Annotated in this window: 45 protein-coding genes (2 of these 45 cut by a window edge); 16 read left to right on the plus strand and 29 right to left on the minus strand. The window is 61.4% G+C overall.

What is annotated here, in order from left to right; translation table 11 throughout:
• The 10 genes from ccoP to JMJ54_RS00865 all read right to left on the minus strand — a co-directional run.
• Positions 1-101, minus strand: partial view of a cytochrome-c oxidase, cbb3-type subunit III gene (gene ccoP, locus JMJ54_RS00820; RefSeq protein ID WP_203536053.1) — the beginning only. The gene continues 820 nt to the left of window position 1, outside the view; 101 of the gene's 921 nt are visible here — the first part of the coding sequence; the start codon lies at positions 99-101; the stop codon falls past the left edge of the window.
• Positions 102-127: 26 nt separating this feature from the next.
• Complete coding sequence (locus JMJ54_RS00825) at positions 128-292, minus strand: cbb3-type cytochrome oxidase subunit 3 (RefSeq protein ID WP_203536054.1); 165 nt, start codon at positions 290-292, stop codon at positions 128-130.
• Positions 293-300: 8 nt separating this feature from the next.
• Positions 301-915 carry a cytochrome-c oxidase, cbb3-type subunit II gene (gene ccoO, locus JMJ54_RS00830; RefSeq protein ID WP_203536055.1) on the minus strand — a complete coding sequence of 205 codons (615 nt, stop codon included), beginning with the start codon at positions 913-915 and terminating at the stop codon, positions 301-303.
• Positions 916-939: 24 nt separating this feature from the next.
• On the minus strand, positions 940-2,361 hold the full coding sequence (ccoN, locus tag JMJ54_RS00835; protein ID WP_203536056.1) for a cytochrome-c oxidase, cbb3-type subunit I: 1,422 nt from the start codon (positions 2,359-2,361) through the stop codon (positions 940-942).
• Positions 2,362-2,574: 213 nt separating this feature from the next.
• The gene (gene ccoS / locus JMJ54_RS00840; RefSeq protein WP_203536057.1) at positions 2,575-2,766 is read right to left on the minus strand and encodes a cbb3-type cytochrome oxidase assembly protein CcoS; all 192 of its coding nucleotides are present in this window, start codon (positions 2,764-2,766) and stop codon (positions 2,575-2,577) included.
• Positions 2,766-5,210: a heavy metal translocating P-type ATPase gene (locus tag JMJ54_RS00845; protein WP_203536058.1), complete on the minus strand. Its 2,445-nt coding sequence runs from the start codon at positions 5,208-5,210 to the stop codon at positions 2,766-2,768. The genes ccoS and JMJ54_RS00845 overlap by 1 nt, the downstream gene beginning before the upstream one ends.
• A 99-nt stretch (positions 5,211-5,309) precedes the next feature.
• Positions 5,310-6,236 (minus strand): 4-hydroxy-3-methylbut-2-enyl diphosphate reductase, encoded by a 927-nt coding sequence (gene ispH / locus JMJ54_RS00850; protein WP_238999820.1) that lies wholly within the window; start codon positions 6,234-6,236, stop codon positions 5,310-5,312.
• Positions 6,233-6,709 carry a signal peptidase II gene (gene lspA / locus JMJ54_RS00855; RefSeq protein WP_238999821.1) on the minus strand — a complete coding sequence of 159 codons (477 nt, stop codon included), beginning with the start codon at positions 6,707-6,709 and terminating at the stop codon, positions 6,233-6,235. The genes ispH and lspA overlap by 4 nt, the downstream gene beginning before the upstream one ends.
• Positions 6,702-9,569, minus strand: coding sequence for an isoleucine--tRNA ligase (gene ileS, locus JMJ54_RS00860; protein WP_203536060.1), 2,868 nt, complete (start codon positions 9,567-9,569; stop codon positions 6,702-6,704). Before ileS ends, lspA begins: the two co-directional genes overlap by 8 nt.
• Before the next feature lie 8 nt (positions 9,570-9,577).
• Positions 9,578-10,504 carry a bifunctional riboflavin kinase/FAD synthetase gene (locus JMJ54_RS00865; RefSeq protein WP_203536061.1) on the minus strand — a complete coding sequence of 309 codons (927 nt, stop codon included), beginning with the start codon at positions 10,502-10,504 and terminating at the stop codon, positions 9,578-9,580.
• Positions 10,505-10,642: 138 nt separating this feature from the next.
• On the opposite strand from JMJ54_RS00865, the gene JMJ54_RS00870 reads away from it, so the two are divergent.
• Positions 10,643-13,069 (plus strand): GGDEF domain-containing protein, encoded by a 2,427-nt coding sequence (locus JMJ54_RS00870; RefSeq protein WP_203536062.1) that lies wholly within the window; start codon positions 10,643-10,645, stop codon positions 13,067-13,069.
• A 1-nt stretch (position 13,070) separates the two neighbouring features.
• Here the strand turns inward: JMJ54_RS00870 and flgA are convergent, their stop codons facing one another.
• Positions 13,071-13,751: a flagellar basal body P-ring formation chaperone FlgA gene (gene flgA / locus JMJ54_RS00875; RefSeq protein WP_203536063.1), complete on the minus strand. Its 681-nt coding sequence runs from the start codon at positions 13,749-13,751 to the stop codon at positions 13,071-13,073.
• A gap of 113 nt (positions 13,752-13,864) precedes the next feature.
• On the opposite strand from flgA, the gene JMJ54_RS00880 reads away from it, so the two are divergent.
• From JMJ54_RS00880 to JMJ54_RS00890, 3 genes are all read left to right on the plus strand, one after another.
• Positions 13,865-15,838, plus strand: coding sequence for an esterase-like activity of phytase family protein (locus tag JMJ54_RS00880; RefSeq protein ID WP_203536064.1), 1,974 nt, complete (start codon positions 13,865-13,867; stop codon positions 15,836-15,838).
• 104 nt (positions 15,839-15,942) lie between these two features.
• On the plus strand, positions 15,943-17,421 hold the full coding sequence (locus JMJ54_RS00885; RefSeq protein ID WP_203536065.1) for a DNA recombination protein RmuC: 1,479 nt from the start codon (positions 15,943-15,945) through the stop codon (positions 17,419-17,421).
• 277 nt (positions 17,422-17,698) lie between these two features.
• Positions 17,699-18,124 (plus strand): DUF4124 domain-containing protein, encoded by a 426-nt coding sequence (locus tag JMJ54_RS00890; protein ID WP_203536066.1) that lies wholly within the window; start codon positions 17,699-17,701, stop codon positions 18,122-18,124.
• A 19-nt stretch (positions 18,125-18,143) separates the two neighbouring features.
• Here JMJ54_RS00890 and JMJ54_RS00895 read toward each other — a convergent pair whose 3' ends face one another.
• Positions 18,144-18,455: an RnfH family protein gene (locus JMJ54_RS00895; protein WP_203536067.1), complete on the minus strand. Its 312-nt coding sequence runs from the start codon at positions 18,453-18,455 to the stop codon at positions 18,144-18,146.
• 4 nt (positions 18,456-18,459) lie between these two features.
• Positions 18,460-18,888, minus strand: a complete 429-nt coding sequence (locus tag JMJ54_RS00900) for a type II toxin-antitoxin system RatA family toxin (protein ID WP_203536068.1) — start codon at positions 18,886-18,888, stop codon at positions 18,460-18,462.
• A gap of 75 nt (positions 18,889-18,963) precedes the next feature.
• Between JMJ54_RS00900 and dnaB the strand changes: the two genes are divergently transcribed.
• Positions 18,964-20,397: a replicative DNA helicase gene (gene dnaB / locus JMJ54_RS00905; RefSeq protein ID WP_238999822.1), complete on the plus strand. Its 1,434-nt coding sequence runs from the start codon at positions 18,964-18,966 to the stop codon at positions 20,395-20,397.
• A gap of 88 nt (positions 20,398-20,485) precedes the next feature.
• Here dnaB and serB read toward each other — a convergent pair whose 3' ends face one another.
• The 4 genes from serB to mfd are packed head-to-tail and all read right to left on the minus strand — an operon-like array spanning position 20,486 to position 26,006.
• Positions 20,486-21,325: a phosphoserine phosphatase SerB gene (gene serB, locus JMJ54_RS00910; RefSeq protein ID WP_203536069.1), complete on the minus strand. Its 840-nt coding sequence runs from the start codon at positions 21,323-21,325 to the stop codon at positions 20,486-20,488.
• 58 nt (positions 21,326-21,383) lie between these two features.
• On the minus strand, positions 21,384-21,887 hold the full coding sequence (locus JMJ54_RS00915) for an HAD family hydrolase (protein ID WP_203536070.1): 504 nt from the start codon (positions 21,885-21,887) through the stop codon (positions 21,384-21,386).
• A complete protein-coding gene (locus JMJ54_RS00920; RefSeq protein ID WP_203536071.1) occupies positions 21,880-22,587 on the minus strand; it encodes a YecA/YgfB family protein in 708 nt (235 codons plus the stop codon). Before JMJ54_RS00920 ends, JMJ54_RS00915 begins: the two co-directional genes overlap by 8 nt.
• Positions 22,588-22,598: 11 nt before the next feature.
• A complete protein-coding gene (mfd, locus tag JMJ54_RS00925; RefSeq protein ID WP_203536072.1) occupies positions 22,599-26,006 on the minus strand; it encodes a transcription-repair coupling factor in 3,408 nt (1,135 codons plus the stop codon).
• Positions 26,007-26,120: 114 nt separating this feature from the next.
• On the opposite strand from mfd, the gene JMJ54_RS00930 reads away from it, so the two are divergent.
• Positions 26,121-28,661 carry a bifunctional diguanylate cyclase/phosphodiesterase gene (locus JMJ54_RS00930; RefSeq protein ID WP_238999823.1) on the plus strand — a complete coding sequence of 847 codons (2,541 nt, stop codon included), beginning with the start codon at positions 26,121-26,123 and terminating at the stop codon, positions 28,659-28,661.
• Positions 28,662-28,741: 80 nt separating this feature from the next.
• Positions 28,742-29,485: a 23S rRNA (guanosine(2251)-2'-O)-methyltransferase RlmB gene (rlmB, locus tag JMJ54_RS00935; RefSeq protein WP_203536073.1), complete on the plus strand. Its 744-nt coding sequence runs from the start codon at positions 28,742-28,744 to the stop codon at positions 29,483-29,485.
• 57 nt (positions 29,486-29,542) lie between these two features.
• On the opposite strand, the gene lysS is transcribed toward rlmB, so the two are convergent.
• The 3 genes from lysS to JMJ54_RS00950 form a co-directional block, all read right to left on the minus strand.
• Positions 29,543-31,051 (minus strand): lysine--tRNA ligase, encoded by a 1,509-nt coding sequence (gene lysS / locus JMJ54_RS00940; protein WP_203536074.1) that lies wholly within the window; start codon positions 31,049-31,051, stop codon positions 29,543-29,545.
• Between the two features lie 60 nt (positions 31,052-31,111).
• Positions 31,112-32,215 carry a peptide chain release factor 2 gene (gene prfB, locus JMJ54_RS00945; protein ID WP_203536861.1) on the minus strand — a complete coding sequence of 368 codons (1,104 nt, stop codon included), beginning with the start codon at positions 32,213-32,215 and terminating at the stop codon, positions 31,112-31,114.
• A 168-nt stretch (positions 32,216-32,383) separates the two neighbouring features.
• Positions 32,384-37,126: an NAD-glutamate dehydrogenase gene (locus JMJ54_RS00950; RefSeq protein WP_203536075.1), complete on the minus strand. Its 4,743-nt coding sequence runs from the start codon at positions 37,124-37,126 to the stop codon at positions 32,384-32,386.
• Positions 37,127-37,353: 227 nt separating this feature from the next.
• Here JMJ54_RS00950 and JMJ54_RS00955 point away from each other — a divergent pair, with 227 nt between their 5' ends.
• Both JMJ54_RS00955 and JMJ54_RS00960 read left to right on the plus strand, forming a co-directional pair.
• The gene (locus JMJ54_RS00955; protein WP_203536076.1) at positions 37,354-39,555 is read left to right on the plus strand and encodes a DUF1631 family protein; all 2,202 of its coding nucleotides are present in this window, start codon (positions 37,354-37,356) and stop codon (positions 39,553-39,555) included.
• A gap of 46 nt (positions 39,556-39,601) precedes the next feature.
• On the plus strand, positions 39,602-41,503 hold the full coding sequence (locus JMJ54_RS00960; RefSeq protein ID WP_203536077.1) for an ATP-binding cassette domain-containing protein: 1,902 nt from the start codon (positions 39,602-39,604) through the stop codon (positions 41,501-41,503).
• Between the two features lie 13 nt (positions 41,504-41,516).
• Here the strand turns inward: JMJ54_RS00960 and JMJ54_RS00965 are convergent, their stop codons facing one another.
• The 3 genes from JMJ54_RS00965 to adhE all read right to left on the minus strand — a co-directional run bounded on the left by JMJ54_RS00965 (position 41,517) and on the right by adhE (position 46,266).
• Positions 41,517-42,713: a DUF3734 domain-containing protein gene (locus tag JMJ54_RS00965; RefSeq protein ID WP_203536078.1), complete on the minus strand. Its 1,197-nt coding sequence runs from the start codon at positions 42,711-42,713 to the stop codon at positions 41,517-41,519.
• A gap of 9 nt (positions 42,714-42,722) precedes the next feature.
• Positions 42,723-43,463 carry an acetoacetate decarboxylase gene (locus tag JMJ54_RS00970; RefSeq protein WP_203536079.1) on the minus strand — a complete coding sequence of 247 codons (741 nt, stop codon included), beginning with the start codon at positions 43,461-43,463 and terminating at the stop codon, positions 42,723-42,725.
• Between the two features lie 181 nt (positions 43,464-43,644).
• Entirely contained in the window at positions 43,645-46,266 is a 2,622-nt protein-coding gene (gene adhE / locus JMJ54_RS00975) for a bifunctional acetaldehyde-CoA/alcohol dehydrogenase (protein WP_203536080.1), read from the minus strand.
• Positions 46,267-46,610: 344 nt separating this feature from the next.
• Here adhE and JMJ54_RS00980 point away from each other — a divergent pair, with 344 nt between their 5' ends.
• Positions 46,611-47,006: a hypothetical protein gene (locus tag JMJ54_RS00980; protein ID WP_203536081.1), complete on the plus strand. Its 396-nt coding sequence runs from the start codon at positions 46,611-46,613 to the stop codon at positions 47,004-47,006.
• 212 nt (positions 47,007-47,218) lie between these two features.
• Here the strand turns inward: JMJ54_RS00980 and JMJ54_RS00985 are convergent, their stop codons facing one another.
• Positions 47,219-47,869, minus strand: coding sequence for a 3-oxoacid CoA-transferase subunit B (locus JMJ54_RS00985; RefSeq protein WP_203536082.1), 651 nt, complete (start codon positions 47,867-47,869; stop codon positions 47,219-47,221).
• A 5-nt stretch (positions 47,870-47,874) separates the two neighbouring features.
• Positions 47,875-48,522, minus strand: coding sequence for a CoA transferase subunit A (locus JMJ54_RS00990; protein WP_203536083.1), 648 nt, complete (start codon positions 48,520-48,522; stop codon positions 47,875-47,877).
• 248 nt (positions 48,523-48,770) lie between these two features.
• Here JMJ54_RS00990 and JMJ54_RS00995 point away from each other — a divergent pair, with 248 nt between their 5' ends.
• From JMJ54_RS00995 to JMJ54_RS01015, 5 genes are all read left to right on the plus strand, one after another.
• Positions 48,771-49,763, plus strand: coding sequence for a hypothetical protein (locus JMJ54_RS00995; RefSeq protein ID WP_203536084.1), 993 nt, complete (start codon positions 48,771-48,773; stop codon positions 49,761-49,763).
• 4 nt (positions 49,764-49,767) lie between these two features.
• Positions 49,768-50,889 (plus strand): BamA/TamA family outer membrane protein, encoded by a 1,122-nt coding sequence (locus tag JMJ54_RS01000; protein ID WP_203536085.1) that lies wholly within the window; start codon positions 49,768-49,770, stop codon positions 50,887-50,889.
• A gap of 535 nt (positions 50,890-51,424) precedes the next feature.
• Positions 51,425-52,402 (plus strand): DUF1852 domain-containing protein, encoded by a 978-nt coding sequence (locus JMJ54_RS01005; protein ID WP_203536086.1) that lies wholly within the window; start codon positions 51,425-51,427, stop codon positions 52,400-52,402.
• A 26-nt stretch (positions 52,403-52,428) separates the two neighbouring features.
• Positions 52,429-53,457, plus strand: coding sequence for a methionine synthase (locus tag JMJ54_RS01010; RefSeq protein ID WP_203536087.1), 1,029 nt, complete (start codon positions 52,429-52,431; stop codon positions 53,455-53,457).
• Between the two features lie 115 nt (positions 53,458-53,572).
• Positions 53,573-54,082, plus strand: a complete 510-nt coding sequence (locus tag JMJ54_RS01015; RefSeq protein WP_203536088.1) for a flavin reductase family protein — start codon at positions 53,573-53,575, stop codon at positions 54,080-54,082.
• Between the two features lie 231 nt (positions 54,083-54,313).
• On the opposite strand, the gene JMJ54_RS01020 is transcribed toward JMJ54_RS01015, so the two are convergent.
• Positions 54,314-55,336, minus strand: a complete 1,023-nt coding sequence (locus JMJ54_RS01020; protein WP_203536089.1) for a hypothetical protein — start codon at positions 55,334-55,336, stop codon at positions 54,314-54,316.
• A 325-nt stretch (positions 55,337-55,661) separates the two neighbouring features.
• Here JMJ54_RS01020 and JMJ54_RS01025 point away from each other — a divergent pair, with 325 nt between their 5' ends.
• Positions 55,662-56,540, plus strand: coding sequence for a helix-turn-helix transcriptional regulator (locus JMJ54_RS01025; protein WP_203536090.1), 879 nt, complete (start codon positions 55,662-55,664; stop codon positions 56,538-56,540).
• 162 nt (positions 56,541-56,702) lie between these two features.
• Here JMJ54_RS01025 and JMJ54_RS01030 read toward each other — a convergent pair whose 3' ends face one another.
• The 3 genes in view from JMJ54_RS01030 to JMJ54_RS01040 are tightly spaced (at most 31 nt apart) and all read right to left on the minus strand, a layout consistent with a single transcriptional unit that may run on beyond the window.
• Complete coding sequence (locus JMJ54_RS01030; RefSeq protein WP_203536091.1) at positions 56,703-57,131, minus strand: universal stress protein; 429 nt, start codon at positions 57,129-57,131, stop codon at positions 56,703-56,705.
• Positions 57,132-57,150: 19 nt separating this feature from the next.
• A complete protein-coding gene (locus tag JMJ54_RS01035) occupies positions 57,151-57,570 on the minus strand; it encodes a universal stress protein (RefSeq protein ID WP_203536092.1) in 420 nt (139 codons plus the stop codon).
• 31 nt (positions 57,571-57,601) lie between these two features.
• A protein-coding gene (locus tag JMJ54_RS01040) for a cation-transporting P-type ATPase (protein WP_203536093.1) crosses the window boundary here: on the minus strand, positions 57,602-57,671 show its end. 2,657 nt of this gene lie beyond the right edge of the window; the window shows 70 of its 2,727 coding nt (coding positions 2,658-2,727); its start codon lies beyond the right edge, outside the window — the gene reads right to left on this strand; the stop codon is at positions 57,602-57,604.

Here is a 57,671-nt window from a genome sequence, read left to right on the forward strand (position 1 = left end):
ATCACCGCCTGGCTCTTGAGCAACACGCCAAGCCAGATCAGCGACACGATCACGATGACCGTGATGAAGACGCCCCAGAAACCGCTATAAAAATCTGTCATCTCATTCTTCTCCGTACGGCAGATTTTCAGGCGCGCGGGCCATGCGGGGTGTCATCGTCGAGCAGCGGGGCTTGCGCAGCCTCTTCGAAGCCGCTGCGGCTCTTGCGGCTGTAGGCCCAGGCGCAAATACCCAGAAAACAGAAAAAGCTGACGACCGTGACGGCGATGCGCGCGATGTCCTGAAAATCCATGATCCGTATTACCTTTTGTTCTTGAGGGCCAGGCCGAGACCTTGCAGGTAGGCAATCAGCGCGTCCATTTCGGTCTTGCCTTCGACCGCCTTGGTGGCGCCGGCGATATCTGCATCGGTATAGGGGACGCCAACCTTGCGCAGTGCCGCCATTTTGGCCGGCATGGCTTCGGCGTCGACCTTCTGCGCGGCAAGCCACGGGAACGACGGCATCACCGATTCAGGCACGACATCCTGCGGATGAATCAGGTGGGCACGATGCCATTCGTCCGAGTAGCGGCCGCCGACGCGCGCCAGATCCGGGCCGGTACGCTTCGAGCCCCACAGGAACGGGTGGTCGTAGACCGACTCGCCCGCCACCGAGTAATGGCCGTAACGCTCGGTTTCGGCGCGGAACGGACGGATCATCTGCGAGTGGCAGTTGTAACAGCCTTCGCGGATATAGATGTCGCGACCGGCCAGCTGGACGGCCGTGTACGGCTTGACGCCCTCGATCGGTTTTGTGACCGACTTGGAGAACATCAGCGGCAGGATTTCCACCAGCATGGCCACACTGATGGTGGTGATCGTCAGGACGATCAGCCAGCCAACGTGGGTCTCAATGAGTTTCTGAGCCTTGTTCATTTTTTATATCACTCCCCTTTTGGCTCAGGCGTGGGCGGGCACGGCCGGGATCGGCGCATTGACCGGCTTGCCGTCGAACACGGTGCGCAGCACGTTGTAGAACATCAGGAACATGCCGGAGACAAAGCAGCAGCCGCCCAGGAAACGGATGAAGTAGTACGGATGGGTCGCCTTGACCGAGTCGATGAACGAGTAGGTCAGCGTACCGTCGGCGTTGACTGCGCGCCACATCAGGCCTTGCGTCACACCGGCGATCCACATCGACGAGATGTAGAGCACGATGCCGAGCGTAGCGATCCAGAAGTGGGCCTCGATCAGCTTGATCGAATACATCTGCTCACGGTCGAACAGACGCGGGATCAGGTAGTAGATCGAGCCGATGGTGATCATGGCCACCCAGCCGAGTGCGCCCGAGTGCACGTGGCCCACGGTCCAGTCTGTGTAGTGCGACAGCGCGTTGACGGTCTTGATCGCCATCATCGGGCCTTCGAACGTCGACATACCGTAGAACGACAGCGCGGTCACCAGGAACTTGAGGATCGGATCGGTACGCAGTTTGTGCCAGGCACCCGACAGCGTCATGATCCCGTTGATCATGCCGCCCCAGCTCGGTGCCAGCAGAATCAGCGAGAACACCATGCCGATCGACTGGGTCCAGTCGGGCAGGGCGGTGTAGTGCAGGTGGTGCGGGCCGGCCCACATGTAGGTGAAGATCAGCGCCCAGAAGTGCACGACCGACAGGCGATACGAGTAGACCGGGCGGCCTGCCTGCTTCGGCACGAAGTAGTACATCATGCCGAGGAAGCCGGCGGTCAGGAAGAAGCCGACGGCGTTGTGGCCATACCACCATTGCACCATCGCATCGACTGCGCCCGAGTAAGCCGAGTACGACTTCCACAGCGAAACCGGCACGAAGGCGCTGTTGACGATGTGCAGCAGCGCGACGGCGAGGATGAAGGCGCCGTAGAACCAGTTGGCGACGTAGATGTGCTTGACCTTGCGCTTGGCGATGGTGCCGAAGAACACCACGGCGTAGGCAACCCAGACGATGGCCAGCAGGATCTTGATCGGCCATTCCATTTCGGCATATTCCTTGTTGAAGGTAATGCCGAGCGGATAGGTGATGACGCACAGAACGATCACCAGCTGGTAGCCCCAGAAGGTGAATGCGGCGAGGCCGTCGGAGAACAGCCGGACGTTACAGGTACGCTGAACGACGTAATAGCTGGTGGCGATCAGGCCACAGCCGCCGAACGCGAAGATCACCGCGCTGGTGTGCAGTGCGCGCAAACGCCCGAAATGAAAATACTGACCCAGATTGAGTTCCGGCCAGACGAGTTGCGAGGCGATAAACACCCCGAGCAGCATGCCGACAATGCCCCAGACGACAGTCATGATGGCGAATTGCCGCACCACTTTATAGTTATATGTGGCTTGGTTTTCCATGGGAGCGCTCCGAATGATCTCCAAGAACGGCGGTTTTATAAAACTGCTGAATGCGCGCGCAAACCTTCGTGACAAACGAAAGTGCTTCGACCGGAGTCGAGATGCGCGCAATGAGCCGGCGCGACTATAGCGAGGAAGGTGTTAGTTCAACCTTGATCCAAATCAAACCGGTCAACGACCAGCGTGCATTTTACCGCGCCACACGTCATGCAGTCAGTTGTTTTTTTCCTCGTCGCCCTCATTGTGGGGCGCCCGGCCGTCCGGACGGTCATCGTCTTGCAGCACGCGGTGCGCCGGCCCTTCCAGATCGTCGAATTGACCGCCGCGAATGGCGTTCCAGAAGAGGGCGCCAATAATCACGACCAGCAGCACCGATAGCGGAATCAGCAGGTACAAGCTTTCCATTACAGACCTCGCGGCGCGCGCGCCAGGCGCAGCGCATTCAGAATCACCAGCAGTGAGCTTGCGGCCATGCCGGCGCTGGCCAGCCAGGGCGTCACCCAGCCGGCCATGGCAACCGGTAGCGCAACGACGTTATAGAGCAGCGCCCAAAGCAGGTTCTCCCGAATGATCCGCCGTGTCCGGCTTGCAAAGGCGATCGCTTCCGGAATGCGGCTCAGCCGGTTTTCAAGCAGCACCGCATCGCCGGAGGCATGCGCAATATCCGCCCCGGCCCCCATGGCCATGGAGACGTTGGCTGCTGCGAGAACGGGGGCATCGTTGACGCCGTCGCCGACCATGAGGACGCGTGCGCCTTGCTGCTGAAGCAACTTCAGCTGCGCGAGCTTGTCTTCGGGCGATACACCTGCCTGCCAGTGATCGATGCCGAGTTCACGCGCAACCGATTCGACGGCGCCTGCTGCATCGCCGCTCAGAATGTGGGTGCGCACGCCGCGCGACTTCAGCATGGCCACAGTGGCGGCGGCATCCGGGCGGAGGGTGTCGGTGAGCAGGACCCATCCCAGCCATTTGCCGTCGCTCGCCAGTGCGAGCAACGTGCCTTCCTTCGACTCCGGAGGAGGTGGCGGTTGCACATGCGCGTGAAGACGCACGAAATCGGGCTTGCCCACTGCGTACTGAACACCTTCGATCCGGCCGGTCAGGCCGCCACCGGGGTGATTGACGACATCCCGAGCCTCTGCCGGACAGGGCGTATGAGCAAAAGCACGGGCCAATGGATGCTCGGAGTGGCGCTCGAGTGCGGCAATGCCGCCGAGCAGCGCTGCCTCGTCGATGTCGCCCAGCGGGTATGCCTTGCGAATGCGGGGTTCGCCGAGCGTCAACGTGCCCGTTTTGTCGAATACGACATCGGTTGCCCGTCCCAGCGTTTCCAGCGCATGCCCACGGCTGATCAGTACACCGCGGCGCGCCAGTGCGCCGGTCGCGGCGGTCAGCGCAACGGGCGTTGCCAGCGACAATGCGCAGGGGCAGGAAATCACCAGCACGGCGACAGCGATTGGCAAGGCGTGAACAGGGTCATGCAGATGCCAGTACAACCACGTGATCGCCGCAGCAACCAGAAGGACCGCCACGAAATAGCCGGAAACGCGATCAGCCAGTTGCGCGATCCGCGGTTTTTCCGCAAGCGCCCGATCGAGGAGCCGGACAATGCTGGCGAGCCGGCTCTCCTGGCCGATTTTTTCAACGCTGACAATCAGCGGCGAAGCCGTGTTGACCGTGCCGCCGGTGACGCGGTCGCCCGGGCGTTTGTCGACCGGCAGCCCCTCGCCGGTCAGCAGGGCTTCGTTGACCTGCGACTCGCCCTCAAGGATGCGGGCGTCCGCCGGAACGGTTTCACCGGGTTTGATCAGCAGTACATCGCCGACGACCAGTCTTGTGACGGCGGCCTCGTGAGTTGTCCGGCTCTTGGGGTAGTCCATGAGTTGATGTGCAAATGCCGGAATCAGCGCCGCCAACTGCTCGAGCGCTGCGCCGGCTTTGGCGCGTGCCTGCGACTCAAGATAGCGCCCGGTCAGCAGTAAAAAGACGAACATGCTGACGGAGTCGTAGTAGACCTCGCCATGATGGGTGATGGTTGCGTAAACGCTGGCGACAAACGCAAGCAATACGCTGATGCCGACCGGCAGATCCATGCCGGTGCGCCCGCGCCGGAGGTCTCGCCAGGCCGACACGTAAAACGGCCAGCTTGAGTAAACGACGACGGGTAGCGTCAATACGCAGCTTGCCCAGTTCATCAGGCTCAGCCAGCGTGGCTCGATTTCTCCGGCAGGCGCCAGATAGACCGGCACCGCAAACATCATGACCTGCATCATCGACAACCCGGCAACCCAGAGCCTGAACAGCGCCGATTTGCGCGCCTTGGCCTGCGTCGCTTCCTGACGAGCCCGGTCGTACGGTAAAGCGCGGTAGCCGATTGCGGAGACGGCCTCAAGAACGGCCGACAATGTGGTCAGTGCCGGATTCCAGCGCACGCGGGCGCGATGGCTGGTGTAGTTGATCGAGACATCGGCCACGCCGGGGACCCGCGCGATCTGCCGTTCGTTCAGCCAGATGCAGGCGGCACAGGTGATGCCTTCGATCATCAGTGCGGCATCCTTCAGCTCGCCGTCGTTGGCGACAAAGCCGGCCTGCAGTTGCGGGTCGTCGTAGAGTTTGAGCTGCTCGCGCAGCGCATCCGGCAGCGGGGCCGCACGATCGGCCGGTTGCTCGCGCTGCGTGTAGTACGCATCCAGCCCCGCATCGATAATGCTTTGCGCCACAGCCTGGCAACCGGCGCAGCAGGCGGGCTCATTGCGTTGACGGTATCGAATGGCAAACTGGACGCCATCGGGTACCGATTCGCCGCAATGGAAGCAGCGCACGTCAACGGAAGGGGCAACAGCATTCATGCCGGCATTTTACCTTATTGCCCCTGCGGGATCGGCGCATTGACGGGCAAAAAAAACGCCCCGGCAATGCGGGGCGTTGTGCGTACGGTGCAGCTGGACTCAGGCCAGCCCCTTGGGGAGCGAAAACACCACGTTCTCCTCGATGCCGTCCATCGGCGACACCGATTCGGCGCCAAAATCGCCGATCCGCTTGATGACGCGCTGCACCAGCACGTCCGGGGCCGATGCGCCGGCCGTAATGCCGACGCGGGCACCATCGGCAAACCATTCGGGCTTGAGTTCGGTTTCGTTGTCGACCATGTAGGAATCGATGCCGAGGCTGGCGCCGACTTCGCGCAACCGGTTCGAGTTCGAGCTGTTCGGCGAGCCGACGACAATCAGCACGTCGACGTCGCGCGCCAGGTGCTTCACCGCATCCTGGCGATTCTGCGTCGCGTAGCAGATATCGTCCTTCTTCGGGCCGACGATGTCGGGGAAACGCGTGCGCAGGGCATCGACGACGCGCTGCGCGTCATCCACCGACAGGGTGGTCTGCGTCACGTAGGCGAGCTTGGCATTGGCATTGACGACCATGGTCGGCACATCCTCGGCCTCTTCGACCAGATACATCCCGCCATCGGCCTGCCCCATGGTGCCTTCGACCTCCGGGTGGCCCTTGTGGCCGATCATGATGATCTCGAAGCCCTGCTGGCGCAGCCGCTTGACCTCGAGATGCACCTTGGTGACGAGCGGGCAGGTGGCGTCGTACACGCTCAGCCCGCGTGCCTCGGCTTCGGCACGGACGGCTTGCGACACGCCGTGAGCCGAAAAAATCACCGTATTGCCTGCAGGTACTTCGGCGAGTTCTTCGACGAAAATCGCACCCTTGGCTTTCAGGTCCTCGATGACGAACTTGTTGTGCACGACTTCGTGACGCACGTAGATCGGCGCGCCGAACTTCTCCAGCGCCTTTTCGACGATGGCGATCGCGCGGTCAACGCCAGCGCAGAAGCCGCGCGGTTGCGCGAGGATGATCTGCATGCTCATGCGGAGTCCTTTTTGCGGAAACTGTCCCAGACCATCAGTGCGGCACCGACGCAAATGGCCGAGTCGGCGAGATTGAACGCCGGGTAATACCAGTTCCGATAATAAACCTGAATGAAATCAATCACGTGACCGAACAGCACCCGATCGATCACGTTGCCGAGCGCGCCGCCCATGATCAGCGACAGCGACAGCGAAAACAGCGATTCGGCGTGGTGCTTGCGCAGCGTCAGCACAATGAAGACCGAGACGCCGAGCGCCAGTACGGTGAAGAAGTGACGCTGCCAGCCACCCGCATCGGCCAGGAACGAAAAAGCCGCACCGGGGTTGTACGCCAGGGTCAGGTTGAAAAAGCCGGGGATGACCGGACGCACGTCACCGTAGGCGAATGCCGCCTCGATCACGTGCTTGGTCACCTGATCCAGCGCGATGACGACCACCGCCAGCGCAATCCATTGCCAGAACCGCTTAGGCATGCGTACGTGCCTCGCCCTTGCCGTGCAGGTTGTCATCGCAACGTGCACACAGCGCGGCATGGCCAGCCACGGTGCCAACGCTTGGCACGTAATGCCAGCAGCGGTCGCACTTGGTGTAGGTCGATGGCGTAACGCCAACCGCAAGTGCATTGCCCTGCTTCAGCGTGGCCTTCGAGGTAATCAGCACAAAGCGCAACTCGTCCCCCAGGCCTGCGAGGGCGGCATGCAGCTCGCCGCCGGCGGTGACTTCGACTTCGGCCTGCAGGCTCGAGCCAAGCTTGCCGTCGGCACGCAGTACTTCGATGTCTTTCTGCGCAGCAACGCGGGCTTCGCGGATCAGTGCGAACCGGGTCGACAGTGCTTCAGCGTCGGCGACGGCCGGCACCTGATACCAGGTCGACAGGAAGACACTTTCGCCGTCGCCGTTGAGCACCTCCCAGGCCTCGTGCGCGGTGAACGACAGGATGGGCGCCAGAATGCGCACCAGCGACTGGGTGACGTGCCAGAGTGCCGTCTGGGCCGAGCGCCGGATCGCCGAGTCGGCCTTGGTGGTGTACAGGCGGTCCTTGATGATGTCGAGGTAGAACGAGCCCAGTTCTTCCGAGCAGAAGCGGTGGATTTCCTGCACTGCCGAGTGGAATTCGTAGCGATCGAACAGCTCGGCAACGCGCTGCTGGAATGCCGCCAGCTCGACTAGGGCATAGCGGTCGAGTGTCAGCAGCTCGTCTGCCGGCAGGGCCTGTTCGGCCTTGAAGTCGGACAGGTTGGCGAGCAGGAAACGCAGCGTGTTGCGGATGCGGCGGTACGAGTCGGTCGTGCGCTTGAGGATCTCCTGCGACAGCGACATTTCGCCCGAGTAATCGGCGCTGGCGACCCACAGGCGCAGCATGTCGGCACCGATGCTGTTGAAGATTTCCTGCGGTTCGATGCCGTTGCCCTTGGACTTCGACATCTTGTGACCCTTCTCGTCGACTGTGAAGCCGTGGGTCAGTAGCTGTTTGTACGGCGCACGACCTTCGGTGGCGCAGCCGGTGAGTAGCGATGACTGGAACCAGCCGCGATGCTGGTCCGAGCCTTCGAGGTACAGGTCGGCCGGCCAGCCGAGGTCTTCGCGCTGACGCAGCACGGCGTAATGGGTCGAGCCAGAGTCGAACCAGACGTCGAGTGTGTCCTTGAGCTTTTCGTACTGCGCCGCTTCGGCGCCGAGCAACTCGGCCGCGTCGAGCTTGAACCAGGCTTCAATGCCTTCCTGCTCGATACGCTGCGCGACGACTTCAAGCAGCTCGCCACTGCGCGGATGCAGGTCGCCGGTTTCCTTGTTCACGAAAAAGGTCATCGGTACGCCCCAGTTGCGCTGGCGCGAGATGCACCAGTCCGGGCGGTTGCCGATCATCGCCTCAAGGCGGGCGCGACCCCATGCCGGGAAGAACTCGGTGTCGTCGACAGCCTTGTTGGCGTGCTGGCGCAGCGTGGTGCCGTTGACCGCTTTTTCCATCGCGATGAACCACTGCGTGGTGGCGCGGAAAATGATCGGCGTCTTGTGGCGCCAGCAGTGCGGGTAGCTGTGCTTGAGTTTTTCGTTGGCGAACAGCGCCTGATGCTCGTCAAGAGCGGCGATTACCAGCGGGTTGGCTTCCCAGACGGTCTTGCCCGGTGCGAACTGCGCGCTGGCAATGTAGCGGCCGTCGCCGCCGACCGGGTTTTCGACCGGCAGGTGGTAGTGCAGGCCGACCAGGTAGTCGTCCAGACCGTGCGCCGGCGCGGTATGAACGAGGCCGGTACCGGCGTCGGTCGTCACATGCTCGCCGAGAATGACCGGCACCTGACGATCGAGGAAGGGGTGCTGCAGCTGCAGGAGGTTCAGGCGCGAGCCGTGTGCTTTGGCGATGACTTCGGCGGCATCGATGCCATAGCGCTTCAGTGCGGATTCGGCCAGATCGGCAGCGAGTACCAGCAGGCCGCGCGGCGTGGCGATCAGGTCATACGTCAGTTCCGGGTGGACGCACACGGCCTGATTGGCTGGCAGCGTCCACGGCGTCGTGGTCCAGATGATCGCGTAAGCGGGCTGATCCTGCAGGTTGACGCCGCCGAAAGCCTGCGACAGCGCGGCGGTGTCGACGAAGCGGAAGCCGACGTCGATGGCCGGCGATACCTTGTCTTCGTACTCGACTTCGGCCTCGGCCAGCGCCGATCCGCAGTCGACGCACCAGTGCACCGGCTTCTGGCCTTTGACGATGTAGTCGTTGGCGTGGATCTTGCCAAGCGTGCGGACGATGTTGGCTTCGGTCTTGAATGCCATCGTCTGGTACGGGTCCGCCCAGTCGCCCCACACACCAAGGCGGATGAAGCCGGCTTTCTGGATTTCGATCTGCTTGGCGGCGTAGGCGCGGCACAGTTCGCGCACGAAGGCGGCCGGCAGATGCGTTTCTTTCTCGTCCAGACCGTTTTCCTTGCGGAATGCAACGATACGGGCATGGATGTCCGGGTTGGCCTTGACGGCCTTGGCGTCATTTTTGGTGATTTTTTCGATCTGATGTTCGATCGGCAGCCCGTGGCAATCCCAGCCCGGCACATAGGGTGCATCGAAGCCGGCCAGCGACTTCGACTTGATGATGATGTCCTTGAGCGTCTTGTTCACGGCATGGCCAAGGTGGATTTCGCCGTTCGCGTAGGGCGGGCCGTCGTGCAGAATGAACTTGGGCCGGTTTTCCTGCTTCGCGCGCTCGCGCAGCTTCTGATACAACTGTTTGTCCTGCCACTGCTTCAGGAAGCCCGGTTCGCGCTTGGCCAGATCGCCGCGCATCGGGAATGCCGTGTCCAGCAAATTGACCGGATATTTATTCGACGCTTTTTCGCTCATGGTGTCTCTCAGTGTTGGGCACGTGTCGCGAACCAGTCGCGGGCTTGGTCACAATCTTTATGGATCTGGGCGATCAGCGGCTCCAGACCCGAATACTTTTCTTCGTCGCGCAGCTTGGCGAGGAAGTCCACCCGCAGGTGTTCGCCATAAATCTGGCGATTGAAATCGAACAGGTGCACTTCGAGCACCGGCGCGGCGTCCGCACCTTTGACAGTGGGGCGCACCCCGAGGCTGGCAACACCTTGCCACGGCCGCTCCAGCCCGTGCGCCTCGACAACGAAGACGCCCATCATCGGCGGGCGGTTATGGCGCAACTGGATATTGGCAGTCGGAAAACCCAGTTGCCTTCCCAGTCGATCCCCACCAATGACTCTGCCCGAAATCGAATACGGCCGGCCGAGGAGTTCGGCGGCGTGGGCCATCTGCCCGCCGGCCAGTGCAGCCCGAACCGCAGTGGACGACACGCGCTCTTCATCACGCGCGATCGTGGGCAACGCATGCGCTTCGAACACCGACGACTGTGCGAGGAGGGCGATATTGCCGGCACGCCGCGCGCCAAAACAGAAATCGTCGCCAACGACCACGAAACGGGCGTTGAGACGCCTTGCGATGATTTCGTCGCGAAAGGCTTCGGCTTCGTAACTGGCAAAACGGCGGTCGAAACGCTGAACAACCAGATAGTCGATGCCTTCGGCGGCCAGAAGTTCGGTTTTTTCGCGAAAACTCGTGAGGCGTGCGGGTGCCGACTCCGGCGTAAACAGCTCGCGCGGGTGCGGCTCGAAGGTCAGCACTGCGGTTGCGAGGCCGCGTTCGCGCGCGGCACTGCGAACCGTGCTCAGCATGGCCTGGTGCCCGAGATGAAGGCCATCAAAGTTGCCGATGGTCAACGCACAGGGTGGAAGGTGGGCAGCGGCTACGCCGCGTACGACTTGCATGATCGGCAATGGCAATCGGGTGCAAAACCATAGATTTTAACGGTTAAGCGTCGGCTTGTCAGGCGCGTGACTGGCGATGTTTTTGCGCTTTCAGTCCTCGTGCTCTCTATATTGAAAGCCATACGTCAGGGGTGAGCGATGAACGAGCTGCAACTGCCCGCATTCAGATTGATTCCCGTCCTTGTTGCAGCACTTTCGTTTTACGGCGGCCTGTCCTGGCTTCGGCACTGCATGGCCTGTGCCGCGCCACTGCGGCCAAGGCTGATTGCCGTCGCAACGGTAACGATTGGCGGCGGGCTCTGGGTGGCCTCGCTTTGTCTTTTGCTCATCGGCAACCCCGGTGCGCCCTATGGGTTCGCGCTACTCCCGCTACTGGCGGCGCTCGCACTTTTCATGCTCGGCCCGGGCATTGCCTTGCGACTACTCGTTTTGCACCGATTGAGGATCGCCGGGCGAATTGCGACAGGTCTTGCGCTGGCGCTGGCGTTACTTTCGGCCGGCCGACTGCTGTCGTGGCAATGGGCGTACCCGCCGGAAACGCAATGGGTTGCCGCCCTGCTGGCACTGGTGGCCGCCGCAATCATTGCATGGGCGGGCGATCGAAGTGCGCGAGGCGTGCTTTCGTCCATGCAGTGCGGGTTTGCGCTCGTGGTGTTCGGCCAGACCGTTGGCGCCATGCCACTACATATTGCCGAGGTCAGCGCATCGCTGGTGAACGGAGAGGCATGGCGCCTTCTGGCGCTGATTTTGCTCAGTGCGTTGTTCGTCGTGCTTGCAGCCCTGTCTCCCGTCCTTGCCGAGTTGCTGATCCAGCCGGACAACGGACAGGAGTCAGCCCGGACAGCGCAGACGCGACGTCGGCAATCGGCACTGGCAATGTGTGTGTTGCTTGTCGTGATTGGTGCCGGAGGCGGCTGGACCATGGTCCAGCACCATAATGCGACGCAGATGTGGGCGCCGCAGCACGACGTATCGCTCGACGAACTCAGCAAACTGCATGGCGTGCGGCAGAGCCTCGTCAATGCAGCCTCCATTCAGGCTTGGCGCAGCGTCGAGGGCGAGCAACTTCGACAAAGCTGGCTCGACTGGCGCAACCAGCCCGTGGCTGACTTGGGTGGGGCGAAGGGTGAGGCACTCCTGAACTTGCCGACTCGCCTGGACGAGGCTGCCGGAGGAAAAAATGCCACCTCATCGTTTCAGTCAGCACGGGAGCTGCTGCTCCAGACAATCGACGCCCGCCAGCAGGCGCTGATTCAGCAGCTCGGGCAAATGCAAAACAAGGCAGAGCATACCGGCGCCGTGACCCAGGCTGTCGGTACGGCGACGCTCGTCGTGTCGTTGCTGCTGATTCCCGGCGCATTCTGGCTGATTGTTCTGCTCTGGCGGCGCGCGCATGCAGCGCGCGCGGAGCAGCAACATCTGAAGGCGGATGTGCTTGAGCGCGAGGCGTTGAGCATGACCCTGCAGCGCAGCAATGAGGTCCTTGAGAGCGGACTGGAGTCCTTGCGGCGCCACCTTCAGGATGTTTCGTTGCAGCGCGAGTTGGGGCGCATGCTTGAATGCTGCCAAACCTTCGATGAAGCGCGCGACATCATTCGGACAAGCATGGCGAAGCTGTTCCCCGAAAGTGCAGGACAGCTGTTCATCGACAATCCGGTTACCGCACAACTCGAGGAGGCCTGTCGCTGGGGCGAACTTCCCAGAACGCAGACAACGATGGCGCCTGATGATTGCTGGGGCGTACGCCTGGGGCAGGCACACTGGCTTCAGTCACCCCAGCACGGCCCGCGGTGCCGGCACGTGCCCATTGCTCCCGTCAGGCAAAGTCTGTGCATCCCGATGACGGCTCAGGGCAGGAACCAGGGGGTTGTCACGCTCCTGGGGTCGCTGTCCCGCTCGGAAAGTCAGTTCAGTGACGTTGAACATCAACTGGCGCTGTCGGTGGCCGAGCAGATTTCCCTGGCCATCGCCAACCTGCAGCTCCGCGAAACGCTGAAACTGCAGTCGATCTCCGATCCGCTCACCGGATTGTTCAACCGTCGTTACCTCGAGGAGTGTCTGCGACGTGAGCTGGCCCGTGCCAAGCGGAATCACGGCACCCTTGGGGTGGCGATGATCGATATCGATTACTTCAAGCGCTACAACGACACCTATGGCCATGAGGCGGGCGATGCCGTGCTGCGCGCGCTGGCGCAATGCTTGCTCAACCTCGGGCGGGCGGATGACGTGGTTTGCCGTTTCGGTGGCGAGGAGTTTACCGTCCTGCTGCCCGGTATCGATCATGCCGGGCTGACCGATTGGGGCGAGCGACTCATGGCGGCTGTACGCCTGTTGTCGGTGGATTTCCATGGTCAGAGACTGATTGGCATCACGATCTCGATCGGCGCCATGCTCGTCGGCGGCACCGACCCGGATACCGATGCGCCGCTTGAGCTGGCCGATGCCGCGCTTTATGCCGCCAAACGGGAGGGGAGGAACCGCCTGCGCTGGTGGACACCTTCCGACCCGAGCCGCGCCGAAGCCGAGCGGGGTACTGCCGTGCCACCGCTTCAGCCCACCCACTGACTCAGGGGGTGACGTCTACCGAGCCGTCTGCATTTGCAGTGCCCTGAAGGATCTGATTGCCCCCGAGGCGGACGCGAACCACCTGACCTTCCGAGGCGGTATTGAGTGCGGTGCCTTCATTGCTGACATCGATTCCGCCAACCCGAATCGTCAGCTTGACCCGTTGCCCCTGCCGAATCACCGATGCGGCGCGCAGCATTTCGGCGCGAAAGGGCGCGCCGCTTGCCACGGCCATCCCCAGTGTTTGCCCTACGGCCTGCTGCGTATCGAGCACCACGCTTCCCGGCAGGTCTGCCAGGTCGCCACGCCGGAGTTGTACATCCCCGGCCCCGAGTACATGACCCGCCGGCAGTGGCCGTGCCGCCACGTAGTAGCTCACCTCCTGGCCGATCCGCGCCGGCAGGTTGACCGACCAGTCGGCGCCCTCGACGCAACGAATCCGGATTTGCGTATTACCCAGAAGGCGCTGGCCGGGTGCCAGCTGGAAGTCGCGCAGCGCGCACGCATCCAGCCGGAGGCGACTATCCAGACGGCCGATCTTGACTGTGGATGAGGGGGAGTTGGCGAGCTGTTGCTTTACCCATGACTCGGCCTCTTGTCGCAGGGCTTCGTTATCCATTGGCGCGGCAAGGGCGGCATTGCATGCAAGGGAGAGCAGCAAGGGGGTAATGAAATGTTTCATCGGGCCATTATAACGGGCTGTTGCAGTCGCGCCGCACGCCGGCCGCCGTAAACAGCACGTCACGTTGACGCCTTAGCTTCAGCGCTTTTCGCGAAAAGACAAGGACGAGACCGATGAAGCAATGCATTCCGCCGCTGATGCTGGCGACCCTGATGACGGCGGGCCTGGTCGCCTGTGGTGGCGGGGATGATGGGGGCGCGACATCAGCACCCGCTCCGGCGCCGACACCCGCACCAACGCCCGTTCCGTCGCCGGGCGCCAAGACCGGCCAGTTCTACGACGCAGCCGTGGCGGGGCTGGAGTACACCACCAGTTCCGGCGGCAACGCCATCGGGATGACCGACGCCAGTGGCGTGTTCAGCTATCGCGATGGCGATGCGGTCACTTTCCGCATTGGCGACCTTGTGCTCGGCCAAACCAAGGGCAAGGACAAAGTGACGCTGGCCGATTTCGATCCGGCCAATCCGTTGTCCGACAAGGTGATTGCGCGGGCGCGACTACTGCAAACGCTGGATGCCGACCACGATCCGGACAACGGCATTGCCATCGAGGCGGCGGCCCGGAATGCATTGAAGGGCAAAACGCTGCCACTGGATGACATGCAAGCGTTCGATGCCGCGGCCAGTGGCGTTCTGGGCAGGGCGCCGGTCAGCGCAGCCAGTGCGCGCGAGCACTTCGAGTCGACACTGGCCATGCTGGGCGGGACGGCTACCACCAAGGTCAACGCGTCGGGCGTGACACTGGAAATCAGCAAATACCGCGTGCAGGTACCGACCGGTTTCCATGTGGCCTATCCGGGGAGCGATGCCGGCATCAAGGCCGCCTTCCCGCAAGGGTTCCCGCTCTCGATCGGTTCGAGCATCGCCTACAAGGGCAAGGAAGCCGACGGCAGTCAGCTGTTCTACATCCTGACGGACCGTGGTCCGAATGGCGATTCGCCGGATCAGGTTGACGGCAAGAAGAGCAAGGTCTTCCCGGTGCCGGGCTTCAACCCGAAAATCGGTCTGATGCGGCTGAAAAACGGTGTGGCTCGCGTCGAATCGACCACCGACCTCAAGGATGTCGACGGCAGCGCGATGAGCGGCCTGCCGATTCCGGACGGCTCGGTCGGCGCCAGCAACGAAGTCGCGCTGAACGAGGCGCTGGGCAAGCTCGCGCCGGGCTACAGCCCGCATGGCATCGACCCGGAAGGGTTGTCGATCGACAAGGATGGCAAGCTCTGGCTGACCGACGAATACGGCCCCTTCCTGGCGCAGCTCGACCCTGCGACCGGCAAGCTGTTGAAGAAGCTGGCGCCGGGTTCGGGTCTGCCGGCAATCATCGCCAAGCGCCAGGCCAACCGCGGCTTCGAAGGGGTGGCGGTGACGCCGTCGGGCAAGATCGTGGCCATGGTGCAGTCGATCCTGGCAATGGACGACGCCAAGGACAGCAACAACAAGGCGCAAAAAACCAGCAAGGCGCCGGTGATCCGGCTTGTTGAATACGATCCGGCGAACGGCGCAACGCGCATGCTGGCATACCCGTTCGACACGGCGCTGTATGGCAAGGCGAAGGACGCCAAGCTGGGCGATCTGATTGCACTGTCCGACACCCGCTTTCTGCTGATCGAACAGGGAGAGCAAAAGGACGGCGTCGTCCACAACATGCTGGTGCTGATCGACACCAGTGCGGCCACCGATCTGACCGGCAAGACGGTCAACGGGCTCGAGGTGGAATACCAGAGCGATCTGGCTGTCATCAAGACCGCCGGCATCACCCCGGTTGCCAAGCGCGTTCTGGCAGACCTTCGCGATGCGAAGTTCGGCTGGGTAGCGGAGAAGGCGGAAGGGCTGACGCTGATCGACGCCAGCACCATTGCGCTGATCAACGACAACGACTTCGGGCTGTCGGGCAAGATCATCGACGACAAGGGCGTATCGCTCAAGGGGGACGACTGCAGTCAGGACGCCAACGGCACGCTGACGGGCAGCAAATGCGCGACGCTGGTCAATCCGAAGTACCGGATCGGTCAGGGCAGCGATGACGAGCGTCCGAGCCGTTTGTGGATCATCCGCTTCGGTACGCCGCTGAAAGACATCGCGCTGTAATCATTGCCTGAGCATCAAGGAGCCCCGAAGCGGGGCTCTTTTCGTTGCGACTGCGCCATGGAGGGATCGCATACAATGGCCGGCTGATTCCATGGAGTTCCCCAATGCTCGATCTGCTTTTTGGCATCACGACACTGGTCGTGCTGATCGCCGGTGTTGTCGTGGTGCTGCGACTGCAGCAGCTGACCCGCACGCAACAGGATGTGCTCGACCTGCTGTCGCAGGAACTGGAAGCCAAGCACCGCCAAATGCTGGGTGACCTGCACACCGGGCTGGCCAGACAAAGCGAGTCGCAACATGCGGCACTGGCCCAGCACGGCAGCCTGCTCAACGATGCGATCGGCCGGTCGGCCGGGCAGCTTCGTGATGCCATGGGCGAATCCTTCGATCGTCTGCGGGGCGGCGTGAGTACCGAACTCAAGGACACCCGGGAGGCGCTCAACCGGCTGGCGAGCACGCAAAGCGAATCACTGTCGGCCATGCGGTTGTCGCTGACTTCGACGCTGTCGGAAACCCGCGAGCTGATGCTCAAGCAGCTGTCCGACATTGCCGCCGAACTCAAGGGCAAGCAGGATGCATTGCGCGAAGATGTGCTGGTCAAGTTGTCGACCATGCTTGCCGAACAATCCAAGCGTGAAATGGAGCAGATCCAGACGCTGTTGCAAACAACGTCACAGCAATTGACGGCCACCGTGGGCGAACTGACCAAAACCGCCGACACGCGCCTGGCCGAGATTTCCGGCAAGGTCAACGAACGGCTCGACGAAGGCTTCAAGAAGACCAATGAAACCTTCGCCAACGTGATGGCGCGACTGGCGACCATCGACGAAGCGCAAAAGAAGATCGACGGGCTCACGACCAATGTCGTCAGTCTGCAGGAATTGCTTGGCGACAAACGATCGCGCGGCGCGTTTGGCGAAGTCCAGCTCGAGCATCTGGTCCGCAATGTGTTGCCGGCGCAGGTTTACGAATTCCAAGCGACGCTCTCGAACGGAACGCGCGCCGATTGCGTGCTGCGCCTGCCGGAGCCGACCGGGGTGGTCGCCGTCGATGCCAAGTTTCCGCTGGAGAATTACCACCGGATGTTCGACCCGGCGTCGGACAAGGTGGTCGCAACGCGTGCCTTCAAGGGTGACGTCAAGAAACACATCGACGACATCTCCGGCAAGTACATCATCGCCAACGAAACGGCGGATGGCGCCGTGATGTTCGTGCCGGCGGAAGCGGTCTTTGCCGAGATTCACGCCTATCACCCTGACCTGGTGCAGTACGCGCTGGCCAAGCGGGTGTGGATCGTGTCGCCCACCACACTGATGGCGGTGCTGAATACGGCGCGCGCCGTGATCAAGGACGTCGAGACGCGCAAGCAGGTCCACATCATCAAGGAAGCGCTGGGGCGTTTGTCGCAGGAGTTCGGGCGCTTCGACGAGCGGATGAAAAAGCTGGCAACGCACATCCGTCAGGCGCACGACGACGTGCAGAACGTTGCCATTACCAGTGAAAAAATCTCTCGGCGTTTCGTCGAGATCGAACAGGTCAAACTGGAGGGTGACGGCACGGATCCATCGAGGATCGAAGCATAAAAAAATGCCCGCTGGCAGGCGGGCATACAAGTCATGAGGAGAGATGAAGCTTTGCCGGCTTTCCGTGTGGATCGACCGGCACAAGGTCATCTTAGGTCGAGGTCATTCCCGCCCCCACGGACAAACTCACACTTGTGAGTAGTGCCACTCGAGCCGGCCGGGTGTGGTCTTTACGCAATTGGGTGGCTGTTTTATTCGCACTGCTTGCGCGTTACCGGATTAAGCGCTATTGATCTGGCGACTAAATGCACCAACAAGAAAACCGGAAGGGGTCGATATGAAACTGCATCTGGCGCTGCTTGCGCTTTGCATGGCAACTGGGGTCGCGCACGCCGAGATTTACAAATGGAAGGATGCCAGCGGCAATTGGCAGTACTCCGATACGCCACCTGCCGGTGCCGACAAGGGCAAGGCGCAGGTCGTGAAGACTGCGAAGCAGCCGGTGACCGTTGCGCCGGCCGCTGCGGCGAAAGCCAGCGCACCCGCAGCAGCCTCGGCGCCGCAACAAGCTGCGCCACAAGCCAAAGATGACAGCAAGAAGGACCCGAAGGTGTGTGCCGAAGCCAGAAAGCGCCTCGGCTATCTGCAAACGTCCCGATACAACAGTCTGAACGAGAAGGGTAAGGTCGAGTTCATGACCGAAGAGCGCAAAAAAGAAGAAATCACTGCTACGCAGGAAGTCATAAAGGAAGCCTGCGGCTAAATCGGCCTTCGGCCCCGGATCAGAGTTCGCCGCCGCCTTTTTTCATCGCCTTGCCCTCGGCAACGCGACGGCGGCGTACTTCCTTGGGGTCGGCAATCAGCGGCCGGTAGATTTCGACCCGATCACGATCGCGCAACACCGTGTCCAGCCGGATCGCCTTGCCGAAAATGCCGATCTTGTTGTGCGCCAGGTCGATTTCGGCAAATTCGTTCAGCAGTCCCGACTGGGTAATGGCGCCTTCGGCTGTCGCGCCCGACGGCAGGCGCACCGTTACCAGTTTTTGCTTATCCGGCGTGGCGTACACCACTTCGACACTGATTTGATCGCTCATCGCTTCAACCGTGGCGCCGGTCCGCTTCCTTGACGAAGCAGTCGACAAAAGTGCTGGTGATTTTCTCGAACACCGGGCCGATCAAGACCTCAAGCGCACGACTTTCGAACTGGTAATCGAGCTCGAATTCGACCTTGCACGCATCTTCCATCAGCGGGGTGAACTGCCAGACTCCGGCCAGAGTCTTGAACGGGCCGTCGGCCAGCTGCATCTCGATCCGGTTTTCGCTATTGACGTTGCGGGTACGAAAAAACGATTTGACCCGCAGAAAATCGATGCGCAGTGTCGTGTCGAGCGTGTTGGCGGTGCGCTCGTGCACCTCGACACCACCGCACCATGGCAGGAAACGCGGGTAATGCTCCACGTCGTCAACCAGACGGAACATGTGCGCAGCGGAGTGGGGGACGAGAACGGACTTGCGGATTTGCTTCATCGGGCAATGGCATCGCGCCAAGGGCTGCAAGGGGCTAGAATAGGCAGCCTTTCGCCCACGGAACGACTGTCGGAAATGACCGAGTATCCTACCGCCCCCCAGGGGGGCATGCAAGCCGGGCTCGCCGCCGACGTCGCGGCACTTCGGCTGCCACCGCATTCGATCGAGGCCGAACAGTCGGTACTCGGCGGGCTGATGCTCGACAATACGGCGTTCGACAAGATTGCGGACGTCATCAACGAAAACGATTTCTACCGCGAAGATCACAAAAAGATCTGGCAGCACGTCGTCAAGCTGATCGAACACAACCGGCCGGCCGACGTGATTACCGTCGCTGAGTCGCTCGACAATTCGAATGACCTGGCCTACGTCGGCGGACTCGCCTACCTCGGCTCGCTGGCGTCGAACACGCCATCGGCGGCCAATATCCGCCGCTACGGCGAAATCGTGCGCGAGCGCTCGGTCATGCGCCAGCTGGCAGGGGTCGGCACCGAAATTGCCGAGTCGGCGTACAACCCCGACGGCCGCGAGTCGGCCCAGTTGCTCGACGAAGCAGAATCGCGGGTTTTCCAGATCGCCGAGCAATCGGCCAAGGGGCAGAAGGGTTTCATTCCGATGCCGCCGATCCTGAAGGAAATCGTCGAGCGCATCGATCACCTGTACCAGCAGGACAACCCCTCCGAAGTCACCGGCGTCGCTACCGGCTTCATCGACCTCGACAAGATGACGTCGGGCCTGCAGAAGGGCGACCTGATCATCGTTGCCGGCCGGCCGTCGATGGGCAAGACGGCGTTCTCGGTGAACATCGCCGAATACGTCGGCGCCGAACTCAAGCTGCCGGTGGCCATTTTTTCGCTGGAAATGGGTGCGGCACAGCTCGGCATGCGGATGGTCGGCTCGATCGGCAAGATCGACATGCACAAGCTGAAAACCGGGCGCTTTGAAGACGAGGACTGGCTGCGCCTGACGCATGCGGTGAACAAGCTTTCCGAGGCGCCGATCTTCATCGAGGAGACCGGTGCGCTGACTGCAATGGAAATTCGTACCAAGTCACGAAGACTGGCGCGGCAGGTTGGCGGCCAGTTGGGGCTGATCGTGATCGACTATATCCAGCTGATGGCAGGCCGGGCGGGGGCCAAGGACCAGAACCGAGCAACCGAAGTCAGTGAAATTTCCCGTTCGCTCAAGGGCTTGGCGCGTGAACTTCAAGTGCCGATCATCGCGCTGTCGCAGCTGTCGCGTGCCGTCGAGCAGCGCACCGACAAGCGCCCGATGATGTCCGACTTGCGCGAATCCGGCGCCATCGAGCAGGATGCCGACGTGATCATGTTCATGTACCGCGACGATTACTACAATCCGGACTCGCCGCACAAAGGCCTGGCCGAGTGCATCATCGGCAAGCACCGGAACGGACCGACCGGCAAGATTCCACTGGTCTTCATGGGGCAGCATTCCCGTTTCGACAATGCACTGATGCGCCCGGAGGGCTGGTCCAGCGATCTGGAGTGAACAACATCTGATGTCGTACATCAAAACAAAAAGCCAACCCTTTGTATGGGTTGGCCTTTTGTTTTCCGGTTAAGGTTTCACTTCAACTTCAACGGAAGTAGTTCAGTACACCCTCGAGTCCGACCTGGTTGATGCAGTACGGTGCTTCGGCCTGCACCTTGGGCTTGGCGTGTGCGGCAACGCCGAAGCCGGCCTCGTGCAGCATCGGCAGGTCGTTGGCGCCGTCGCCGATTGCAACAACCTGTTCGCGGCGCAAACCCAGCGATTCGCGCAGCGAAACCAGTTCGGCCTGTTTGCGTGCGGCATCGACGATGTCGCCATTGACGCGCCCGGTGAGCTTGCCGTGCTCGATTTCGAGCACATTGGCAATCGCACGGCTCAAGTTCAACCGTGCCTGCAATCGATCGGTGAAGAAGGTGAAGCCGCCGGAGATCAGCAGCGTTTTTGCGCCCGCCGCCTGGAACCCGGCAAGCATTTCTTCTGCGCCGGCCATCAGCTTGAGGCGCTCGTCGTACACGCGCTGCAATGCGCCTTCCGGCAGGCCGGCGAGCAGTGCGACGCGGCGCGTCAGGCTCTCGCGAAAGTCGAGTTCGCCGCGCATTGCTGCGGCCGTGATGTCGGCGACCTCTGGCTTGATGCCGACCATGTCCGCGATCTCGTCGATGCATTCGATCGTGATCAGTGTCGAATCCATGTCCATGACGACAAGGCCGATGTCGCGCACGCCCAAGTCTTCGGGGATGAAGGCGTAATCGAGCTGGTTGCTTTCGCAGAAATCGGCAACGGCTTCTTCGTTGTCGATGTGCGCGCCGTGCAGCTTGAAGGCGCGCTGGTTGATGGCTTCGATCTGGTGCGCGTCGGAAAGGCGTGCCAGCTGCTTCAGGTCTTGCGTGGCAATCTCTGGCGCTTGAATGACAAGACGGTGCATGGTGGATTCTGGGCGTGATTGAACGGACGGGGCGATTATAGCGGATCGCCGGGATGGTCTAACCGAACAGGCGGTCGGGCAGTTCGGTCAGCGAAAACAGGGTGTCATATCCGGTGCCGACACGTCGCTCTTGTGTTTCCCGGTTGAGCCAGAGCGCATTCAGCCCCGCGCGGGCGGGTGCCGCCACGTCGCCGTCGAAGTCATCGCCGATCATCAGCATGTGCTGCGGCATCAGGCCGAGCGTTGCCTGAACGTGAAGCCAGAATCGCTCGTCCTGTTTGCCGAAACCCAGCGACTGTCGCGAAAACACGTGCGAGACGCCGCCTGCAAGCCCTGCCAGCGACAATGCGTCCCAGACTTCGGCATCGTTCGACACCATGGCGTTGGTTGCGACGCAAATGGTGGCGTGCGGCCGGCAGGCGATCAGCGCCTCAAGCGCGCCGGGCACCCGCCGGATATCGGGTGACCCGGCCGCCGCAACGGTGCTGGTCGAGTCGTCCTCCATCAGTGTGCCGCCCCAGTCAAAAAGAATGGCCCGCGGTAGCGGGTTGCGATCAGGCACCGTGGCATTTCTTGAATTTCTTGCCCGAACCGCACGGGCACGGGTCGTTGCGGCCGACCTTGGGTTCTTCGCGCTCGACGCGTTCGACCTGACCGTATTTCTGCTCGAGCCAGTAGAACATCACGTCTTCAACGATCCACGGCAGTTCGGAAATGCGTTCCTCGCGCTGCTTGATCGTGAGTGGTGTGGCCTCGTCGCCGTCTTCGTGGCCATCTTCAAGCGCCAGCACCGATGCGACCGAGTCGAACAGCTGCTCGTCCTCGTCGAGCGCCTTTTGCCAGACTTCTTCGCGCGCCAGCAGGCCAAGCCGGAAGCCGCTGGCCCAGTACGCACCCAGCGAGTCCTGCCACTTCTCGTCGGCACCTTCGTCCGACAGTACCAGCGGAAAGTACAACGGCTCTTCGCCGATGTTTTCGCGACGCTTGGGCGCAAAAGCCGCCTTGATCGCAATGGCGTGGCGGCGGATCAGGCTGAAGGTTTCTTCTGCCTCGACGGCATCGTCGAACTCGGGCGGCGTGCCGTCGAATACTTGCGGCAGCCATTCTTCTTCGGGCACCTCGTCCGGGCCGATGGCGAGTGCCACCAGAAAGCCGTCGAGCATTTCCAGGTCCATGGTTTCCGCTGGCGTGCGCGGCGACATCAGAAAGGCATCGAGGCGGTCGAGTTCGTCTTCGGAGAGGGGCTTGAGCAGATCGGTCATGGTTGTTCCAGTCATTTGTTCAGTTCGACGAGCAGTTCCTTGATACGGACTGCACGCAGTGAGGGTTCGGGCCAGTTGCCCTCGATCCGCATCCGGTCGGGGGGCAGCATCTTGTAGTTCTTCTTGCTCTGGATCAGCTGGATCAGCTTGAAGGGTTCGACAACGGTGTTCGGTGCGAACGTCAGCACGATGGCCGAGTCGGCCGCGTCGATCTTCTGGATGCCCATCGGCTTGGCCTGCATGCGCAGCCGGTGACAGTCGAGCAGCACCTTGGCCGGGTCGGGCAGCAATCCGAAGCGGTCGACCAGCTCCTGCAGGATGTCGTCAAGCTCGTCCGGCGTTTCGCAGTTGGCCAGCCGCTTGTACAGTGACAGGCGTTCGTGCACGTCCGGGCAGTATTCGTTGGGCAAAAGCGCCGGCGCATGCAGGTTGATTTCGGTGGTGATGCCGAGCGGTTGCGACAGGTCCGGCTCCTGGCCCTTTTTCAGCGACTTCACCGCCTCATTAAGCATCTGGCTGTAGAGCGAGAAGCCGATTTCCTGCATCTCGCCTGATTGCGAGTCGCCCAGAACCTCGCCGGCGCCGCGGATTTCCAGGTCGTGCATGGCCAGATAGAAGCCCGAGCCCAGTTCTTCCATCATCTGGATGGCTTCGAGGCGCTTCTTGGCGTCGGCGGTCATTCCTTCGACGTCGGGGACGAGCAGGTAAGCGTAGGCCTGATGGTGCGAGCGACCGACGCGGCCGCGCATCTGGTGCAGCTGCGCGAGGCCGAACTTGTCGGCGCGGTTCATCACGATGGTGTTGGCATTGGGGATGTCGATGCCGGTCTCGATGATGGTCGTGCACAGCAGCAGATTGAAGCGCTGCGCGTGAAAATCGCGCATGACATGTTCAAGTTCGCGCTCGCGCATCTGGCCGTGCGCCACGCCAATGCGTGCCTCGGGCAGCAGCGCGCCGAGCTTTTCACGCATGTTCTCGATGGTATCGACTTCGTTGTGCAGGAAGAAGGCCTGGCCGCCGCGCTTGAGTTCGCGCAGCACGGCTTCGCGAATGATGCCGTCGCCGAATTTGGCAACGAAGGTCTTGACCGACAGGCGCTTGCTCGGCGCAGTGGCGATGACCGAGAAGTCGCGGATGCCCTCGAGGCTCATGGCCAGCGTGCGCGGAATCGGTGTCGCTGTCAGGGTCAGGACATCGACATTGGCGCGCAAGGCCTTCAACTGCTCCTTCTGCCGCACGCCGAAGCGGTGCTCCTCGTCGATGATGACGAGGCCGAGATTCTTGAACTGGACGTCGGGCTGAACCAGCTTGTGCGTCCCGATCACGATGTCGACAACGCCGTCGGCCAGTCCCTTGAGTGCGGCGGTTGTTTCCTTGCCGGAGCGGAAACGGCTCAGCTCGGCGATCTTGACCGGCCAGTCGGCGAAGCGGTCGGCGAAGGTCTGGAAGTGCTGCTCGGCGAGCAGGGTCGTCGGCACCAGGACGGCAACCTGCTTGCCGCCGGCGACGGCCGCGAATGCAGCACGCAGCGCGACCTCGGTCTTTCCGAAGCCGACGTCACCGCACACCAGCCGGTCCATCGGCTGGCTGACGCGCATATCGACCAGAACCGCCTCGATCGCGGCGGCCTGATCGGGGGTTTCATCAAAGCCGAAGCCCTCGGCAAACGCCTCGTAGTCCTGATGCCTCCACTCGAAGGCGTGACCCTGGCGCGCGGCGCGGCGGGCATACAGGTTGAGTAGTTCGGCTGCGGTGTCTCGCACCTGTTCGGCGGCACGGCGCTTGGCTTTTTCCCAAACGCCGGAGCCGAGCCGGTGCATCGGCGCCGCGTCGGCTGCACCACCGGAGTAGCGGCTGATGACGTGCAGTTGCGATACCGGCACATAAAGCTTGTCGCCGCCGGCGTATTCGAGCAGCAGCAGCTCGGTTGCGCCCTCGCCGAGGTCCATCGACGTCAGGCCCATGTAGCGACCGATGCCGTGCGCCTCGTGAACGACCGCGTCGCCGATCTTGAGCTCGGACAGGTCGCGCAGCATCGCGTCGGTATTGCTGCGCTTTTGCTGTTTGCGGCCACGGCTTTGCGCCACGGTCGCGTACAGGTCGGCCTCGGTGATGACGGCCAGACCTTCGGCCTCCAGGACGAAGCCGTTGTACAGCGGCGCGGCGGCAAGCATCAGCCGGGTCTTGCGCGCTGCCAGTGCATCGGACCAGGCCTCAACGAGCACCGGCTTGACGCCGTATTCGCCGAAAAACTGCGCCATCGTTTCCCGCCGACCCAGGCTCTCGGCCGTAACGAGCACTTTGCCCGGATAGTCGGCAACAAATCGTTCCAGTTTTGCCAGCGGATTGTCCGCGCGACGGTCGACCCCCAGTGACGGAAGGGGGGATGTCGGGCGCGGCTCGTTGCTGTCGCTGATCAGCTCGACACGGCGCAGGGGCTTGATCAGGCCGAAGAGCTCGTCCGGTGCCAGGTACAGCTCGGTGGGCTTGAGGATGGGGCGGCTTTTTTCGCCGGACAGGTTGCGGTAGCGGTCTTGCGTGTCGCGCCAGAAGCTTTCGGCTGCGTCGAGCACCTTGCCGTGCAGGGCGACGGTCGTGTCTTTCGCGAGATAGTCGAACAGGGTGGCAGTGTGGTCAAAAAACAGCGGCAAATAGTACTCGATGCCTGCCGGCGTTACGCCGTTGCTGATGTCCTTGTAAAGTTGAGACTTACTCGGATCCCCTTCGAATGTTTCGCGGAAGCGCTGGCGAAACCGGGTGCGCCCGGCTTCATCAAGCGGGAACTCGCGAGCCGGCAACAGGCGGATGTCCGGGACGGGGTAAAGGCTGCGCTGGGTATCGACGTCAAAGGTGCGGATGGTTTCGATTTCGTCGTCGAACAGGTCGAGGCGAAAGGGCAGTGTCGAGCCCATCGGAAAGAGGTCGACCAGGCCGCCGCGAATGGCGAATTCGCCGGGGCTGAACACCTGGGTGACGTGGCTGTAGCCGGCAAAGACCAGGTCGGCGCGAAGCTTTTCGGGGTCGAATGCGCTGCCCTTGGCGATGTTGAAGGTGTAGGCCGCAAGGTATTCAACCGGCGCGAGCCGTCCGAGTGCGGTTTGCACCGGAACAATGATGACGTCGGCCTGCTGTTCGCGAATTTGCCAAAGGCTGGCCAGTCGTTCGGAAATCAGGTCGTGATGCGGGCTGAGGTGGTCGTAAGGCAGCGTTTCCCAGTCTGGCAGCTGCACGACGGTTCGCTTGGGGGCGAAAAAGCGGATTTCGTCGCCGAGGCGGGCTGCATCTTGCGCCGAGGCGGTCAGGACGAGCAGGGTTGAAGTCTGGTTGCCAAGCTGATCGAGAAGCCAGGCGTCGGCCGACCCGTGAGGGGTGGCGAGAAGCAGGCGCTCACCGGCGCGGGGCAGTACTGGGGTGTTCATGAGGATCATGGCTGTGATCGGACGAATTCCGATTATACCGGCGTAGTGACGCCAGAAATGCGAACAGAACAAGGTCGCTGATAACAACGCGCAAGCTGACCAAAAGGAGGGGCAATGTCGGGACTATCGCTGCGCGATGCGCAACTGGCTGCGCTCTATGCGCTGGCGCAATACCTTGGCTGGCTTTTTTTCGCGCCTGCGCAGTATGGCGCACTGGTCGCGCCGCAGGTCGGCGTTGCTGTCGCCGGATTGCTCCTGCTCGGGCCGCGCGCATGGCCCGCGCTCGCCGCAACCGCCTGGGTTTTGCCGGTGCTGGGTGGGTTGTCGCTCCCGACCGTGGTGCTGGTTTCGGTCATTCAGGTTTTGCAGGCGCTGCTCATTGTCGGCCTGTTGCCGGCGCTCGCGGCGTCGGGCGATGTTCGCGTTCGCGATGCGCTGCGCCTGCTGGTTGCCGGGCCGCTCGCGGGCGTTTTGCTGCCTGCGATGCTGACTGCTGTCGTCTTTGGCGTCTTTGAACCTGCCCGCCATCTGAATACTTTCGACAACTGGGTCGAGCGGGCCATGGGCGAGGCGCTGGGCCTGCTGATCGTCGTTCCTTTCGTCGCAGGCTTGCGCTCGGAGCTGCGCAGCTTCAGCGCCAACCGCCTGATCGAGCTCACCCTGCTGGTCACGGTGACGGCCGTCAGCACCATGCTCATTTATCGTCACTACGGCGACGGCATGGCCAACCTGCAGTTCCTGCTGTTCCCGCTGGTGATCTGGTCGTCCCTGCGGCTGGGGCATGTCGGCAATGGTTGCATGATGATGGCTGCGGTGATGGTGGCCTCGGCAACGCTGCAAACCCGCAGCCTGCCCGGCGGCGACGACCTTTCGATCATCCTGCATCTGTTCACCGTGGCCGTTGCGGGACTGCTGATGGCTGCCTCCTATCGGGACGAGGCAGCGGCGGCGCGCAGCGTCCGTCTGGCGGCACAAGTATTCGACAACGCCTCCGAAGGCATTCTGATTACCGATGCGCAGGCGCGCATCATTGCGGTCAATCCGGCGTTCAGCCGGATTACCGGATTCAACGCCGGCGAGGCCATCGGCAAAATTTCACGGATGTTCGGCGAGCACCGGCGTTCGCGCGAGCGCAATCGTGAAATGGTGGCCCGCCTGGCCGACCTCGGGCACTGGGAGGGCGAGATGCTCGACCGCCGCAAGAACGGCGAATCGTATCCGGCATGGCTGTCGATCAGCGCCGTGCGTGACGAGCTGGGTGGTGTCAGCAACTATGTGGGCGTCTTCTCCGACTACACACACCGCAAAGAAGCGGAAATGCGCCTGCATTTTCTCGCCAATCATGACGCCTTGACTCAACTGCGCAATCGCAGCGCAATGCACGCGGCGCTGAAGCAGGCGGCCGCGCGCGAGGATGCCAGACCATTTGCGCTGATGTTTCTGGATCTCGACCGCTTCAAGGCCATCAACGACAGTCTTGGCCATGACGTCGGTGACGAGCTGCTCAAGGTGATCTCCCAGCGCCTGCGAGCCTCGGTCAAGGAGGGGGACGTGATCGCCCGGCTCGGTGGCGATGAATTTACGGTCATCCTCAACGGCATCGAAGGTGCCGACGACGTCGCGGCTGTGGCCGAACGGCTGCTTTCCAGATTGGGGCTGCCCGTCCTGATTCAGGGGCAGGAGCTGTTTGTAACCTGTTCGATCGGCATCAGTCTTTACCCGAACGATGATCTGCAGCCTGCGCAGCTGCTCAAGAATGCCGACGTGGCGATGTATCGCGCCAAGGAGCTCGGCAAGAACACCTACCAGTTCTTTGCGCCGGAAATGAATGTCCGGGCGTTCGAGCACCTGATTCTCGAAAACAGCCTGCGCCATGCATTGGAGCGTCAGGAGTTGTGTCTTTACTTTCAGCCGCAGATCGATCTGGCTGCGGGGACGCTGTACGGCGTAGAGGCATTGCTGCGCTGGTCCCATCCGCAGCTCGGGCTGGTGCCGCCGGCAAGCTTCATTCCGCTGGCCGAAGAAAACGGGCTGATCGTGCCGATCGGCGAATGGGTGCTGATCGAAGCGTGCCGCCTCATGCGTGGCTGGCTCGATGCCGGTCACGATATTCCGCGTGTTGCGGTCAATCTGTCACCACGACAGTTCATGCGCGAACAGTTGCCGCAGCAGGTCGCCACGGCGCTGGCACTTGCCAATCTGCCGGCGGCAAGGCTGGAGCTCGAGATTACCGAAAGCATGATCATGCAGAACCCGGAGCGGGCTGTGCGCATTCTGGTGCAGCTGCGTACCATGGGGGTCAAGCTGGCGATTGACGACTTCGGTACCGGCTACTCGTCACTGGCCAATCTGAGGCGCTTCCCGCTCGACACCCTCAAAATCGACCGTTCCTTCATCGAAAACACACCGGAAGACGAAGACAGCGGCGCGATTGCCGAGGCCATCGTCGCGATGGCCAGAAAACTGCGCCTCAAGGTCATCGCCGAAGGGGTCGAAACGCACCAGCAGGCCTACTTCCTGCGCCGGACCGGCTGTCATGTCGTGCAGGGCTACCTCTACGCGCCGCCGCTCGAAGAGTTCGACCTGCTGCATTATCTGGACCAGCATGCCTTGCTCAACCCGACCAATGGCGAGGAGCCGGTTCTGGCGGGTTAAAGCCACGGCGGGCGGGAGGAGTTTGTTAGAATTGCGGTTTCCTTTCCGCGATCGCCGCGAAAGCTGCGATGGTGCATGCCATGCAAAACAAACTCATCCACGGCTTTCATGCCGTTTCCTCGCGCCTGAAGCGCTTTCCCGATAGTGTTCGCGAGCTTTACCTGAACGCGACCCGTATCGACGCCCGTGCCAAGGAGCTGATCAAGCTCGCCGAGGAGCAGGGTGCCAAGGTGGTGTTGGTTGATGTTGCGCGTCTGGATGGCCTGACCGGCAAGGCGCGCCATCAGGGCGTCGCGGCGCTGATTGATCCGACCAAATCCTATGTGACGCTCGATGACGTGCTCGACACGCTGGACGAGCCGCCATTCTTGCTGGTGCTCGATGGGATTACCGACCCGCACAACCTCGGTGCCTGCTTGCGCGTTGCCGACGCCATGGGCGTGCATGCGGTGATTGCGCCGAAGGACAAGTCGGTCGGCATCAATGCCACCGTGTCCAAGGTTGCCTGCGGCGCGGCCGAAACCGTGCCGTACGTGATGGTGACGAATCTGGCGCGCACGCTGCGCGAACTCAAGGATAGAAACGTCTGGATCGTCGGCACCGCTGCCGAGGGTGATGCCGATCTGCACCATTTCGAAGTTCGCGGCGGTATTGCCTGGGTGCTCGGCAATGAGGGCGAGGGCATGCGTCGTCTGACGCGTGAGCATTGTGACCAGCTGGTATCGATTCCGATGTACGGCTCGGTCGAAAGCCTCAATGTGTCGGTGGCCACCGGCATCGTACTGGCCGAAACCCGCCGCCAGTTGTCGCTCGCGCAGCGCTGAACGCAGACGCAAAAAAAGGCCGGCAATTGTCGGCCTTTTTTTCGCTTCGCGTCCTGCTCAGTCTTCGCGGCGCATCTGCGGGAACAGGATGACGTCACGGATGCTGGCCGAGTTGGTCAGCAGCATCACCAGACGGTCGATGCCGATACCGCAGCCGCCGGTCGGCGGCAGGCCGTATTCGAGTGCGCGGATGTAGTCGGCGTCGAAATGCATGGCTTCGTCGTCGCCCTTGTCCTTCAGGTCGACCTGCGCCTGGAAGCGCGCAGCCTGGTCTTCGGGGTCGTTCAGCTCCGAGTAGCCGTTGGCGTGCTCGCGGCCGACCATGAACAGCTCGAAGCGCTCGGTGATGCCCGGGTTGGTGTCGTTGGCGCGTGCCAGCGGCGAGACCTCGGCCGGATAGTCGACGATGAAGGTCGGCTCCCAGAGCTTTTCTTCGGTGGTTTCGTCGAACAGGCTCAGTTGCAGGCCGCCGATGCCGTCGGTCAGGACCGGCTTGGCGCCGAGGCGTGCCAGTTCGGCCTTGAGCCAGGCGCGGTCGTGCAGTTGCTCGTCAGTGTACTGCGGGTTGTAGTGCTTGATGGCGCCGGCAATGGTGAAGCGCGCAAACGGCTTGGACAGGTCGACCGGCTTGCCCTGATATTCGATCACGGTGTGGCCGATGACTTCGCGCGCGGCATAGCGGATGACGCCTTCGGTCATGTCCATCATGCGCTGGTAGTCGGCGTAGGCCTCGTAGAACTCCATCATTGTGAATTCGGGGTTGTGCCGCGTGCTCATCCCTTCGTTGCGGAAGTTGCGGTTCACCTCGAACACGCGCTCCATGCCGCCGACGACCAGGCGCTTCAGGTACAGCTCCGGCGCGACGCGCAGGAACAGCGGCATGTCGAGCGCGTTGTGGTGCGTCACGAAAGGCTTGGCCGTGGCGCCACCCGGGATCGGGTGCATCATCGGCGTTTCGACTTCGAGGTAGGACTCGTTCACCATGTATTCGCGGATCTTCTGCACGATGCGCGAGCGCTTGATGAAGGTGTCGCGGCTGACCTCGTTGGTGATCAGGTCGACGTAGCGCTGGCGATACTTCTGTTCCTGATCCGCCAGACCGTGGAACTTGTCCGGCAGCGGGCGCAGCGACTTGGTCAGCAGGCGCAGCTGGGTGACCTGAACCGACAGCTCGCCGGTCTTGGTCTTCATCAGCGTGCCGACGGCGCCGAGGATGTCGCCCATGTCCCAGGTCTTGAAGCTGGCGTAGACGTCTTCACCGACCGAGTCACGGCTGATGTAGAACTGAATGCGGCCGCTGACATCCTGCACAGTGGCAAAGCTGGCCTTGCCCATCACGCGCTTGAGCATCATCCGGCCGGCAACGCTGACCGTGATGTTCTGTGCTTCTAGCGCTTCCTTTTCCAGTTCGCCGTACTTGGCGTGAAGGTCGCCGGCAACGTCGACGCGCTTGAAGTCGTTCGGGAACGCGATGCCCTGTTCGCGCAGCGCGCCAAGCTTGGCGCGGCGCTCGGCCATGATCTGGTTTTCGTCCTGCTGGACGACTTGTTCTTGCTGTTCGCTCATGCTTGTTTCCGTCAAATGCAAAACGGAGCAGGGCGGCCTGCTCCGGTCAACTCAAATGGATCAAACGCCTTGCTTCAGGCTGGCTTCGATAAAGCCGTCGAGATCGCCGTCCATCACGCCCTTGAGGTTGCCCACTTCGTAGCTGGTACGCAGGTCCTTGATGCGGCTCTGGTCGAACACGTAGGAGCGGATCTGGTGGCCCCAGCCGATGTCGGACTTGCCGGCTTCGAGCGTCTGCTGCGCTTCCATGCGCTTGCGCAGCTCGAGCTCGTACAGTTTGGCGCGCAGCATCGCCCAGGCTTCTTCACGGTTGCGGTGCTGCGAGCGGTCGTTCTGGCACTGGACGACGATATTGGTCGGAATGTGCGTCAGCCGTACTGCCGAGTCGGTCTTGTTGATGTGCTGACCACCGGCGCCAGAGGCGCGGTAGGTGTCGGTGCGGACGTCCGCCGGATTGATTTCGATCTCGAAGCTGTCGTCGACCTCGGGGTAGACGAAGACCGAGCAGAACGAGGTGTGACGGCGTGCGTTCGAGTCGAACGGCGACACGCGCACCAGGCGGTGCACGCCGGTTTCGGTGCGCAGGAAGCCATAGGCATACTCGCCGGAGAGCTTGATTGTCGCGCTGGTGATGCCGGCGACTTCGCCCTCGGACTCTTCCATGACTTCGACATTGAAGCCCTTGCGTTCGCCGTAGCGGACGTACATGCGCAGCAGCATGCCGGCCCAGTCCTGCGCTTCGGTGCCACCGGCGCCCGACTGGATGTCGATGAAGCAGTTGTTCGGGTCGGCCGGGTTGCTGAACATCCGGCGGAATTCGAGCTTGCCGATCTTTTCTTCCAGTACTTGCGCGTCATCGCCGATCGCGGCGCAAGTCTCGAAATCATTCTCGCCGCGTGCCATGTCGAACAGCTCCTTGGCATCGGCAGCGCCACCGGCGACTTCGTCGAGCACGACGACGACATCTTCGAGCGCCTTGCGCTCGCGGCCGATTTCCTGGGCTTTTTTCTGGTCGTTCCAGATGTCCGGGTCTTCGGAGAGGCGGACAACTTCCTCGAGCCGGTCACGCTTGCCCGGATAGTCAAGGTAACGCTTCAGCTCCTCGGCGCGGCTGGCCAAGTCTGCGAGGTGGTTGTCGATCTGGTTGAGCTGTTCGGCTTCCATCACGGTCTATATCGGTCGGAAAACCGGCCATTATACCGGATTGCCTTGATGGATCGGGGCAATGCTTTGCGCCGACGAGGGCAAACATCACCGGGCATCGACGGATGGGGCCGGAAAAACAAAGGGCGACACCCGAAGACGTCGCCCTTTGCATCGCGAACTGCCGGATCAGGCTGCCAGACGGGCCCGCATTTCCCGCAGCGCGGCCGAGATCATCGCCAGATCCGGCTGGCTTTCACGCAGCTCGTCAAGCATCCGCAGCCATTGCGCCAGTTGCTCGGCCACGTCTTCCTGCCATGTGGCCAGCTTGGCGTCCGCATCGGCCTGCGGACGTTGCCAGACACGATCCGTCAGCATGGCGTGCAAGCGCTGCAGATCGTCGCGCGCGGCAAGGCGGGCAAGCGTCTGCCAGCGGTTTTCGCGCGGCAGTTTCTCGATCGCCGTGGCCAGCCAGTCAAGCGACAGAACCTGGCCCAGTGCGAGGAACAGCTTCATCCGTTCGGCCAGCGTACCGGTATCCGACGCGCTGCGTGCCAGTTCGATGAAGGGCATGGCGTGTTCGATCGCCAGCACTTGCCCGGCCAGTTCGCCCGGCACGCCGGCTTCGACCCAGCTTTCACGGCGAGCCTGTGCATCCGCGCTGCCGATCAGCCATTCCGGCAGTCTTGGCAGACACAGTTCAGCGCAGGTGCGCAGATGCTCGTGCGAGGCCGTGTCTAGCGGGTGCTGCAGCAGCCAGCGGGCGACCCGCTCGGTCTGGCGACGCGCCGACATCAGCAACTCGTACTGCTCGGCAACCGGCACAGCGGAAGCAGCCTCGATACTGGCGACCAGCTTGTCGATGGACAGCAGTTGCTGTGCATCGATCAACGCCGCGACCACGACGTCGGCCGGGCGCTCGACCTCTTCGGCCAGCCTGAAGACGCAGGTGATGCCGTAGCGGTTGACCACATGGTTGGTCAGCAAGGTCGCGACGATTTCACGCCGCAGCGGGTGCTCGGGAATCCGGTCGCCGTAGCGCTGCACCAGTGCCGTCGGGAAGTAATCCTGCAGCGGTGCATTCCAGCGAGCATCGTCCGGCAGCGTGCTGGCCAGCAGTTGCTGCTTGAGGACGATCTTGGCGTAGGCGAGCAGCACCGACAGCTCCGGCCGGGTCAGCCCAAGCTTGGCTTGCTGGCGTTCGAGCAACAGCGTGTCGCCCGGCAGGTATTCGAGCCGGCGGGACAATTTGCCCTGACGTTCCATGGCCAGCATGAAGCGCTGGTGCACCGACAGCAGCGATGGCGCCTGCATCCGTTCGAGCGAGATCGCCTGTGTTTGCAGCCGGTTGTCCTCGAGCACCAGATGGCCGACTTCGTCGGTCATTTCGGCCAGCAGCTGATTGCGCTGCTTCAGCGTCATGTCGCCGCTGGCGACGATGCGGTTGAGGAATATCTTGATGTTGACTTCATGGTCGGAGCAGTCGACGCCGGCCGAATTGTCGATCGCATCGGTAAAGATGCGGCCACCCGACAGGCCGTACTCGATCCGGCCCAGCTGGGTGAAGCCGAGATTGCCGCCTTCGCCGACGACCTTGCAGTGCAATTCGCGGCCGTCAACGCGGACCGCATCGCTGCCGCGGTCGTTTGCTTCGGCATGCGTCTGCGTGCTGGCCTTCACATAGGTGCCGATGCCGCCGTTGTAGAGCAGGTCGATCGGCGCCTTCAGGATCGCCTGGATCAGCAGATTGGGTTCGAGTTCGTCTTCCTCGACCTGCAGCAGTGCCTTCATTTCAGCCGAGAGCGGAATCGATTTGGCGCTGCGTGGCCACAGCCCGCCGCCTTGCGATACCAGTCGCGCGTCGTAATCGGCCCAGCTGGAGCGGGGCAGGGCGAAGAGGCGTTCGCGCTCCTTGTACGACAGCGCCGGATCCGGATTCGGGTCGATGAAGATGTGCCGGTGATCGAACGCAGCAACCAGCTTGACCGAAGTGGAGCGCAGCAGGCCATTGCCGAATACGTCGCCTGACATGTCGCCGATACCAGCGATGGTGATCGGATCGACAGCGACGTCGATGCCCATTTCGCGGAAATGCCGCTCGACCGAGACCCACGCGCCGCGGGCCGTAATGCCCATTTTCTTGTGGTCGTAACCGACCGAGCCGCCCGATGCGAACGCATCGTCCAGCCAGAAGCCGTATTCCTGCGACAGCGCATTGGCGATGTCCGAGAACGTTGCTGTGCCCTTGTCGGCAGCAACGACGAGGTAAGGGTCGTCCTCGTCACGACGGGTGACCTGTGCCGGAGGCATGACCTTTCCGTTGACGAGGTTGTCGGTCAGGTCGAGCATGCCGCGAATCAGCGTCTGGTAGCACTCGACGCCCTTGGCAAGAAAGGCTTCGCGCTCGGCCGGGGGATTCTTGACGACGAAGCCGCCCTTGGAACCGACCGGTACGATCACGGTGTTCTTGACCATCTGAGCCTTCACAAGACCCAGCACCTCTGTCCGGAAGTCCTCGCGCCGGTCGGACCAGCGCAGACCGCCTCGGGCGACCTTGCCGCCACGCAAGTGCACGCCCTCCATTTCACTGGAGTACACAAAAATTTCGAACAGCGGCACCGGCTGCGGCATGCCTGGAATCTGCGCCGAGGCGATCTTGAACGAGACATAAGGTTTGGCGTTGCCGAATGCGTCCTGCTGCCAGAAGTTGGTGCGTACCGTGGCTTCGATCGCGGCGCGGAACTGCGACAGCATCTTTTCGTCGTCAAGATTCGGCTGATCTGCCGCGAACTGCGCCAGCGCTGCGCTGAGCGCCTCGACGCCTGTTACGTTGGCGCCGGGTTTCAGTCGGCCATCGAACAGCTCGACCAGTTGCGCCGCCTGCACAGGGAAGCGCAGCAAGGTGTCGGCCAGTGTTTCCTGGCTGAAGCGCAAGCCGATCTGCTTCAGATAGCGCGCGTACGCACGCAATACCAGTACGTCGCGCCAGGCGAGCCCGGCCTGCAGGATCAGGCGATTGAACGAATCGTTCTCGCAATGACCAACAAAAATCGCTTCGAAGGCTTCAAGCAGTCTGGCGCGCGCGGCCGGGTCTTCCAGCTCGCCCGCCTGCGGAATCTGAATGCCGATATCGATGATCCAGGCCGCGCTACCGTCGGCAAAGCCGAGCTTGTACGGCCGCTCGTCCAGCACGCGTGCGCCAAGGTTCTCCAGCAGCGGCAGGCAATCGGACAGTTCGATTGCAGTATTGCGATACAGCTTCAGCCGCCACTGGCGCGTGTCGGACTGGCTGCCCGGCACGATGGTCGTCGTCAGCTGGCCGGTCTCGAGTGCGGCTTCCAGTGCGTCGACATCATGCACCGCTACGCGCGCGGGATAGTCTGCACAGTAGGCTGCCGAGAACGCGTTGGCGTAACGCTGGTAGCGGACCGCACCTTGCTCCTCGCCACCATGGGCGACGAGCTGGCGACGCAATTCGTCGGGCCAGCGCTGGGCGATTTCGGCGATTTCGGCTTCGATTTCCTGCGCGTCGTACTTCGGGTGCGTGCCGTGCGGAATCCGGGTGATGAAGTTGACGCGCGCCAGCGGGCTGTCCGACAGCAGGACGTTGAATTCGACACTTTCGCCGGCGAGCCGCTCCAGCAACAGTTGCTGCACCTTGACCCGGACTTCGGTGGTGTAGTTGTCGCGCGGCACGTAAAGCATGGCCGAAACGTAGCGACCGTAGATGTCGTCGCGGAAGAACACCCGTGTCCGGTTGCGCTCCTGCAGGCCGACGATGCCGGCCGAAATCCGCGCGAGCTCGTCGGCGTCGGTTTCGATCAACTCTTCCCGTGGATAGGTATCCAGCACATGAAGCAGGCCCTTGCCGCGGTGGCCGGTCAGATCGGCGCCGGACTGTTGGGCGGCGCGGGCGATTTTTTCGCGCAGGATAGGAATCTGCCGAGGCGGCGTGTTGTAGGCACTGGCGGTATACAGGCCCAGCAGCCGGAGTTCGCCCACGACCTTGCCACTGGCATCGATCTGCTTGAGGCACACCATGTCGAGGTAGGTCGGCCGGTGGATGACCGAGCGGGTATCTGCCTTGGTCAGAATCAGTAGCGTATCCGGGCGATAGGCTATCTTGCGCAACTCGGGAGTCAGCGACGCCCAGGTCCGCGACGGACCACCAACGCCATCGTCGCGCAGCATGCCCAGGCCGGAACCCGGCGTGATCCACATATTGCCGTCGCCCTGGGCGTCGTCGATCCGGTAGTCGCGGCAGCCAAGGAAAATGAAGTGGTCGTCACGCAACCATTCGAGATAGGCAATGGTTTCGGCAATTTCGGCCGTAGCCAGTGGTGGCGGGGCATTGCGCAGCTCGGCCAGTGTTTCGCCAAGCCGTTCGGTCATTTTGGGCCAGTCGGTCACTGCAACCGACAGCACGGCCAGTGCGCTTCGGATTTCCTCTGCCAGTGCGGCGAGCGCTTCCGGGCGGGTGACACGGTCGATTTCGAAGTGCATCCACGATTCATGGACGCCTGCATCATCAAGACCTTCGGCCTGGCCCGCGGCATTGCGTGCCACACGCAGGATCGGGTGCACGACAAGATGAACGCCGTAACCAAGTCGATTGATCGCCATGCTGACGGTGTCGACGAGGAAAGGCATGTCGTCGACAACCAGTTCGACAACGGTGTGCTTGCACTCCCAGCCGTGCTCGATCAGCGTCGGATTTTCGGTGCGGATCAGCACCTCGCCGGGCGCACGCCTGGCGCCAAAACGCCAGTGCGACAGCGCGGCACCAGCCCAGTTGTCAGCCTCCCGGGCATCAAAGTCCTCGGCGGGAAGATCCGCGTAGTAGCGCGCAAACAGCGAGCGGATGTTGTCGGCGAGGGGTTCGCGTGCCTGAGCCAGTGCATCCAGCTGCGAACGGGGAACGGAAAAGGTCATTTCAGCCTGCTCTGCGTCGTTGAAGCTGATTTGACTCTATACCCCGGCCTAGGGCGTCGCCAGACCGGGTTTTCCTCAACCTTGTTTTCCCCAATCGCTAAAGCGGAACAAGGCGTAGACGCCCGTCGGTGTCTCTTTGCCGCCCAGCCGCCGGCAATCGGTTTGACCTGCAATTTTGCTAAACATTACCATAACCTAATATACGTCAATGACATGCCGGTCCCCTCATGCACACCGTACGCGCCCGAACCGAAGCCAGCCCGCAAGCGGGAACGCTGATCGCCTGTCGCGACCTCGCGCTGGAGATGCTGACCGAGTCGCTCGACGAGTTCTTCGAGGAGCTCGAGGAAACCTTTTTCCAGCTGGCCGAAACGACGACCGAGCGCGGGCTGCGCGACCAGTACTTTGATGCCCGGGTCGAGGCGCGCACCAAGAAAGACGCCATCGTCGCCGCGTTCAAGCAGCAGTTTCTGGCCAGCTTCGAAGCCAGCCTGCAATCACGGGATTCACGCGGTGACAGCAGCTACTACCAGGTCAATCTGACGCCGGATGCCCTGTCGCTGGTGGCCAATGACGAGTACGAAGCCTCGCTGACGCTGAGCAGTGTCACGAACGCCATGCAGCAGAAGGGCGGGGATACGCTGACCCAGCTGGAGCAGCGGTTGGCCACCTTGTTGCCCGAGCGCGATGAGTCCTCCGGGCCACTCAGCCCCAAGGCCATTTGCGAGGCCTTCCTCAGTGCATGCCAGCAACTCGAAAGCGGTCTGGCTGCGCGGCTTGTCGCGTTGAGAACGTTCGAGACCGAACTCTCCGGCCGTGTTGCCGGGGTCTACCAACAGCTCAACCAATACCTGATCCAGCAGAACGTTGCGCTGCCGACGCTGGCGCGCCGGTCAGCCGCCTCGCGCCCGGCCAGACCGGCCACCGAGCGAAGTGACGATGCCGCATCAACCCAGGCCGGTACGGCCGAGCAGGGTGGTTATACCGATGGCGGGGGCTATGCGAGTACAGGGGGCGCTACCACCGCCGCTTCGCTGTTGAGACCGGAACTCATTGCCCATCTGAATCAGCTGTTTTCGAATGGCGGCGCGCCGGTTGCACAGCGCCCGGTCCGGCCGGACTGGTTCAATTTCCTCGATCATTTGCAGCAGGATTCGTTCGGCACGTCGCAGGACGTGTTCGCGCAGCCGGAAAACCTGCTGGCCCTGCTGCGCGGCAGCCGCTGGACCCAGGATCTGGACCGGCTCGACACGATGACGGTCGAGCTGGTCACACTGCTGTTTGACCGGTTGTTCGACGATGCGCGGTTGCCGACCGCCGCCAAGGGTCTGTTGTCGCGGTTGCAGGTTCCTGCGCTCAAAGCGGCAATGCTGGACAACGGTTTTTTCAGCGACAAGTCCCACCCGGCTCGCCGGTTGATCGACCGGATCGCCGAAGCAAGTCTGGAATGGCAGAACGAGCCCTCCGAAGACGATGCCCGGCTGCACAAGTTTGCCGAGCTGATCGCCGAAGTAGCTCACACATTCAGCGACGATGCATCGGTTTTCCAGACTGCGCTCGATTCGCTCAATCACTGGCTGGAAGCCGAAAGCACTGCGCTTGATGCATCGATCAGCGAGCAGGCAGAAGCCCTGCTGGCTGGCGAAATCAGCGAGCTTGCACAGGCCACCGTGCAGGCACTGCTCGAACAGCGGCTGCAGCCGGAACACCCGCCCGTTGTCGGCGCCTTCATCCAGACGCAATGGCGCGCGGCCCTGGTTGCCGCCTACGACACCAATGGCGAAGCCGCGCCACTGTTTGTCGAGCGTCTGACCGTTGTCGACGACCTGCTGTGGAGCGTTGCGCCCAAAGTACGGCCGGAGGATCGTCTCCAGCTGGTGAACACCTTGCCGGCACTGCTGGCGCGACTCGAAAAAGGCATGCGTGACACCGATGTTGCCGACGAAGTGCGCAAGGCGTTCTTTGCCGAGCTGGTGCAGCTGCACGCCAGTGCCATCCGGCAGGGTTTGAAGCTGGCGCTCGCCGCGGCGCCCGTCGCCATTCAAACGGAAGTCGTTCTGCCGGTTCGTGCTGTCACGCCCGAAATCGAATACATCACCGATGAAATCATCCAGCCGGATCCCGAGTCCGACATTCGGGCCGAAACAGCCGGTCCAGCCGAAATCGGCGTAGCCAGCTCGCCGTTACCCGCTCGTGGTGATTGGGTGGAGTGGTTCGATGGCGACGCAGCCCCGCGGCGTTTGCGTGTCGGCTGGATCAGCCCGCAGGGGTCGCGCTTCCTGCTGACCAGCCGTACGGACAAGGGATTGACGCTCATGCGTCACGAGGTCGAGATGCATCTCGCCAGCGGCGTGCTGCGGCGTATCGACCTTGGCGCGGGCGTTACCGAAGATGCGTTCAGCCAGTTGCGTGACGCGCTGATCGCCTGATTCCGGCAGCGGCGCTGCGCCTCGGAGGTCTGGTAAACTCCGGGGCATGATCCGACTTAAATCCGCCACGTTGCGACGTGGCCTCAAGGTCCTGCTTGACCAAGCCGACCTGACCCTCAACCCCGGCCAGAAGGCCGGCGTTGTTGGCGCCAACGGCGCCGGAAAATCCTCCTTCTTTGCCTTGCTGCGTGGCGAACTGCATCTCGATGGCGGCGATATCGAGCTGCCGCCGCGACTGACGATTGGCCATGTCGCGCAGGAAACCCCGGCGCTGGCCGAGCCGGCGCTCGATTACGTGCTGCGTGGCGACGCCGAACTCAGTGCGCTCGAGCGGGAGCTGGCTCTCGATCACGACGACGGCGTCCATCACGCCGAGCTGTTGTCGCGCTACGAAGCCGTCGATGGCTACACCGCAAGGGCGCGCGGTGCCAAGCTCCTGGCCGGTCTAGGCTTCAGCGAAGCGGAAATGCAGCGACCGGTCGCCGACTTTTCCGGTGGCTGGCGCATGCGGCTGAATCTGGCGCAGGCGCTGATGTGCCGCTCCGATTTGCTGCTGCTGGACGAACCGACCAACCACCTGGATCTCGAAACCGTTGTCTGGCTGGAAGGCTGGCTGCGCAGCTATCAGGGCATGCTGCTAGTGATCTCGCACGATCGCGACTTTCTTGACGCCACCGTCGGCAGCATCCTGCATGTCGAACAGGGCAAGCTCAACCTCTACACCGGCAACTACGCCAGCTTCGAGGCGCAACGCGCCGAAAAACTGTCGCAGCAGCAGCAGGCGCACGACAAGCAGCAGCGCGAAATCGCCCACCTCGAGTCGTTCATCACCCGCTTCAAGGCCAAGGCCAGCAAGGCTCGGCAGGCGCAGAGCCGGGTCAAGGCGCTCGAGCGGATGGAAATCATTGCTGCTGCGCACGTCGACTCACCATTTACCTTCTCGTTTCGCGAGCCGGAGTCGAGCCCGAATCCGTTGCTGCGTATCGAAGGCGGCGCAGCCGGCTACACCCCGGACAAACCCACGCTGGGCAAGCTCGAGCTCAGTCTGCAGAAGCAGGCGCGGATCGGCCTGCTTGGCGTCAACGGCGCCGGCAAGTCGACGCTGATCAAGACGCTGGTTGGCGAACTGCCGCTGCTGGCCGGCGAACGCCATGAAGGCAAGGGACTCAAGGTCGGTTACTTTGCCCAGCACCAGCTCGAGCACCTGCGGCTGGACGAATCGCCGCTGTGGCACCTGCAGAAGCTGGCGCCCGACGTTCGCGAGCAAGAGCTGCGCGACTACCTCGGCGGTTTCGATTTTCGCGGGACGATGGCATCGAGCCCGGTGGCGCCGTTTTCGGGTGGCGAAAAGGCGCGCCTCGCGCTGGCGCTGGTGATCTGGCAGCGGCCGAACCTGCTGCTGCTCGACGAGCCGACCAACCACCTCGACATCGACATGCGCCAGGCGCTGACGCGCGCACTGACCGATTTTGACGGTGCGATCATCCTTGTTTCGCACGATCGGCACTTGTTGCGCGCTACGGTCGACGATTTCTGGCTGATCGAAGCGGGCAGGGTGCGGCCTTTCGATGGCGACCTAGACGATTACTCGCGTTACAGCCAGGAAAAACGCGCCGAAACGGCATCAGCCAGTCTGCAGGCATCCGATGCGGGGATTGATCGCAAGGCGCAAAAACGGGCCGAGGCAGAAGCGCGGCAGGCGCTGGCGCAACAACGCAAACCGATCGAGCAGCGGCTGGGCAAGATCGAGAAAGCGCTGACGCCGAAGCAGGCCGAACACGCCGAGCTGACTGCCCAGCTGCAGGACGCCGCGCTGTACGACGTCAGCCGCAAGGATGAGTTGCAGCTGGTGCTGCGCCGCGAGGCACAACTCAAGAGCGATATCGACGAGCTGGAGCTTGAATGGCTGATGCTGAGCGAGCAGCTTGAAGCCATTGCGCTGAGCTGATCGCCGGACGCACCTACTGACGATGCACGTCGTGGGTGCGGACCGGCGCATCGGCCGTGGGCATGTCCAGCCAGTCGGGGAATGCCAGACTGTGCTCGATGTCGCTCAGGCCGCTGCGCCAGTGCTCGCGCATGGTCGGCGCCCCGAACTGGAAATCCTTGAAGTGCCCCTCGCAATCCTTGTCGTTGTAGATCAGGTGGATGATGTTGAAGCGGCGGTCGCACGCCATTTTGGCCGCTTCCCGGCACCAAGGGTTGTCACGTCTGACATCGTCCGGCACCAGCTCCAGCAGCTCCCGCAACAGGCGCCGATACTGCTGGTTGCGCGCCATTTGCGTGGTGATCATGCGGGTACGGCTCGAGTACTGGATGTCCTTTTGCCGTAGCGCCACGGTACCCATGTTGTTCGGCAAATCCCCGCGTGCACTCCACAGGTCGACCTGAAAAATCAGCGAGTTCTTGCGCGGTTCGGCGGTCAGTACCTGATAGAGCGGGGTATTCGATACCACGCCGCCATCCCAGTAATACTCGCCGTCGATTTCAACCGCCGGAAAGCCGGGAGGCAGTGCACCCGATGCCATGAAGTGCTCGGCACGCAGGCGCTCGGTCGTGTTGTCGAATGAAACGAAATTGCCGCTTTTGACGTTGACGGCCCCCACCGTCACACGCATTTCCCCCGCATCGTTGAGCCGGTCGAAATCGACCAGCGCTTCCAGCGTCTGCTTCAGTGGTGCCGTATCGTAGTAACTGACACTGGCCGGCGTGCCGCTCGACGGCGGCAAGAAGCGGGGGAGGAAGAAGCCGTTCTGCCCTTCGAGCAGTGCCCGCCATGCCTCCCATTCATTGCTCCATCGGACGAAAGTGCTCGGCCAGCCGTCGGTGCGATCCATGGCGGCAAGCGGGCTGGGCGGAAGGAAAGGGGGGCGGCAGATCGTCTGCCAGAACTGCTGCAGGCGCTCGACCCGTTTTTCGGGCGGGTTGCCTGCGATGATCGCTGCATTCAGCGCGCCGATCGAGATACCCGCCACCCAGTTGGGGTGCAGTTCCGCTTCGGCAAGGCCTTGATAGACACCGGCCTGATAGGCGCCCAGCGCACCGCCACCTTGAAGCACCAGTGCGACGATCTCGTAGTGATGATCATCCGGAAGGCGGGGGCTCTGATAGAGGCCGGTGCCGTCGTGCGTGGCAGGATTCTGTTTGCGTGTGCTCATGCTTTTTCCTCAGGCCAGATAGTCGAACGCGACTTCACCCAGTCCCAGGGTCAGGTCTGCCACGATATGGCGGGCTTCCAGCACCTCCAGCACGGGAAGCTCGGCAACCGGTGCCAGCGCGTGCGGAAACAGAGAGAGTGCAGCAGGGCCGGACCAGGCGCCTTTGACGGTGACGTCCTGCAGGTGGTAACGCACCAGCTCGCAAATACGGGGGGTGCCGTCGACATGGGGAATGATTTTCAGCAGGAAGTTCGGCGTATCCGACAGTGAGCGCGCGATCGCCGCCGCATCGAGCGTCTTGTGCTTGTAGCCCATCGTCGCCGTCGCCACGCGAACCGCACCGTAGTCCAGTTCGCCAACCAGTGTGTCGATATGCACCTGCAGTCGTGGTGCGGCGAGCTTCTTCGGAAACCCCCACAACTCGCGGCCGCCGGCAATCGGCGGGTGATCGTTCAGATACATCGCGTGCGTGTAGCTGCCGGTCTGGCCCTTGTAGCTCACCGGGATGACCTGACCACTTTCGGTGTAATCCCCGAAGCCGGTGGAATCCGGCATGCGGATGAACTCGTAATGCACCAGCGGTTCGGTCACCTCCAGCGGCTCGGGTACGACCTCGCGCAACTTGGCCGGGTCGGTGCGGTAGGTCACGATGAAGTACTCGCGATCGACGAACCGGTAGGGCCCAACAGGAAATGCGGGGCTGGTGAACGGCATGGCGAATGCCTGTTCGCGGATGGTTCCGATGTTCATGAGCGGTGTCTCTTCCGGATGGACGGATTTGTTCGGGCTCATGAAGCATAGGATGGTGAAATGAAACGCGCGGTTTCATGACAAAAAAAAGAAAGCAAAGGCGTTGCCTTTGCTTTCCTTGGTGCGATCGCAGGCGCGATCTGTTTGATTCACCCTCTAACGAGGGTGAGTCGCGCCACGCTTATTTGGCTTGATCGCGTTCGTACGCTTCAACGTACGGGCGGCCGTAGTAGCTGTCGAGCAGCAGCTGCTTCAGTTCCGAGATCAGCGGATAGCGCGGGTTGGCGCCGGTGCACTGGTCATCGAATGCTTCTTCGGCCACTTCGTCGAGCTTGGCGAGGAACTCCTTCTCCGGCACGCCGGCCGCCTGGATCGACATCGGAATGTCGAGGCAAGCCTTCATCTCGTCGACCCAGGCGATCAGCGACTCGACCTTCTGGTCGTCATTCTTGCCCGGCAGGCCGAGATGTTCGGCGATGTCGGCATAACGGCACTTGCCGATCGGACGGTCGTACTGGCTGAACGCGGTCTGCTTGGTCGGAATGTCGGCCGAGTTGTAGCGGATGACGTTCGAGATCAGCAGGGCGTTGGCCAGACCGTGCGCCAGATGGAACTCGGCACCGATCTTGTGCGCCATCGAGTGGCAGACGCCGAGGAAGGCGTTGGCAAACGACATGCCGGCGATCGTGGCCGCGTTGTGCACCTGTTCGCGCGCTTTCGGATCCTTGGCGCCGTTGGCGTACGAGGAGGGCAGGTATTCCTTCAGCAGCTTGAGCGCCTGCAGGGCCTGCGGGTCCGAGTACTCGGTTGCCATCACCGATGCATAGGCTTCCAGGGCGTGCGTCACTGCGTCGATGCCACCGTAAGCGGTCAGGCTCTTCGGCATGTCCATGACCAGGTTGGCGTCGATGATCGCCATGTTCGGGGTGAGCTCGTAGTCGGCGATCGGATACTTCATGCCGGTCTTCTCGTCGGTCACCACGGCGAACGGCGTCACTTCCGAACCGGTACCCGAGGTGGTCGGGATCGCGATCAGTTCTGCCTTCACGCCCATTTTCGGGAACTTGTAGATGCGCTTGCGGATGTCCATGAAGCGCAGGGCCAGTTCTTCGAAGTGGACGTCCGGGTGTTCGTACATCACCCACATGATCTTGGCTGCATCCATCGGGCTACCGCCACCCAGGGCAATGATCACGTCCGGCTTGAAGGTGTTCAGCAGCGCCACACCTGCACGGACCACTTCCAGCGTCGGATCGGCCGGCACGTCGTAGAACACTTCGACTTCGAGGCCCATCTGCTTGAGGATGCGGATGGTTTCGTCGCAGAAGCCGTTGTTGAACAGGTAGTGGCCGGTCACGATGGCGGCGCGCTTCTTGTTGCTCAGCTCCTCGAGTGCGATCGGCAGGCAACCGCGGCGGAAATAGATGCTCTTAGGCAGTTTGTGCCACAACATGTTTTCGGCCCTCTTCGCGACGGTTTTCTTGTTGATCAGGTGCTTCGGACCAACGTTCTCGGAGATCGAGTTGCCACCCCAGGAGCCGCAACCCAGCGTCAGGGACGGGGCGAGCTTGAAGTTGTACAGGTCGCCGATGCCGCCTTGCGACGATGGCGTATTGATGAGGATCCGCGCGGTCTTCATCTTGTCGCCGAAGTAGTTGATGCGCTCGCCCTGCAGATCCTGGTCGGTATACAGCGAGGAGGTGTGGCCGATGCCGCCCAGCGCGACCAGCGCTTCGGCCTTGGTCACCGCGTCGTAGAAGTCCTTGGCGCGGTACATGCCCAGCACCGGGCTCAGTTTTTCGTGCGCGAAGGCTTCCTCTTCACCGACCGACGTCACTTCACCGATCAGCACCTTGGTATACGGCGGTACCTTGACGCCAGCCATCTCGGCGATCTTGATCGCGGACTGGCCAACGATATTGGCATTCAGGCCGCCATTGATCAGGATGACCTTGCGGACCGCTTCGGCGTCCTTCTTGCTCAGGATGTGGCCACCGTTCTTCGAGAAGCGTTCTTTGGCGGCTTCGTAGACTTCGTCAACGATGATCACGGCCTGTTCGGACGCACACACCACGCCGTTGTCGAACGTCTTCGACATCAGGATCGAAGCGACCATGCGCTTGATGTCGGCAGTTTCGTCAACGACAACCGGGGTGTTGCCGGCGCCAACGCCGATCGCCGGCTTGCCGGACGAGTAGGCGGCCTTCACCATACCCGGGCCGCCGGTCGCGAGGATCAGGTTGACGTCCGGGTGCTTCATCAGGTGGTTCGACAGCTCGACGCTCGGCGCATCGATCCAGCCGATAATGTCGCGCGGCGCACCGGCGGCAACGGCGGCTTCGAGCACCAGACGAGCAGCAGCGTTGGTCGAGTCCTTGGCTCGCGGGTGCGGGCTGAAGATGATGCCGTTGCGGGTCTTCAGCGAAATCAGCGCCTTGAAGATCGCGGTCGACGTCGGGTTGGTCGTCGGGACGATGCCACAGATGATGCCGATCGGCTCGGCAATAGTGATCGTGCCGAACGCATCGTCGGTCGACAGGATGCCGCAGGTCTTTTCGTCCTTGTAGGCGTTGTAGATGTATTCGGAGGCGAAGTGGTTCTTGATGACCTTGTCTTCAAGCACGCCCATGCCGGTTTCGGAAACCGCCTGCTTGGCCAGCGGGATGCGTGCGTCAGCGGCAGCCAGTGCGGCGCAGCGGAAGATATTGTCGACTTGCTCCTGGGTATAGGTTGCAAACAGTTGCTGCGCTTTCTTGACGCGGGCAACCAGTGCGTCGAGTTCTTGCACCGAAGTAACAGCCATGGTGATCTCCTTGGTTTTCAAGACATGCCGTGATCGAGTCGTGGTCGATCGGATGGCGGTGCCGGTTCAGCTAGAGCCTTGCTTCGTAAAACATGTGCCAACGAATCGGACAACCATCGGTATCAATAATTCAACGTCATCGTAGTCCTTGGGTGCCAAGATAAATCTGACCTAGGTCAAACGGCAACAACAATATGAACATATAGTCGCATAATGTATATTATGTTAAGTTGTTTGCTCGAATATCTCGACGTCCTCGGAAAACTCCTTCTGATGCCGAAGAAAGAAAACCCCCGCTCGCCGGGGGTTTTTTAACGCCAGCACCAAACAGCACCGACCTGCTGATGATGATGCGTCGATTGCCATCGGCGACGATGGCTGCCTCGATGGGCATCAGCGAGGCCGAGTACGAGCGCTACGTACGCGGCCAGAAGAAAATCACCCGGATGGTCTACGCCTTCATCCGTTGCGTGACTGGGGCCGAATTGCCGGCAGGCTTCGGCGAGTTCGCCGGAATGCGCATCGAGCGCGGCAGAATCATCGCCCGGCCGAACCAACACCACAACTGCGGCATCCGCTACGACGACCTAGTGCACACGGAGTATCTGCGCACCTGTGGCGAGCTGGCCAAGGCTCAGGCGAACCTAATCGAGCGCCTGAGCAAAGAGCGTGATTTCTATCGGCGACAGTGCTCGAAGGATGCGCGATTCGGGATGATGCTGAACAAGATTTTCCCGTAGTTAATCACCGTCGGTCTTCAAACGGTCGAGTGCTTAACCGTGGAAATCTGCCGGAAGTGCAACGTTTTGATGCCCGCCTCGGCCAAGAAGGCGTCACGCTCGGCGTCCTTGGCCTGCTTGCTGTTTGCGTCGAGTCATCGAGTTTCTCTAGCGTTGGCCCGGCACGCCCCTTGCGAGCCGTGCCCTAACCGCAAAATCGCGTTTACCGACCGTTAGATCGCCATCGTCAGCACCTGTTCAGGTACGATCAGCTCGGCCTCAGTGCTGGCCAAAACATCGGCCACGGTCACACCCGGCGCAATCTCCAGCAGCGTGGCTCGTCCGCCCGGGAAGGCAATCACCGCGAGATCAGTGACCAGCAGATCTACTTGGCGCTCTGCAGTGAGTGGCAGGTTGCATTGTTTGACGATTTTGGCCTTTCCCTTGGCCGTATGCTGCATGGCGACCACCACCCGCTTGGCGCCGGTGACCAGGTCCATGGCGCCCCCCATGCCCGGCACCATTTTGCCCGGAATCATCCAGTTGGCGAGGTGCCCCTGCTGGTCCACCTGGAGACCGCCGAGTACCGTCATGTCGACATGTCCGCCACGGATCAGGCCGAAAGAAACCGCACTGTCGAAGGTGCAAGCGCCAGGCAAAGCGGTCACGGGCCGCCCTCCGGCGTCGGTGAGAAGGCGGAGCTGCATGCCCGGTTCCGGCACCGGCCCGGTGCCGATGAGACCGTTTTCGGATTGGAAATAGACATGGATTCCCGCTGGCAGGTAATTGGCCACCAAAGAGGAAATGCCGATGCCCAGATTGACGAGCATGCCATCGCGCAGTTCCTGCGCAATCCGCTTGGCAATTGTGATTTGTGCATCCATGTCGGTCACCCGTTCATCAATAGATAGTCAATCACCGGAGCGGGGGTATGCACTTGATCCGGGCTGATAACGCCGGTGGGGACGATGTTGTCCGCCTCGGCAATGACTTGTTTGCCTGCCATGGCAATTACCGGATTGAAGTTCCGGGCCGTCAGTGTGTAATGGAGGTTGCCGAGGTAGTCGGCCAGAAAGCTGTTCACCAGCGCGAAGTCGGCATGCAAGGCCGTTTCCAGCAGATACTCCTTGCCATCCACCTCCAGTTTGCGCTTGCCCTCTTCGACGATGGTCCCTACTCCGGTCGGCGTGAGGACGCCGCCCAAGCCATGGCCAGCAGCACGGATGCGCTCGATCAGCGTGCCTTGGGGCACCAGCTCCACCTCAAGTTCACCGGCCAGCATTTTCTGCTGGGTTTCCGGATTGAGGCCAATATGGCTGGCAATGACCTTGCTGACCAATCCGGCACTCACCAACTTGCCGATGCCCGCGCCGGGCAGAGCCGTATCGTTGGCGATCACCGTGAGCCCGCGTTTGTGCTGCCGCACCAGTTCGTCGATCAAGCGCTCCGGCGAGCCCACCGCCATGAAGCCACCAATCATGAGACTCGCGCCATCAGGAATGATGGCCACCGCCTCTTCAACGGAAACAGCTTTCATTTTCGGCCTTTTCGGTTCGAGATTGAAAGATCTTGCTGCCCAGCCTCGCCTCCTCCGAAGTCCGATTGGCGAAGCCGCCGGGACGTGGCTTGCCCGATTTGTAGCACATGTGCGGGACAGGAGATTGACAGCCCCGTGACGCTTCACGCCGGCCATGCGATAACCAGCGCCCAAAAATTTGCGACAAGTTAACTGTCGCCCACTATCATCGCGGCGATAGCTTCACGTTGGTGAGCAGCCTAATCCCCATGAAATCGACAATAAAAAAATGGCTACCGGCATTGCTGCTGTGTGCTGCGCAGCCGGCCCTGGCGGCCGAGACCACGTCGGCCGTCGCGCTGCCTAACCTTGGCTACGAAGGCAACGTCACGCCACTGCCGCCGCAGGACGGCGCCGCGGCGCCGAAACAGTGGGACCGCGCACTGCCCTTCTTCGCCCAGCGTGTTGTCGACCGCGGCATCGACCTGCCCAATCCGTACGACGTCGGCTTTTCGTACTACTACACCGAACAGAACATGCTGCTGAGCAACCTGAAGGTGTCGGTCAACGACAATCCGCTGAGATCGGCCGGTTTCGTCGCCTTTCCGAAAAGCACGCTGGAGAACCATTCCGAACAGGTCCAGGTCGGCGCATGGCTGTTCCCGTTCATGAACGTCTACGGCATTGCCGGCCACATCAGCGGTGGCGGCGACATCGGCCTGTCGATCAAGGCCGACGATGCGGTGCAGTTCATCACAGGGATCGACCGCTGCTCGGGCCGCCGCAAGCCGGACTGGTGCGGCAAGACGCTCGAGGCCACCGCGCGCGCCAACTACGACGGTTATTCGTACGGGGTCGGCATGACCCTGGTCGGCAACCTCGACCGGCTGTTCTTCTCGCTACCGGTTACCTACACGGTATCGAACGTGTCGATGTCGGACACCGACGCCAAGAGCCTGAACGTCGCGCCCCGTGTCGGGGTCAACTGGCAGCTCGGGGATTACGGCACGGTGATGACCTATGCCGGCGCGACCTATCTGCACACCACGGTGACGATCACCGGCTCGGCGACACTGCCGACGTCGGAAACCGACATCGGCGAGGACACCAAGGTCAATTTCAGCATCGACGAGAAGATTGCCAATCCGTGGAACGGGCTGGCCGGTTTCCACTGGATGGTCAACCGCAATATCAGCCTGATGGCGGAACTCGCCTTCGGCGCGCGACAGGGCTACATTCTGAGCGCCTTCTACCGCTTCTGACCCGATGAGACTCTGCGCCCTCGTCCTGACTGCCACGCTGCTCGCCGGCACCGCCCGTGCCGACGACGACAGCTGGCTCGACCGTACCCTGACCCGCCTCGGCGCCTCGAAGGAAGTCGACCTGAGCAAGGGTATCGACTGGGGCGTGCTGCCCGGACCGTTCTACAACCCGGAAATGGGTGTCGGCATCGGCATGGCCGCGGTCGGGCTGTACAAGCCGCCGGGCGCCCTGCCCGACACCCAGCTGTCGACACTGACGCTCAAGGGCTTCGTCAGCTCCGTTGGCGCGATTGGCTTGGGCTTCGACAACAATACCTTCTTCGGCGACGACAGCTGGCGCTTCCAGGCGACCGGGATGATGGTCAACCTGCCGACCGCGTACTGGGGCGTCGGCTACGACGCCGGCAGCGACGACGCCAACAAGCACGACTACACCAAGGAAGAGTTCTCGCTGGCGCCGAAGATCCTGCGCCGGGTCGCACCGAACACCTATGTCGGCGTCGGCTGGAGCCTCACACAGACGCATGCGACCGAGGTCGAAGCCGGCAGCGCGATCGACACCGATCCGGACGGCCCATCGGTGCTGGCGTCGGGGATCACCGCACACTTCTACTACGACAGCCGCGATTTCATCCCCAATCCGAAGTACGGCCAGGCGTTGCAGGTGAACGCCGCGTTCTACGCGCCGGGCTTCGGCAGCGACAACCGCTTCCAGACGCTGGAAACGATCTACGACTATTACCACCCGGTCGGCGAGCACGACGTTCTGGCGCTCGACATCTACAGCCACCTCGCCTGGGGTGATGTGCCCTGGACGATGATGTCGCAGCTGGGCAACGGCAACCGGATGCGCGGCTACTTCCTCGGCCAGTACCGCGACAAGGACGTCATCTCGGCCCAGCTCGAATACCGCCACCACATCACCGGCCGCCACGGCGTGGTGTTCTGGGGCGGCGCCGGCACGCTGGCCGACTCGGTCGGTGGGCTCGGCAAGGATGCGCCATGGCTGCCGACCGTCGGTGTCGGCTACCGCTTCGAGTTCAAGCCGCGCGTCAACGTGCGGCTCGACTTCGGCGTCGGCCGCGATACGGCTGGCGTGTATTTCCAGATCAACGAGGCTTTTTGATACGAGCGAAAATTCTCGCATCTGGGTTTCTTCAGTTGTCTCCGCAATTCACCGCACGTGAGTTGCCTCCAGCGGCAGCGAGGCACCCTTCCCAGCTCCGCTCTTCTTCACAGCTGCGCCAAGTACGGCGGCAACTACGATCATCAGCACAGCAAAAGCCAGGGCGCAAAGCATGTCCGCACCCATTTGCAAGAGGAGAAGGCTTGGCACAAAGAAGGCGGAAGACGCAAAAAGACCTCGTGCGGGCGGCAAACTCATCAGGGTCGGGCCTGGCGCAGTTTCGCTATCGCCGCCCTGCCTGATGGCCTTCTGGCCTGCAGCTAACAACCACGATGGGGCGCTGTAGCCTCAAGACCGCTCCGGGGTGCAAATCTCCGTCATGTCGACATGAGCAATATTGAGTTCTGGCTACGCACCAAACCATGATCGCAACTAATGCATTAATGAGATTAGATCATTTTTACTCATCGATCGCTTGGCATAAAATGCACTCAGCCGCTTGACTGTGGGAAAAATAAAAGGGTGCCGGATCGCAATGAATAAAGAGTTCACATTCACCATCAAAAGCATTTGTTTCGATGAGAAGTATCAACCATCGGACGGCACGCGCATTACAACCAACTTCGCCAATCTGGCCAGGGGGCAGCAACGCCAGGAAAACCTGCGCAACGCACTGAGAATGATCGACAATCGTTTCAACTCTCTGGCGCACTGGGACAACCCAAGTGGAGATCGTTACGCTCTCCAGCTTGAAATCATTTCCGTCGAGATGGCTATTGGAAGTGATGGCAATGCCTTTCCTGCGATTGAGGTTCTGAAAACAAGCATTGTTGATCGCGTCACCAGCGAAGTCATCGAAGGCATTGTAGGGAATAATTTCTCATCCTACGTTCGGGATTATGATTTTAGTGTATTGCTGCTGGAGCACAACAAGAATCAACCCAAATTCAGCATCCCGGACAATTTTGGCGACTTGCACGGAAAAATATTCAAAAACTTCGTGAATTCTGACACGTACAAGCAGAATTTTTCCAAGCCGCCGGTCATTTGCCTCAGTGTTTCAGATAACAAAACCTATTGCCGGACTGAAAATCAGCATCCCGTGCTGGGTTTTGAATATCGCCCAAATGAGTCCTCTTTGACCGAGAGTTATTTCAAAAAAATGGGGTTGCAGGTCCGCTGCTTCATGCCACCCAATAGTGTTGCGCCGCTGACGTTTTATTTTTTTGGTGATTTGCTGAACGATTACACCAATCTTGAACTGATCAGCACCATCAGTACGATGGAAACATTTCAGAGAATTTATCGGCCCGAGATTTACAACGCCAATGCCGCCGCAGGTGCATGCTACAAGCCGAACCTGAAAAATCCGGATCATTCGGTCACTCATATTGTTTATGATCGTGAAGAACGCAGTCGGCTAGCGATTGAACAGGGAAAATTTGCCGAGGAATGCTTCGTCAAGCCGTACCGGGCCCTTCTTGAGGAATGGTCTGCCAATTACGCGCTTTGATCCATAAAAAACACAGGTCAGTCATCATGAAAAAATTGTTACCCACTTCGACTGCGGGGAGTTTGCCCAAGCCTTCCTGGCTGGCTCAGCCCGAGACACTTTGGTCACCCTGGAAATTGCAGGCCGAAGAATTGGCCGATGGCAAACAAGATGCTTTGCGCTTGTCATTGCAAGAACAGCAACAAGCGGGCATTGATATTGTCAGTGATGGCGAACAAACGCGCCAACACTTTGTCACGACGTTTATCGAGCACCTCGATGGGGTGGATTTCGCCAAGCGTGAGACCGTGCGAATTCGTGATCGCTACGACGCCAGCGTGCCGACAGTGGTGGGCGCAGTCAGCCGCCAGAAGCCGGTTTTTGTTGAAGATGCCAAGTTTCTGCGCCGGCAAACCGATCAACCGATCAAGTGGGCCCTGCCAGGCCCCATGACCATGATCGATACGCTTTACGATGCACATTACAAAAGCCGCGAGAAGCTAGCTTGGGAATTCGCCAAAATCCTCAATCAGGAAGCCCGGGAGCTGGAAGCCGCCGGCGTGGACATCATTCAGTTCGACGAACCGGCCTTCAATGTGTTTTTCGATGAGGTCAATGACTGGGGTATCGCCACGCTGGAACGCGCCATTGAGGGCCTCAAGTGCGAAACCGCCGTGCACATTTGTTATGGCTATGGCATCAAGGCCAATACGGACTGGAAAAAGACGCTTGGGTCCGAGTGGCGGCAATATGAAGAAATCTTCCCCAAGCTGCAAGCCTCCAGCATCGACATGATCTCGCTGGAATGCCACAATTCCCGCGTACCCATGGATCTGCTTGAGCTCATTCGCGGCAAAAAAGTAATGGTCGGGGCGATCGATGTGGCCAGCAATATCATTGAGACGCCTGAAGAGGTCGCCAATACACTGCGAAAAGCGCTTCAATTTGTCGATGCCGACAAGCTCTGCCCCTGCACCAATTGCGGCATGGCCCCCCTGCCCCGCCAGGTGGCAAGAGCCAAGCTGAATGCTTTGAGCGCAGGCGCGGAAATCGTCCGCAGGGAACTCTCGATCTAATCCCAAGCTGAATAAGGAAGTGCTATACGGGAAGGGTGAGGTCGGCCTGAATGATCGGGCTGCTTCAGGCCTTCCTGAATGCTCTTCTGGCTGCACTCAATACTCAGGATCCACCATGTCACTTTTTGGCACCGTCATCGAGCCATTACGCTTTCGCGAAGCGCTCGGGCACTACGCATCCGGCATTACGGTGATTACATCGCACATTGATGATGAACCGCTCGGCTTCACTTGCCAGTCATTCTATAGCGTATCGACGAGCCCGCCGCTGGTGTCATTCAGCGTGATGTCCGATTCGTACAGCTACCCCAAAATTCGCCGGGCAGGTCGATTTGCAGTCAACATCCTGTCAGGCGAGCAGGTCAAGATTTCCAACCAGTTCGCTCGACAAGGCGCCGACAAGTGGCACGACGTCGAATGGCAGGAATCACCGCTGGGCAATCCGATCATCACCGGCAGCCTGCACTGGCTTGATTGCGAAATTCACGCCGAACACGGCGCAGGTGATCACCTGATCGTGATTGGCGAAGTGAAGGCGTTAAATCTTCAAGAAGCTGCTGCTACGCAGCCATTGCTGTATTTCAAAGGGCAATATCGCAACCTCGCCGCGCATGGCGCTATTTGAGCATTCACCTTCGCACCCCTCTTCTACGACTCGCTCAATTGCGCGCCTCGCCAATGCGCCTGATGCCGGCGCCAAGAAATCGTGAGACGAAATAAATTCATCAACAATGGGATAGAGCGAGTTGTGGCGCCTTTAGAAAAACAAAAACCCCGAACAAGTCGAGGTTTTTGTTCAACTATGGCGTGCCGCGGGCCGTTCACACCATGCAGGGGGGAATCAGCACGCTTCTACCTAAGGCTTGCCAAGCCCATCCTGCCCACTCCAGCTCCAGTCCGGATAAAGCTGGTTGTTGACCGTGGCGTTGCTGCCAATAAACATGGCATGCGGGTTGCTCACTGTTTTCCATCCTGTCGCTGTCGAATTGTTGATTTCAATCACCACATTGCCGTAGATGGCATAGGGGCCGGAAACCGACGAATTCCGGTAGGCGGCAAACATCGTCTGCCCTCCCATGCCTAGCTGCCCAACCCGGCTATCGCGATCGATTTCAACCGACGCTTTCCCCCAGATGCCCAATGTGTCGATTCTCGTCCTGTTGTCTGCCAGCAAATAGGCGTTGGCGGACAGCTGTACATTGCTGAATTCATTGGCATGACCGGATTTTGCAGTCGAGGTGTCACGTACATCGAGCGTTGTCCGGGTGTTGCCCGATTCGAACTCGACGGTTGACCCGCCGATGACCAGAACTTCGCTACCGCTCAGGTTTGCGAGGAACAGGCTGCTGCTGTCGGTTGCGACCAGCTGGGCCATTGGTGCAGCCCAATCGCTTTGAGCGTTGGTGGTGATGCGATCGACGGTGACACTGGCGTTGGCTTTGGCCTTGATCGCAGCCGTTCCACCCGGAACATCGACATTGAAATTGGCGAAGCGCGCGGAAGCAGACTGAATCAGGATTGCGGCTTGCTCCCGGTTGCTCTGGCTGATGCGAACGGCTGCAGGCTTGTGCGCATCACCGACCACCTCGAATCCATTGCGGTCGATCACCAAAGGACCGTTGCACTCACCGGAAATGACGAACCGTACTTTGTCGGCATTCCAAGCCTTTTTCTCCAGCGCGTTTTTCAGCGCTTTGCTGTCGTTGGCACAATCGACCTTCACTCGCACCATTTTGTTGCCACCTGCCTTGCCTTCGGCGCTTTCGGAAGAAAAGGCACCCACCTCCTGATTCGCATCCAACGCCAAAGCCTGAGTGGACTGGAAGGCCAATGCAGCAGCAACGAGCCGGGCAAATGCGATAGTAATTCGTTTCATCATGATCCTCATTCGTAGATGCATTTTTAGTTGTGATTTGCAAGGACCGGCCATACTCAGCACGCCCCCCCCCAACTTGCAACTGTCGGGGTTAAGCCAAAGGGCCGTTTGCAAGCCGGCGCAACGCGGCTCGCTTGATGGGCGGCTCGTATTAGGGGCCAGTCGGTCGGGAAGAAGTGGGTCACCTTTTCAACCGGGCCATCCCACCGCACGCATTCTATTTCGCCGTTCAATGCCGACGGAATGTCTCGTCCTTGCTGGAAATTTGTCCGATCATGCGGTTGTTCGTATCAGGTTCAGACCGCCCCACTCCAGCAAACGCACCGCCATGGCCACCATCTACTACGAGCGCTTCGACCTTGCCCCGGACGTCGTGTCCGAGGTCTCGCGTCTGGTCGGGGCTCATGTTTATCACCAGGCGTCGTGCCCGGCCATGCGCCAGTACGGCATCTTCATGTGCGGCGTGGGCCGCCCGGACGGCCCTTGCGAGATTGAAAGAATCGATGCGCCGTTTCACGTGCTGATCGTCGTGCTGGACGGCATGGCGGAGCTGTTTGAAGGGGATCAGCACTGGCTGGTCGGGCCCGGGCAGTACGGCGTGCTGCCGATGCGTGGCCATCGCGGCTATCGCCGCATCGGTAGCGAGGCCATGCCTCATGCATGGTTTCTACTTGGCGACGAGGTCCGCTGGGAAGCACTGAACCGGGGCCACCCGTGGGTGGGCAGTTCTAAACATGGTGCGCGACTGCATGACGCAGTCTCACTCTTCCAGCGAGAGGCTCAGCTCAGCAATGAAGGAGCGCACGATGCACTGGTCCCGCAGACGCTCGAGCTGGTCAGTCGCCAGCTTGAGCGCTTGCTTGGGCTGGCCGGTACACGACCGGCACGCGAGCAATCCTTGCTGCAACTCCTCGACGATGTCCGCAAGGCGCCTGACGCCGACTGGTCGGTCGCGGTGCTCTGTCGGCGCGTGGGATTGGGCGCGACCCAATTGCATCGGCTCTGTGTCCGCCGGTTCGGCCGGGCACCCGCCCAACTGGTGTTCGATGTCCGCATGCAACTCGCACGCGAATGGCTGCAGGATGGTCGACGTGTCGCTGACGTGGCCACTGCGCTCGGATATCAGGAAATCGCCAGTTTCTCCCGCCGATTCAGCAGTCATTTTGGCTGTGCGCCCAGCCGGGTATCAAAAGGCAAGCCGTCGTAGCTTGCACGCGGCAAACGCAGCGCCACGACGCCCCACCTGCTGCGGCACCCTGGGTTTGCTCTGGTGCGGGCTCAGTCGCACCGGAATCAGCAAAACACCGGAAGCGCATCACTTCCGGTGTTTTCGACGCTTTCAGCTCGGCAATCGCCGGGCGGCAAGGCTTTACTTGATCAGCGTTACCGGCACGCCAGCACTGCTGGCCACGCTGTACGCGACAGAGCCGAACACGAAGCGCTGCAGCGTGCCACTGCCTCGTGTTCCCATGATGACGCGGTGGCAGTCGGCGCGATTGGCCTGTTCGCGAATCACCGTGGCGGGCTTGCCGAAGACGATCTTCTGGCTGAACGGAACATGTGCTTCGGTCAGCTTGTCGGCCGCAACAGCGATGGCGGCCTCGCCCTGCTCCTGCAGCATCGCCTGCATCGACTGGGTGTTGATGAGCCCCTCGACCAGCGAGGGATACAGCATGGGTTGCTGTACGTTGAGTAGCCGTACGGTCAGCGGTTTGCCGCCGGCAGCCAGTTTGATCGCGTAATCGACTGCGCGCAGGGCATTGTCCGAACCATCGACCGGAATCAGGATGTTCAGCATGGCAGGTTCTCCTTTCGGCTCAGTTGACAAGGGTGACAGGCAGATCGCTCAGGCTGACCACTTTGCCGGCCACGGACCCCAGCATGGCGCTGACCGCGGCGCCATAGCCGCGCGTCCCCATGTAGATGTGGTCGGCGCCGATTTCTTCTGCGACGAGCACGATGGTTTCCGCTACCGGGCCGGGCCGGGCACACACTTCGAACTGGACGCCCTTCGCCTCGAGCGCACTGCAGGCGCCGTCGAAAGCACGCTCGGCTTCCGCCTTGTAGATGGCGAGGACGTCGCCGTCGTTCATGAAGCTGCGGCCCCGAACGATCGGTACCTGCACATTCAGCAGCACCAGTCGGTCAAACGGCTGGTGATCGGCGAAATCAAGCACGGCCTGGACCGCATTCATCGACGGACGCGAGCCGTCGACGGGAACTAGGATGGTGGTCATCACGATCTCCTGAGTTGATGGTCAATTACGTTCATGCTTCGGCTGCCTTGCCGCGTCCCCGCAAGAACCAGCGAACGGCGCACTTTTCCAGTTCGACCACG

The organism is Jeongeupia naejangsanensis (genome assembly GCF_016865585.1).
Taxonomy (GTDB): Bacteria; Pseudomonadota; Gammaproteobacteria; order Burkholderiales; family Chitinibacteraceae; genus Jeongeupia; species Jeongeupia naejangsanensis.

Excerpts from the sequence above, each read along its gene's own strand:
- JMJ54_RS00950 (WP_203536075.1), bottom strand. The coding sequence starts at position 37,126 with ATGACCTTTTCCGTTCCCCGTTCGCAGCTGGATGCACTGGCTCAGGCA.
- JMJ54_RS01025 (WP_203536090.1), top strand. The coding sequence starts at position 55,662 with ATGGCCACCATCTACTACGAGCGCTTCGACCTTGCCCCGGACGTCGTG.
- JMJ54_RS00890 (WP_203536066.1), top strand. The coding sequence starts at position 17,699 with ATGAAACTGCATCTGGCGCTGCTTGCGCTTTGCATGGCAACTGGGGTC.
- ispH (WP_238999820.1), bottom strand. The coding sequence starts at position 6,236 with ATGAGCATGCAGATCATCCTCGCGCAACCGCGCGGCTTCTGCGCTGGC.
- JMJ54_RS00825 (WP_203536054.1), bottom strand. The coding sequence starts at position 292 with ATGGATTTTCAGGACATCGCGCGCATCGCCGTCACGGTCGTCAGCTTT.
- ccoO (WP_203536055.1), bottom strand. The coding sequence starts at position 915 with ATGAACAAGGCTCAGAAACTCATTGAGACCCACGTTGGCTGGCTGATC.
- mfd (WP_203536072.1), bottom strand. The coding sequence starts at position 26,006 with ATGAACACCCCAGTACTGCCCCGCGCCGGTGAGCGCCTGCTTCTCGCC.
- adhE (WP_203536080.1), bottom strand. The coding sequence starts at position 46,266 with ATGGCTGTTACTTCGGTGCAAGAACTCGACGCACTGGTTGCCCGCGTC.
- JMJ54_RS00985 (WP_203536082.1), bottom strand. The coding sequence starts at position 47,869 with ATGGATGCACAAATCACAATTGCCAAGCGGATTGCGCAGGAACTGCGC.
- JMJ54_RS00845 (WP_203536058.1), bottom strand. The coding sequence starts at position 5,210 with ATGAATGCTGTTGCCCCTTCCGTTGACGTGCGCTGCTTCCATTGCGGC.
- lspA (WP_238999821.1), bottom strand. The coding sequence starts at position 6,709 with ATGCCTAAGCGGTTCTGGCAATGGATTGCGCTGGCGGTGGTCGTCATC.
- prfB (WP_203536861.1), bottom strand. The coding sequence starts at position 32,215 with ATGGAAGCCGAACAGCTCAACCAGATCGACAACCACCTCGCAGACTTG.
- rlmB (WP_203536073.1), top strand. The coding sequence starts at position 28,742 with ATGCAAAACAAACTCATCCACGGCTTTCATGCCGTTTCCTCGCGCCTG.
- JMJ54_RS00995 (WP_203536084.1), top strand. The coding sequence starts at position 48,771 with ATGAAATCGACAATAAAAAAATGGCTACCGGCATTGCTGCTGTGTGCT.
- JMJ54_RS01000 (WP_203536085.1), top strand. The coding sequence starts at position 49,768 with ATGAGACTCTGCGCCCTCGTCCTGACTGCCACGCTGCTCGCCGGCACC.
- JMJ54_RS01030 (WP_203536091.1), bottom strand. The coding sequence starts at position 57,131 with ATGCTGAACATCCTGATTCCGGTCGATGGTTCGGACAATGCCCTGCGC.
- JMJ54_RS00930 (WP_238999823.1), top strand. The coding sequence starts at position 26,121 with ATGTCGGGACTATCGCTGCGCGATGCGCAACTGGCTGCGCTCTATGCG.
- ccoN (WP_203536056.1), bottom strand. The coding sequence starts at position 2,361 with ATGGAAAACCAAGCCACATATAACTATAAAGTGGTGCGGCAATTCGCC.
- JMJ54_RS00870 (WP_203536062.1), top strand. The coding sequence starts at position 10,643 with ATGAACGAGCTGCAACTGCCCGCATTCAGATTGATTCCCGTCCTTGTT.
- JMJ54_RS00880 (WP_203536064.1), top strand. The coding sequence starts at position 13,865 with ATGAAGCAATGCATTCCGCCGCTGATGCTGGCGACCCTGATGACGGCG.
- JMJ54_RS01015 (WP_203536088.1), top strand. The coding sequence starts at position 53,573 with ATGTCACTTTTTGGCACCGTCATCGAGCCATTACGCTTTCGCGAAGCG.
- JMJ54_RS00970 (WP_203536079.1), bottom strand. The coding sequence starts at position 43,463 with ATGAACATCGGAACCATCCGCGAACAGGCATTCGCCATGCCGTTCACC.
- JMJ54_RS01035 (WP_203536092.1), bottom strand. The coding sequence starts at position 57,570 with ATGACCACCATCCTAGTTCCCGTCGACGGCTCGCGTCCGTCGATGAAT.
- JMJ54_RS00895 (WP_203536067.1), bottom strand. The coding sequence starts at position 18,455 with ATGAGCGATCAAATCAGTGTCGAAGTGGTGTACGCCACGCCGGATAAG.
- serB (WP_203536069.1), bottom strand. The coding sequence starts at position 21,325 with ATGCACCGTCTTGTCATTCAAGCGCCAGAGATTGCCACGCAAGACCTG.
- ccoS (WP_203536057.1), bottom strand. The coding sequence starts at position 2,766 with ATGGAAAGCTTGTACCTGCTGATTCCGCTATCGGTGCTGCTGGTCGTG.
- JMJ54_RS00920 (WP_203536071.1), bottom strand. The coding sequence starts at position 22,587 with ATGACCGATCTGCTCAAGCCCCTCTCCGAAGACGAACTCGACCGCCTC.
- dnaB (WP_238999822.1), top strand. The coding sequence starts at position 18,964 with ATGACCGAGTATCCTACCGCCCCCCAGGGGGGCATGCAAGCCGGGCTC.
- JMJ54_RS00965 (WP_203536078.1), bottom strand. The coding sequence starts at position 42,713 with ATGAGCACACGCAAACAGAATCCTGCCACGCACGACGGCACCGGCCTC.
- JMJ54_RS00980 (WP_203536081.1), top strand. The coding sequence starts at position 46,611 with ATGATGATGCGTCGATTGCCATCGGCGACGATGGCTGCCTCGATGGGC.
- JMJ54_RS00955 (WP_203536076.1), top strand. The coding sequence starts at position 37,354 with ATGCACACCGTACGCGCCCGAACCGAAGCCAGCCCGCAAGCGGGAACG.
- ileS (WP_203536060.1), bottom strand. The coding sequence starts at position 9,569 with ATGAGCGAAAAAGCGTCGAATAAATATCCGGTCAATTTGCTGGACACG.
- JMJ54_RS00885 (WP_203536065.1), top strand. The coding sequence starts at position 15,943 with ATGCTCGATCTGCTTTTTGGCATCACGACACTGGTCGTGCTGATCGCC.
- JMJ54_RS00865 (WP_203536061.1), bottom strand. The coding sequence starts at position 10,504 with ATGCAAGTCGTACGCGGCGTAGCCGCTGCCCACCTTCCACCCTGTGCG.
- JMJ54_RS00900 (WP_203536068.1), bottom strand. The coding sequence starts at position 18,888 with ATGAAGCAAATCCGCAAGTCCGTTCTCGTCCCCCACTCCGCTGCGCAC.
- JMJ54_RS01010 (WP_203536087.1), top strand. The coding sequence starts at position 52,429 with ATGAAAAAATTGTTACCCACTTCGACTGCGGGGAGTTTGCCCAAGCCT.
- JMJ54_RS01020 (WP_203536089.1), bottom strand. The coding sequence starts at position 55,336 with ATGATGAAACGAATTACTATCGCATTTGCCCGGCTCGTTGCTGCTGCA.
- JMJ54_RS00960 (WP_203536077.1), top strand. The coding sequence starts at position 39,602 with ATGATCCGACTTAAATCCGCCACGTTGCGACGTGGCCTCAAGGTCCTG.
- lysS (WP_203536074.1), bottom strand. The coding sequence starts at position 31,051 with ATGAGCGAACAGCAAGAACAAGTCGTCCAGCAGGACGAAAACCAGATC.
- flgA (WP_203536063.1), bottom strand. The coding sequence starts at position 13,751 with ATGAAACATTTCATTACCCCCTTGCTGCTCTCCCTTGCATGCAATGCC.
- JMJ54_RS01005 (WP_203536086.1), top strand. The coding sequence starts at position 51,425 with ATGAATAAAGAGTTCACATTCACCATCAAAAGCATTTGTTTCGATGAG.
- JMJ54_RS00990 (WP_203536083.1), bottom strand. The coding sequence starts at position 48,522 with ATGAAAGCTGTTTCCGTTGAAGAGGCGGTGGCCATCATTCCTGATGGC.